This window comes from Actinoplanes italicus, from assembly GCF_003001815.1.
GTDB classification, from domain to species: Bacteria; Actinomycetota; Actinomycetes; order Mycobacteriales; family Micromonosporaceae; genus Actinoplanes; species Actinoplanes italicus.
In genome coordinates this window covers 1-50,179 of sequence record NZ_PVMZ01000044.1, presented here as the reverse complement: position 1 = coordinate 50,179, position 50,179 = coordinate 1, and the positions used below count along the sequence as shown (strand labels likewise).

The 50,179-nt window shown below is 70.2% G+C and carries 48 protein-coding genes and 1 pseudogene; 23 read left to right on the top strand and 26 right to left on the bottom strand.

The annotated features are described in order from the left end of the window. The 5 genes and pseudogenes from CLV67_RS50090 to CLV67_RS50070 all read right to left on the bottom strand — a co-directional run. Positions 1 to 353 (bottom strand): ATP-binding protein (locus tag CLV67_RS50090; protein ID WP_146169653.1); only part of this gene is annotated, 353 nt, incomplete at its 3' end. An 81-nt stretch (positions 354 to 434) separates the two neighbouring features. Next, positions 435 to 650: pseudogene (locus CLV67_RS54525) on the bottom strand (helix-turn-helix domain-containing protein); the annotation flags it as partial. 328 nt (positions 651 to 978) lie between these two features. Continuing rightward, positions 979 to 1,179, bottom strand: a complete 201-nt coding sequence (locus tag CLV67_RS50080; RefSeq protein ID WP_106331074.1) for a hypothetical protein — start codon at positions 1,177 to 1,179, stop codon at positions 979 to 981. A 616-nt stretch (positions 1,180 to 1,795) separates the two neighbouring features. After that, the gene (locus CLV67_RS50075) at positions 1,796 to 2,551 is read right to left on the bottom strand and encodes a ZIP family metal transporter (protein ID WP_106331073.1); all 756 of its coding nucleotides are present in this window, start codon (positions 2,549 to 2,551) and stop codon (positions 1,796 to 1,798) included. Positions 2,552 to 3,074: 523 nt separating this feature from the next. Beyond that, positions 3,075 to 3,491 (bottom strand): DUF4190 domain-containing protein, encoded by a 417-nt coding sequence (locus CLV67_RS50070; RefSeq protein WP_170154321.1) that lies wholly within the window; start codon positions 3,489 to 3,491, stop codon positions 3,075 to 3,077. 210 nt (positions 3,492 to 3,701) lie between these two features. Here CLV67_RS50070 and CLV67_RS50065 point away from each other — a divergent pair, with 210 nt between their 5' ends. Both CLV67_RS50065 and CLV67_RS50060 read left to right on the top strand, forming a co-directional pair. After that, a complete protein-coding gene (locus CLV67_RS50065) occupies positions 3,702 to 4,667 on the top strand; it encodes a N5-glutamine methyltransferase family protein (RefSeq protein WP_106331071.1) in 966 nt (321 codons plus the stop codon). Next, the gene (locus tag CLV67_RS50060) at positions 4,664 to 5,722 is read left to right on the top strand and encodes a carboxylate-amine ligase (RefSeq protein WP_106331070.1); all 1,059 of its coding nucleotides are present in this window, start codon (positions 4,664 to 4,666) and stop codon (positions 5,720 to 5,722) included. The genes CLV67_RS50065 and CLV67_RS50060 overlap by 4 nt, the downstream gene beginning before the upstream one ends. On the opposite strand, the gene CLV67_RS50055 is transcribed toward CLV67_RS50060, so the two are convergent. Then, on the bottom strand, positions 5,688 to 6,686 hold the full coding sequence (locus CLV67_RS50055; RefSeq protein ID WP_106331080.1) for an iron-containing redox enzyme family protein: 999 nt from the start codon (positions 6,684 to 6,686) through the stop codon (positions 5,688 to 5,690). The genes CLV67_RS50060 and CLV67_RS50055 overlap by 35 nt on opposite strands. Positions 6,687 to 6,737: 51 nt before the next feature. Between CLV67_RS50055 and CLV67_RS50050 the strand changes: the two genes are divergently transcribed. Further along, the gene (locus CLV67_RS50050) at positions 6,738 to 6,974 is read left to right on the top strand and encodes a CDGSH iron-sulfur domain-containing protein (RefSeq protein WP_106331069.1); all 237 of its coding nucleotides are present in this window, start codon (positions 6,738 to 6,740) and stop codon (positions 6,972 to 6,974) included. Here CLV67_RS50050 and CLV67_RS50045 read toward each other — a convergent pair. After that, positions 6,942 to 7,646 carry a TetR/AcrR family transcriptional regulator gene (locus tag CLV67_RS50045; protein WP_106331068.1) on the bottom strand — a complete coding sequence of 235 codons (705 nt, stop codon included), beginning with the start codon at positions 7,644 to 7,646 and terminating at the stop codon, positions 6,942 to 6,944. The genes CLV67_RS50050 and CLV67_RS50045 overlap by 33 nt on opposite strands. A gap of 104 nt (positions 7,647 to 7,750) precedes the next feature. On the opposite strand from CLV67_RS50045, the gene CLV67_RS50040 reads away from it, so the two are divergent. From CLV67_RS50040 to CLV67_RS50005, 8 genes are all read left to right on the top strand, one after another. Beyond that, on the top strand, positions 7,751 to 8,698 hold the full coding sequence (locus tag CLV67_RS50040; RefSeq protein ID WP_106331067.1) for a hydroxymethylglutaryl-CoA lyase: 948 nt from the start codon (positions 7,751 to 7,753) through the stop codon (positions 8,696 to 8,698). Continuing rightward, positions 8,695 to 10,266, top strand: coding sequence for a carboxyl transferase domain-containing protein (locus CLV67_RS50035; protein ID WP_106331066.1), 1,572 nt, complete (start codon positions 8,695 to 8,697; stop codon positions 10,264 to 10,266). Before CLV67_RS50040 ends, CLV67_RS50035 begins: the two co-directional genes overlap by 4 nt. A 5-nt stretch (positions 10,267 to 10,271) precedes the next feature. Next, entirely contained in the window at positions 10,272 to 12,263 is a 1,992-nt protein-coding gene (locus tag CLV67_RS50030) for an acetyl/propionyl/methylcrotonyl-CoA carboxylase subunit alpha (RefSeq protein WP_106331065.1), read from the top strand. Between the two features lie 354 nt (positions 12,264 to 12,617). Next, positions 12,618 to 13,628, top strand: coding sequence for a hypothetical protein (locus CLV67_RS50025; RefSeq protein ID WP_106331064.1), 1,011 nt, complete (start codon positions 12,618 to 12,620; stop codon positions 13,626 to 13,628). Between the two features lie 227 nt (positions 13,629 to 13,855). Beyond that, entirely contained in the window at positions 13,856 to 14,692 is an 837-nt protein-coding gene (locus CLV67_RS50020; RefSeq protein WP_106331079.1) for an alpha/beta fold hydrolase, read from the top strand. Next, entirely contained in the window at positions 14,685 to 15,272 is a 588-nt protein-coding gene (locus CLV67_RS50015; RefSeq protein WP_106331063.1) for a TetR/AcrR family transcriptional regulator, read from the top strand. The genes CLV67_RS50020 and CLV67_RS50015 overlap by 8 nt, the downstream gene beginning before the upstream one ends. A gap of 98 nt (positions 15,273 to 15,370) precedes the next feature. Continuing rightward, positions 15,371 to 15,694, top strand: coding sequence for a YciI family protein (locus tag CLV67_RS50010; RefSeq protein ID WP_106331062.1), 324 nt, complete (start codon positions 15,371 to 15,373; stop codon positions 15,692 to 15,694). A 17-nt stretch (positions 15,695 to 15,711) separates the two neighbouring features. Continuing rightward, positions 15,712 to 16,455, top strand: coding sequence for an ankyrin repeat domain-containing protein (locus CLV67_RS50005; RefSeq protein ID WP_239166969.1), 744 nt, complete (start codon positions 15,712 to 15,714; stop codon positions 16,453 to 16,455). Here the strand turns inward: CLV67_RS50005 and CLV67_RS50000 are convergent. From CLV67_RS50000 to CLV67_RS49990, 3 genes are read right to left on the bottom strand one after another with little or no spacing between them, the layout of a single operon-like run. Further along, complete coding sequence (locus CLV67_RS50000) at positions 16,446 to 16,997, bottom strand: DUF6896 domain-containing protein (RefSeq protein ID WP_146169651.1); 552 nt, start codon at positions 16,995 to 16,997, stop codon at positions 16,446 to 16,448. The genes CLV67_RS50005 and CLV67_RS50000 overlap by 10 nt on opposite strands. A gap of 2 nt (positions 16,998 to 16,999) precedes the next feature. Then, complete coding sequence (locus tag CLV67_RS49995; protein WP_106331059.1) at positions 17,000 to 17,248, bottom strand: CBU_0592 family membrane protein; 249 nt, start codon at positions 17,246 to 17,248, stop codon at positions 17,000 to 17,002. A 25-nt stretch (positions 17,249 to 17,273) separates the two neighbouring features. Beyond that, positions 17,274 to 18,743: an RCC1 domain-containing protein gene (locus CLV67_RS49990; RefSeq protein WP_170154320.1), complete on the bottom strand. Its 1,470-nt coding sequence runs from the start codon at positions 18,741 to 18,743 to the stop codon at positions 17,274 to 17,276. Between the two features lie 164 nt (positions 18,744 to 18,907). Here CLV67_RS49990 and CLV67_RS49985 point away from each other — a divergent pair, with 164 nt between their 5' ends. After that, positions 18,908 to 19,357 (top strand): GNAT family N-acetyltransferase, encoded by a 450-nt coding sequence (locus CLV67_RS49985; RefSeq protein WP_106331057.1) that lies wholly within the window; start codon positions 18,908 to 18,910, stop codon positions 19,355 to 19,357. Positions 19,358 to 19,444: 87 nt separating this feature from the next. Here the strand turns inward: CLV67_RS49985 and CLV67_RS49980 are convergent, their stop codons facing one another. The 3 genes from CLV67_RS49980 to CLV67_RS49970 are packed head-to-tail and all read right to left on the bottom strand — an operon-like array spanning position 19,445 to position 21,932. Then, the gene (locus CLV67_RS49980) at positions 19,445 to 19,795 is read right to left on the bottom strand and encodes a hypothetical protein (protein WP_146169650.1); all 351 of its coding nucleotides are present in this window, start codon (positions 19,793 to 19,795) and stop codon (positions 19,445 to 19,447) included. After that, positions 19,788 to 20,255: a MarR family winged helix-turn-helix transcriptional regulator gene (locus tag CLV67_RS49975; RefSeq protein WP_106331055.1), complete on the bottom strand. Its 468-nt coding sequence runs from the start codon at positions 20,253 to 20,255 to the stop codon at positions 19,788 to 19,790. Before CLV67_RS49975 ends, CLV67_RS49980 begins: the two co-directional genes overlap by 8 nt. A gap of 51 nt (positions 20,256 to 20,306) precedes the next feature. Continuing rightward, positions 20,307 to 21,932 carry a long-chain fatty acid--CoA ligase gene (locus CLV67_RS49970; protein WP_239166970.1) on the bottom strand — a complete coding sequence of 542 codons (1,626 nt, stop codon included), beginning with the start codon at positions 21,930 to 21,932 and terminating at the stop codon, positions 20,307 to 20,309. Positions 21,933 to 22,042: 110 nt separating this feature from the next. Between CLV67_RS49970 and CLV67_RS49965 the strand changes: the two genes are divergently transcribed. The 5 genes from CLV67_RS49965 (at position 22,043) to CLV67_RS51595 (ending at position 29,575) form a co-directional block, all read left to right on the top strand. Then, positions 22,043 to 23,815 (top strand): helix-turn-helix domain-containing protein, encoded by a 1,773-nt coding sequence (locus CLV67_RS49965; protein WP_106331077.1) that lies wholly within the window; start codon positions 22,043 to 22,045, stop codon positions 23,813 to 23,815. Between the two features lie 92 nt (positions 23,816 to 23,907). Then, on the top strand, positions 23,908 to 25,233 hold the full coding sequence (locus tag CLV67_RS49960) for an MFS transporter (protein WP_106331054.1): 1,326 nt from the start codon (positions 23,908 to 23,910) through the stop codon (positions 25,231 to 25,233). Further along, positions 25,230 to 26,840, top strand: a complete 1,611-nt coding sequence (locus CLV67_RS49955) for a carboxylesterase/lipase family protein (protein WP_106331053.1) — start codon at positions 25,230 to 25,232, stop codon at positions 26,838 to 26,840. The genes CLV67_RS49960 and CLV67_RS49955 overlap by 4 nt, the downstream gene beginning before the upstream one ends. Before the next feature lie 176 nt (positions 26,841 to 27,016). Then, positions 27,017 to 28,498: a gluconokinase gene (locus CLV67_RS49950; RefSeq protein WP_106331052.1), complete on the top strand. Its 1,482-nt coding sequence runs from the start codon at positions 27,017 to 27,019 to the stop codon at positions 28,496 to 28,498. Positions 28,499 to 28,723: 225 nt separating this feature from the next. After that, complete coding sequence (locus CLV67_RS51595; protein ID WP_146169649.1) at positions 28,724 to 29,575, top strand: hypothetical protein; 852 nt, start codon at positions 28,724 to 28,726, stop codon at positions 29,573 to 29,575. Here the strand turns inward: CLV67_RS51595 and CLV67_RS49935 are convergent. Genes CLV67_RS49935 through CLV67_RS54520 form a run of 3 tightly spaced genes read right to left on the bottom strand, consistent with a single transcriptional unit; the run spans position 29,520 to position 35,913 of the window. Beyond that, positions 29,520 to 32,483 carry a tetratricopeptide repeat protein gene (locus CLV67_RS49935; protein ID WP_106331049.1) on the bottom strand — a complete coding sequence of 988 codons (2,964 nt, stop codon included), beginning with the start codon at positions 32,481 to 32,483 and terminating at the stop codon, positions 29,520 to 29,522. The genes CLV67_RS51595 and CLV67_RS49935 overlap by 56 nt on opposite strands. 4 nt (positions 32,484 to 32,487) lie before the next feature. Beyond that, positions 32,488 to 35,721: a tetratricopeptide repeat protein gene (locus tag CLV67_RS49930; protein WP_106331048.1), complete on the bottom strand. Its 3,234-nt coding sequence runs from the start codon at positions 35,719 to 35,721 to the stop codon at positions 32,488 to 32,490. Positions 35,722 to 35,781: 60 nt separating this feature from the next. Next, on the bottom strand, positions 35,782 to 35,913 hold the full coding sequence (locus CLV67_RS54520; protein ID WP_275414988.1) for a hypothetical protein: 132 nt from the start codon (positions 35,911 to 35,913) through the stop codon (positions 35,782 to 35,784). 238 nt (positions 35,914 to 36,151) lie between these two features. On the opposite strand from CLV67_RS54520, the gene CLV67_RS51590 reads away from it, so the two are divergent. Beyond that, a complete protein-coding gene (locus tag CLV67_RS51590) occupies positions 36,152 to 36,394 on the top strand; it encodes a hypothetical protein (RefSeq protein ID WP_146169648.1) in 243 nt (80 codons plus the stop codon). 20 nt (positions 36,395 to 36,414) lie between these two features. Here CLV67_RS51590 and CLV67_RS49925 read toward each other — a convergent pair whose 3' ends face one another. The 3 genes from CLV67_RS49925 to CLV67_RS49915 all read right to left on the bottom strand — a co-directional run bounded on the left by CLV67_RS49925 (position 36,415) and on the right by CLV67_RS49915 (position 39,797). Beyond that, entirely contained in the window at positions 36,415 to 37,968 is a 1,554-nt protein-coding gene (locus CLV67_RS49925) for a GGDEF domain-containing protein (RefSeq protein WP_106331047.1), read from the bottom strand. Between the two features lie 72 nt (positions 37,969 to 38,040). Continuing rightward, the gene (locus tag CLV67_RS49920; RefSeq protein ID WP_106331046.1) at positions 38,041 to 38,694 is read right to left on the bottom strand and encodes a response regulator; all 654 of its coding nucleotides are present in this window, start codon (positions 38,692 to 38,694) and stop codon (positions 38,041 to 38,043) included. Next, a complete protein-coding gene (locus tag CLV67_RS49915; RefSeq protein WP_203737886.1) occupies positions 38,691 to 39,797 on the bottom strand; it encodes a sensor histidine kinase in 1,107 nt (368 codons plus the stop codon). The genes CLV67_RS49920 and CLV67_RS49915 overlap by 4 nt, the downstream gene beginning before the upstream one ends. Before the next feature lie 111 nt (positions 39,798 to 39,908). Between CLV67_RS49915 and CLV67_RS49910 the strand changes: the two genes are divergently transcribed. Further along, positions 39,909 to 40,334, top strand: coding sequence for a DUF6326 family protein (locus CLV67_RS49910; protein WP_203737887.1), 426 nt, complete (start codon positions 39,909 to 39,911; stop codon positions 40,332 to 40,334). Between the two features lie 480 nt (positions 40,335 to 40,814). Next, positions 40,815 to 42,407 (top strand): phasin family protein, encoded by a 1,593-nt coding sequence (locus CLV67_RS51585; protein ID WP_146169647.1) that lies wholly within the window; start codon positions 40,815 to 40,817, stop codon positions 42,405 to 42,407. Positions 42,408 to 42,566: 159 nt separating this feature from the next. Here CLV67_RS51585 and CLV67_RS49895 read toward each other — a convergent pair whose 3' ends face one another. The 5 genes from CLV67_RS49895 to CLV67_RS49875 all read right to left on the bottom strand — a co-directional run bounded on the left by CLV67_RS49895 (position 42,567) and on the right by CLV67_RS49875 (position 46,391). Further along, entirely contained in the window at positions 42,567 to 43,298 is a 732-nt protein-coding gene (locus CLV67_RS49895) for a helix-turn-helix domain-containing protein (protein WP_106331076.1), read from the bottom strand. Continuing rightward, positions 43,279 to 44,166, bottom strand: coding sequence for a CPBP family intramembrane glutamic endopeptidase (locus CLV67_RS49890; protein WP_106331042.1), 888 nt, complete (start codon positions 44,164 to 44,166; stop codon positions 43,279 to 43,281). Before CLV67_RS49890 ends, CLV67_RS49895 begins: the two co-directional genes overlap by 20 nt. A gap of 68 nt (positions 44,167 to 44,234) precedes the next feature. Beyond that, on the bottom strand, positions 44,235 to 44,792 hold the full coding sequence (locus CLV67_RS49885; protein ID WP_239166971.1) for a dihydrofolate reductase family protein: 558 nt from the start codon (positions 44,790 to 44,792) through the stop codon (positions 44,235 to 44,237). 7 nt (positions 44,793 to 44,799) lie between these two features. Further along, positions 44,800 to 45,615: an alpha/beta fold hydrolase gene (locus CLV67_RS49880; RefSeq protein ID WP_106331040.1), complete on the bottom strand. Its 816-nt coding sequence runs from the start codon at positions 45,613 to 45,615 to the stop codon at positions 44,800 to 44,802. Between the two features lie 53 nt (positions 45,616 to 45,668). Next, positions 45,669 to 46,391, bottom strand: coding sequence for an AraC family transcriptional regulator (locus CLV67_RS49875; protein WP_106331039.1), 723 nt, complete (start codon positions 46,389 to 46,391; stop codon positions 45,669 to 45,671). A 131-nt stretch (positions 46,392 to 46,522) separates the two neighbouring features. Here CLV67_RS49875 and CLV67_RS49870 point away from each other — a divergent pair, with 131 nt between their 5' ends. Together CLV67_RS49870 and CLV67_RS49865 are read left to right on the top strand one after the other, a co-directional pair. After that, on the top strand, positions 46,523 to 46,849 hold the full coding sequence (locus CLV67_RS49870; protein WP_106331038.1) for a hypothetical protein: 327 nt from the start codon (positions 46,523 to 46,525) through the stop codon (positions 46,847 to 46,849). A gap of 61 nt (positions 46,850 to 46,910) precedes the next feature. Continuing rightward, positions 46,911 to 47,720 (top strand): hypothetical protein, encoded by an 810-nt coding sequence (locus CLV67_RS49865; RefSeq protein WP_146169646.1) that lies wholly within the window; start codon positions 46,911 to 46,913, stop codon positions 47,718 to 47,720. Positions 47,721 to 47,727: 7 nt separating this feature from the next. Here CLV67_RS49865 and CLV67_RS49860 read toward each other — a convergent pair whose 3' ends face one another. Next, positions 47,728 to 48,066, bottom strand: coding sequence for a winged helix-turn-helix transcriptional regulator (locus tag CLV67_RS49860; protein WP_106331036.1), 339 nt, complete (start codon positions 48,064 to 48,066; stop codon positions 47,728 to 47,730). 85 nt (positions 48,067 to 48,151) lie between these two features. Between CLV67_RS49860 and CLV67_RS49855 the strand changes: the two genes are divergently transcribed. Next, complete coding sequence (locus CLV67_RS49855) at positions 48,152 to 48,793, top strand: NADPH-dependent F420 reductase (protein WP_106331035.1); 642 nt, start codon at positions 48,152 to 48,154, stop codon at positions 48,791 to 48,793. Positions 48,794 to 48,859: 66 nt separating this feature from the next. On the opposite strand, the gene CLV67_RS49850 is transcribed toward CLV67_RS49855, so the two are convergent. After that, positions 48,860 to 49,633 carry an SDR family NAD(P)-dependent oxidoreductase gene (locus CLV67_RS49850; RefSeq protein WP_106331075.1) on the bottom strand — a complete coding sequence of 258 codons (774 nt, stop codon included), beginning with the start codon at positions 49,631 to 49,633 and terminating at the stop codon, positions 48,860 to 48,862. Between the last annotated feature and the right edge of the window lie 546 nt (positions 49,634 to 50,179).

Genomic DNA, 50,179 nt, shown 5'->3' with positions numbered 1-50,179 from the left:
TCACGCTGTGTGAGCCAGCCGAACGCCGCCGTCGGCGGCGTGCAGTCACGCAGCGCCCCGGCCAGCGTCACCAGCGGCGCCGCCTGATCCAGCAGAAAGGCATCCCGCGCCGCGACCGCGATGTCACGTTCGGCAGCGAGGCCGATCCCGACACGCAGCAACCGCGACTTGCCGATGCCCGGAGGACCGGTCAGCGTGTGCCAGCCGCCGGCGCCGGCGGCGGTGTCGTCCAGGATGCGGGTGAGCAGATCGACCTCGGCGTCACGGCCGTAATGCTTAGACGGGCTGCCTCCTACGACGGAACGACGTGGCGTCTCCGCTCGACTGGAGCTACTGATTACGAGGGGTGCCATCTGATCGGTGTGTATGGCAGTACCTCTCACGCTCCCCGCGCGTGCGGCATCATGCCAGCGCTGTCGCCATTCATCGAGATCGCCGTCACAGGCGCGTACATAGGCGGCCGTTACCTCCCACGTGGGAAGGCGTGTTCCGTTGGCTGCCTCCGACATGACGGACACGGAGAATCCCGTGGCGTAGGCCATCTGCCGATACGGCGGTCGCCCCGCGCGCTGACGCAGTTCTCGCAAGCCCCGGGCGAACGCGGCATACGGGAGGTGGGGAGCAATGGGACGCTCCGGCCTGCCCGTCACTTCCGGTACCCGTTCATCGCTCGTAGCTCCGTGTCGGGGGGTGCCTCGGGAGGGCGACCACCGATACGGAGCCACAAGGCCTGAATAACGGGCATCTGCGCTTTCTGATCTTCGATGTGGCTCAGATCCATTCGACACGTACCGAACCTGTGGACCGGTGAGCGGCTGGCGTTCCACCCACTGATGCCTTCAGCACAGCTTCTGACGTACCGCCATCGTGCCCGGAGACGGGTCCTTGCAGCAACAGACCACCCACCCGGCGTAACACCGCCAGCCCGAACCGGACGAGAGGGCATCGACTGCCGTCGGTGCCCTCTCGTCAGCGGGGCTAGGGCACCGAAGGCGGGCCGAGTTGAAAGAAGGGATAGGCCATGATCGCCAGGGTCAGGAACGCGATGAACGTCGCCCCCGAGGCCGTCACGATCCCCCAGGCGGGCAGGCCCAGTAATGCGGCCAGAAGGCCGGCGATGATCGCCAGAAGCACGGCGATGACAAAGGACACGATGATGTAGCAGGTCTTGCTCATCATGCCGCCGTCTCGACACGCGAGGCGGCAGGAGGGTACGGCGGAGGGCGGCGCGCCGGGAGGCGCGCCGCTGACGTCACTGACACTGGTGGAGGGTCCCTTCGGTCTTGTTGATCGGCTCAGATCCGCTAACCCGTACTGATCTTGCGAACCGGCGGGTGACGGCTGGCACGTCATCCACCGATGTCTTCAGTACAGCGTCCCGCTGATGCGTGGAGCACAGCGCCGGACGTACCCGATATGGTCCCCGGTGACGGTCCTTGCGGCAACCAGCCCATTCCCCTTGAGGGGCCAGCACAAATGCCCGGATCTGCCACTTGGGACAGTCCGGGCATAGTGTGAAGGCCTCCTACGCCAGCGGGAGACCTTCGGCGGGAGCGGATCTGAGCCATCAGAAGACGCCCTCGACGGAGGGAGCCTTAACGGCTTCTCCTCCTGAATGCGAGCATCCTCGGCGGCGACCCGGAACCACATCACGTGTTCACGGGGAATCCCGGGGGATCCGGCCGAACAACCCGCGAACAACTCACTGCCGGCGGCTGCTGCTCGAGGCGATGGCTGCACCTGGATCCACCGCCATCGACTTTAAGCCGGCGGCTCGCCGCATTGACCGGGCGTCTCAGCCGCCGGCGTGTGACAGTCCGAACGCGACCAGGAAACCGGCGACGGTGACCAGCCCGGTCAGCAGGTGCGCGTTCTCGAACGCCTCCGGGATCATCGTGTCGGCGACCATCGCCAGGATCGCGCCGGCGGCCAGGGCCGTGATGCCGGCGAGCACCGCCGCGGGGGCATCGCCGAGCAGGGTGTAGCCGGCAATCGCGGCCAGCGCGCTCACCGCGGCGATGGCGCCCCACAGTCCGAACACGTACCGGCCGCTGCGGCCGGCGGCGCGCATGCCGGCCGCGCTGGACAGGCCCTCGGGCACGTTGCTGATGAACACCGCGGCCACGGTCACGGCGCCGACCGCTCCGCCGCCGAGGAGGCTCGCGCCGATCACTATCGACTCGGGGATGCCGTCGAGCAACGCACCGAGCGCGATGGCCGTACCCGAGCCGGATTGTTGATCTTCTGAAGGTTGTTGGTCGCCGGAGCGCTTGCGGTGCCGGGCGCCGCGTCGGGCCAGCAGGATGTTGCAGCCGGTGTAGGCGATGGCACCGGCGACCGCACCGGCCGTCGTCGGCAGCATCCCGGCCTGCTGGTAGGCCTCGTCGACGAGCTCGAACGCGACCGCCGACATCAGCACGCCGGCACCGAAGCCCATCACCGTCGCGACCACGCGTGGCGGCACGCGGACCAGATAGCCGACGGCCGCGCCGATGAGCAGCGCGGAGCCGGCGAGCAGCCCCCAACCTCCGGCCTGCAACCACTGCGGCATTGGCGTTCCCTCCGGCCGGCACCCGGTGATCCGACCGTGCGTGCATGCCCTGCCGAAGGGGCGGCCAATCGTCGCGCCGGTGTTGCCCGCCGTTCGTGATCACGGTTGGGGTCGGAGGCTGAGCTGGCCGGTGGTGCGATCGTCGGTGTGCTGCCGGGCGTCCGGGTGCTGTCGGGCGCACGCTGATGCTTTCGGTGTGCGCGTGACGTCGTGGACGGCGACGGCAGAAGCACACGCTGCGGATTGATGGACGCGCACTGTCGTCCTGGCGACGATCGGAGCCCTCGGTGCCGCTGCGTGTGCGCCCGCCGCTGCGTGTGCGCCCGCCGCTGCGTGTGCGCCCGCCGCTGCGTGTGCGCCGATCGCTGCACGATCTCGGCGCCCCGGTCGCGGGCACCCGCCCGCCAGGGGAACGGCCGGCGCACCGTCGTGCACATCAACCAGCCAGTTCCACCCCGCCCGGCACCGGCACGCGGTACTCGGATCAGGAACCCGGCTCAGATCACGAACGGCGGCTGCCGTATCAGGGCGATACCGAGCCGAGCACCGCTCCGAAGCCGCCCATCGCGATGACGATGATCGCGGGGATGATGAGGAAGTAGCCGAGGATCAGGCCGGCGATCGCCATGCCGTGGCCGCCGCGTTCGCCGGATCGGGTCTCGCGGATCGCCAGGTGGCCGAGCACCACGGCGATCGCGCAGGGGATGCCGAAGAAGCAGAATCCGCCGAAGAAGCCGATCAGGCCGAACACCAGCGATGTCACGGCGAGCCCGGACGTCGGCGCGACGGCGACCACCATCGGGGGTTGCATCATCATCGGCGGGGGCGGTGGCGCCGACTGCGGCGGCGGGTAGCCGTGCTGCCGGTACTGCGGGGCGGGCTGTCCGGGAACCACCGGCGGCTGTGACCGGTAGTGGCCGTGATGGGGTGGGTACGACAAGGAGATCTCCTGGCAGGCGACATGGAACGGCGCGGCGGAACGGCAGGAGAAGAGCATCCGCCCGTACGGCCTCCGGGTGCCAGAGTGGACGGATGATCGTTGCCGAGGTCGGCCCCTCCGGCGGACCCCGGACGGGGGCCGCCGGAGGGGCCGCGGCTGCGGCGTGAGGCCGGACGATTAGAGCGGATCTCGCGGGGCATCCGCCCTGCCATGACGAAGCTGAGTGAGCCCGTTCTGCAGCGTGCCGGCGTGGTCGACGAACTTCATCAGGTCGGCCGTGAGCTGCGCGAACGTGGGTACGAGTTCACCACGATCACCCCGGCGACGCATGCACGGGTCAATCGGCGGCCGGGTAACGCCGAGGCCCGGGATCTGCGGGACGTGTTCGGGTGGAGCAGGCCGTTCCGTCCGAGGCTGCTGCCGCCGGAGATCCTGGAGCCGCTGCGGGCCGCCGGCGCGGTCGAGGTGTGCGGTTCGTTGTGGCGCAGCAGGGCGCGGTTCTCGTCGTACGACGGTGAGCTTCTCGTGCATTCGGCGTTCCCCACCGACGCCGCCGACGCGGTGTTCCTGGGCCCGGACACGTACCGGATGGCCGATGCCGCCGTCGCGTACGTCGACGAACGCACCGCTCCGATCACGCGGGCCGTCGACGTCGGCTGCGGGACCGGAGCGGGGGCGATCGCGGTCGCCAAGCGGCTGCCGCACGCGGAGGTCCTCGCCGTCGACATCAACGAAACGGCGCTGCGTTACACCGAGGTCAACGCCCGCCTCGCCGGGCTCGGCAACGTCACGCCCCAGGCCGGTGACCTGCTCGACGGTGTCGGCGGCGAGCTGGATCTGACCATCTCGAATCCGCCGTTCATGATCGATCCGGCGGGCCGGACGTACCGCGACGGCGGTGGCCCGCACGGCAACGACCTGTCGCTGCGGCTGATCGACGCCGCTGCCGATCGGCTCCGCCCCGGCGGCGCGCTGGTGCTGTTCACCGGGACCGGCATCGTCGACGGCCGCGACCCGCTGCGCTCGGCGGCCGCCGAGCGGCTTCAGGGCACCGATCTGAGCTGGACGTATCGGGAGGTGGATCCGGACGTCTACGGCGAAGAGCTCGACGGCCCGGCGTACGAGCGTGCCGAACGCATCGCCGTGGTGGTGCTGACCGCCACGCGGCCGCGGTGAGGACGCTCGGCGTCGAGGAGGAGTTCCTGCTGCTCGACGCGCTGACGGGGATGAACCGGCCGGTCGCGGAGCAGGTCGCCGGCGGGCTGGCGGAGCCGATGCGGGCGCGCAGCCGCCGGGAGTTCCGGCCCAGCATGCTGGAGATGGTGACCGGCGTCTGCACCGGCGCCGAGGAGCTCGCGCAGCAGTTGCGTGACGGGCGCCGGGCCGCCGCCCAGGCGGCCCGGGCGGCCGGCGTACTGCTGGTGCCGGTCGGTGCCACACCGGTCGCGGAGCAGGAACGCGCGCCGAGTGACGACCCGCGGTTCCTGGCGATCGAGAGCCACTACGGGCCGATCGCTCGTGATCCGTCCCTGTGCGGCTGCCACATCCACGTCGGTGTCGACGATCCGGCCACGGCCGTGGCGGTCTGCACCCGCCTGCGCGCCGATCTGCCGCTGCTGCAGGCGCTGGCCTGCAACTCGCCGTTGTGGCTCGGCGCCGACACCGGCTACGCCAGCTGGCGTGGTGTCCAGCTGCGGCGCTGGCAGGCGGTCGGGCCGTGGCCGCACGTGACGACGCCCGCCGAGGCCGGCCAGACGATCGCCGCACTGGTCGCCGCGGGCGAGATGATGGACGAATCGATGGTGCTGTGGTGGGCGCGGCCGTCACGCACGTTCCCGACGGTGGAGGTGCGCGTCGCCGACGTCTGCCCGGATGCGGCCGACACGGTGGTGCTCGCCGCCCTGACCAGGGCCATGGTCGACACCGCCGTGGACACGGACGCGCCCCCGGTCTCCGATGTCCTGCTGAACGCGGCGCACGGCAACGCGGCTCGCAGCGGCATGCGGGGCACGCTGCTGGATCCGCGTACCGGCCGGGCGTACCCGGCCTGGGATCTGGTCGGTGAACTGGTCGAGCGGGTCACGCCGGCGCTGAAACGGCACGAGGATCTGGACACGGTCACCACCGGCCTGCAGCGCATCCAGCGGGTCGGTACGGGCGCCGACCGTCAGCGGCGGCTGCTGGCGCAGGGCCTTCTCATCCCGAAGCTGCTGGCGTCGATGGCGCTGTGAACGGCTCGCGCAGCGAGGAACGGCCGGCCTGCCACGCGTCGAACACCGACCGCGCCCACACGGTATCGACGGCCAGCGCACAGCGGGCGCCCCACAGCACCTGCCCGGCGAGTTCCGGCTCACCGGCGGCGAAGGTGGCGCACAGGTCGTTGGCGGCGATCTGTTCGTGCACGGCGTCGGCCTCGACGTGCTCGTCGTAGAACGCGGTCGCGCGCTCGTCGCCGCCGAGGCGGCGCAGCCCGTTGCCGTACCCGCGGTTGGGTAGTGACGAGGTCATCTCGTAGGCGGCCAGGTGGCCGAGGATGGCGCCACGACGCGCCCGGTGCAGGGCGAACAGCGACATCAGGTTGTTGACGGCCAGGGTGGTCGCCGGGACCACGTCGACGTGGGCGCCGTAGGTCAGGTCCAGGCCGAACCACGTCATCGTCTGCTTGAACAGTTCCTGATGCATGCGTTCGGTGACGCCGCCGCCGTACTCGTCGAGCTGGATCTCGATCAGTGCGGCCTTGGCGCGTCCGCCGAGCCGCGGGATCGCGTAGGTGTGCGGGTCAGCCTCACGCAGGTGGTAGACCGAACGGTGGGTGACGAACTCCCGGAACTGTTCGTGCGTGGCGCGGCCGCGCAGATATCCGGACAGTGACGGCCCGTCGTCGGCGGCGACGATCTCGGCCAGCGCGTGCGGGACCGACGCCGGATCGGCCGGCTCGACCGGTCCCACCAGCTCGTGCAGGTACGCCTCGAAGCGCCGTTCCAGTCCCGCGCGGACGCGCAACAGGTCGGGATGCCACTCCCAGCCGTCGTCGACGCCGTCCCAGCCGCGGTACGCCATCTCGTAGCAGATGAACAGCGACAGGTGCAGGTCCTCGTCGCCGTCCGGGGCGACCTCGGGCAGGTGAGAGGAGCCGCCGCCGAGGGCATCGACGAGTGCGGTGGACAACGGACCCCGTGCGGACGGCAGTTTCATGTCGCGGCGAATTCCCGTTTGCGCGAGCACGAAACGGAGATTCACTGGGCCATGACGTCGATCATCACTCCGTACGAGGACGGCCCGCTGATCGTGCGCGGTGACTTCGAGCTGCGTACGCCGGACGGCGAAACGATCGATCCGGCGCGCGGGACGATCGCGCTGTGCCGGTGCGGCAAGTCCGCGGTGAAGCCGTTCTGTGACGGCACCCACAAGACGTTCCGCTTCAAGGCCGGTACCGGCCGTGACACCCCGTCACCGCGTACCGGAGGTGCCGACGACGAGTGACGCACCGGCGGGCAGCCGTCCCGGCGCCCGCTGGACGGTGGCGATCGCCTCGGCGATCCGCTCGCCGAGGCTGTCCGCCTCCGCCGGGCCGGTGAGCCCGCCGAGCAGTTCTCGGGCGAAGCGGCCGGCGATCTCCTCGACGCTCTGCGGGCCGTCGGGCCGATACCAGGTCCAGGCGTAGTTGCACATGCCGAAGACGTGGAAGGCGGTCATCCGCGGGTCGCCGGTGTGCAGGACGCCGCGCTGGGCGCCGTCTTGCAGGATGTCGACGACGATCTGGGTGTAGTCGACGCGCTGTTTGCGCACGAAGTCGTTGAGCTCGCCCTCGAAGTAGCGGATCAGTTCCCGCAGGCAGGCGAGGCTGGCGGCCCGGTCGTCGCGGTGGGCGGCGAGCAGGGCGTAGATCATCGCGACGAGGCGGGACACGGGATCGTCGAGTTCGGCGAGGATGAACCGGGCCTCGGCGAAGCGGCGGGCGAAGTAGGCCTCGTGCAGTTCCCCGAGCAGGGCTTCCTTGCTGCGGAAGTGGTGGACGATGGTGCCCTTGCTCAGGCCGAGCTCGGCCGCGATGTCGCCGAGGCTGGTGTCGGCGTAGCCGCGCTCGGCGACGTGTTCGGCGAACACGCGCAGGATGGCGTCGCGGGAGCTTGCGCGTGCGGGCCGGCCGGTCACCCGCCCACTATACGAAGATCACCGTGGCATCCACCATAACCTTGTTGACCGTACGTGCGGTCAGTTAAGGTCCGTTTCAACACGACGAGGTGGGAGGTTCGGCCGTGACCGGATACGGCGTCACACCGCTGCCCGGGTTGCCCGCCCGGGTCACGATCTGCGAGGTCGGACCCCGCGACGGCCTGCAGAACGAGGCGGCACTGCTGCCCGTCGAGGTCAAGGCCGAGTTCGTCGAACGGCTCGTCGACGCCGGCCACTCCGTCGTGGAGACGACCAGCTTCGTACACCCGAAATGGGTCCCTCAGCTCGCCGACGCCGAGCAGCTGCTGCAACGGCTCACCCTCGCCGACGGTGTCCGCTACCCCGTGCTCGTGCCCAACGAACGCGGCCTCGACCGCGCCCTCGCGCTCGGGGTCCGTGACATCGCCGTGTTCGCCAGCGCCACCGAGACGTTCGCGCGGCGCAACCTGAACCGGACCGTCGACGAGTCACTGGCCATGTTCGCGCCCGTCGTCGAACGCGGCCGTCGTGAGGATCTGCGCGTGCGGGCGTACCTGTCGATGTGTTTCGGGGATCCCTGGGAGGGCGAGGTGCCCGTCGCGCAGGTCGTCGGTGTCGCACAACGCCTGATGGCGATGGGCTGCACCGAACTGAGCCTCGGCGACACCATCGGCGTGGCCACCCCCGGCCGGGTCACCGCGCTGCTCGACACGCTGACCGCCGCCGGCATCGCGACCGCCGACCTCGCGGTGCACTTCCACGACACGTACGGCCAGGCCCTCGCCAACACCCTCGCCGCCCTGCAACGCGGGGTGACGACCGTCGACGCGTCCGCGGGCGGGCTCGGCGGCTGCCCGTACGCCAAGAGCGCCACCGGCAACCTCGCCACCGAAGATCTGCTCTGGCAGCTTGCCGGACTCGGCATCGAGACCGGCGTCGACCTGGGCAGACTGGTCGAGACCAGCGTCTGGATGGCCGAACGGCTCGGCCGCCCCAGCCCGTCACGCACCGTCACCGCACTCGCGGGAACCATCAAAGGGGAGAACCAGTGACGGCACACCCGGTCCTGGGCACACGCGTCGACGCGGGCAGCGAGCAGTTCACCCGCAACGCCGACACCCATCGCGCGCTGGTCGCCGACCTCAACGCCACCCTGGCCACCGCCCGGCTCGGCGGGCCGGAGAAGTCCCGCACCCGGCACGTCGAACGCGGCAAGCTGCTCCCCCGCGACCGCGTCGACACGCTGCTCGACGCGTCGTCGCCGTTCCTCGAGCTGTCGCCGCTGGCCGCACACGGCCTCTACGACGGCCAGGCACCGGCCGCCGGCATGGTCACCGGCATCGGCCGCGTCGCCGGACGTGAGTGCGTGATCGTCGCCAACGACGCGACCGTCAAGGGCGGCACCTACTACCCGATGACGGTCAAGAAGCACCTGCGCGCGCAGGAGGTGGCCCTGCACAACCGGCTGCCCTGCATCTACCTCGTCGACTCCGGCGGCGCGTTCCTGCCGAAACAGGACGAGGTGTTCCCCGACCGCGACCACTTCGGCCGGATCTTCTACAACCAGGCGCAACTGTCCGCCCGGCGCATCCCGCAGATCGCCGCGGTGCTCGGGTCCTGCACCGCCGGCGGCGCGTACGTGCCGGCCATGTCCGACGAGGCCGTCATCGTCCGCGAGCAGGGCACCATCTTCCTCGGCGGACCGCCGCTGGTGAAGGCCGCGACCGGCGAGGTCGTCACGGCCGAACAACTCGGGGGCGGAGACCTTCACGCGCGTACGTCCGGAGTCGTCGACCACCTGGCCGACGACGACGCCGACGCGCTGCGCATCGTCCGCTCCATCGTCTCCACGTTCGGTCCCCGCACCCCCGCGCCATGGCAGCGCGTGCCGGTCGAGGAACCGGCCGTCGACCCGGCCGGCCTCTACGGCGCGGTCCCCACCGACCCGCGCATCCCCTACGACGTGCGTGAGGTCATCGCCCGCGTCGTCGACGGCTCGCGGTTCGGCGAGTTCAAGCCCGACTACGGCACCACGCTGGTCACCGGGTTCGCGCACATCCACGGCCACCCGGTCGGCATCGTCGCCAACAACGGGGTGCTGTTCTCCGAGTCCGCCATGAAGGGCGCGCACTTCATCGAACTGTGCGACCAGCGCGGCATCCCGCTGGTGTTCCTGCAGAACATCACCGGGTTCATGGTCGGGCGTGAGTACGAGGCGGGCGGCATCGCCAAGCACGGCGCGAAACTCGTCACGGCCGTCGCCACGACCCGCGTGCCGAAACTGACCGTCGTCATCGGCGGCTCGTTCGGCGCCGGCAACTATGCGATGTGCGGCCGGGCGTACTCCCCCAGGCTGCTGTTCATGTGGCCCAACGCGCGGATCTCGGTGATGGGCGGTGAGCAGGCCGCCACCGTGCTGGGCACCGTCGGCTCCGGCGCCGCCCCGGACGCGATCCGTGCCCAGTACGAGACCCAGGGCCATCCCTACTACTCCACGGCACGGCTCTGGGACGACGGCGTCATCGACCCGGCCGACACCCGTACCGTGCTGGGGCTGTCCCTGTCCGTCGCCGCCAACGCGCCCCTCGCCGAACCGGCGTTCGGCGTCTTCCGGATGTGAGGGCCATGTTCTCCACCGTTCTTGTCGCCAACCGCGGAGAGATCGCCGTCCGCGTCATCCGTACGCTGCGGCGCCTCGGTATCCGCTCGGTGGCGGTGTACTCCGACGCCGACCGGGACGCGCCGCACGTCACGGCCGCCGACATCGCGGTACGCATCGGCCCGGCACCCGCCGCCCAGTCGTACCTGTCGATCGAGGCCATCATCGACGCCGCCCGCGGCACCGGCGCGCGGGCCGTACACCCCGGTTATGGCTTCCTGTCGGAGAACACCGCCTTCGCCGCCGCCTGCGAGGCAGCCGGACTCACCTTCATCGGCCCCCCGGCCGCCGCCATCGACGCGATGGGCGACAAGATCCGCGCCAAGCAGACCGTCGCCAAAGCCGGCGTGCCCGTGGTACCCGGCTCCGACGGCATCGGCCTGTCCGACGACGAACTCACCGCCGCCATCGACGGCATCGGCTACCCGGTGCTGCTCAAACCGTCCGCGGGCGGCGGCGGCAAGGGCATGCGTGAGGTGCACCGCCCCGACGACCTGGCCGCCGCCCTCGCCAGCGCCCGCCGGGAGGCCCGCGGCTCGTTCGGCGACGACACCCTGCTAGTCGAGCGGCTGATCACCACCCCGCGGCACATCGAGATCCAGGTCCTCGCCGACCGGCACGGCAACGTCACCCACCTCGGCGAACGTGAGTGCTCGCTGCAGCGCCGGCACCAGAAGATCGTCGAGGAGGCGCCGTCGCCGCTGCTCACCGAGCAGCAGCGCCAGGCCATGGGCGCGGCCGCCTGCGACGCGGCCCGCTCCTGCGGCTACGTCGGCGCGGGAACCGTGGAGTTCATCGTGGCCGGGGACCGCCCCGACGACTGGTTCTTCATGGAGATGAACACGCGTCTGCAGGTCGAGCACCCGGTCACCGAGCAGGTGTACGGGGTCGACCTGGTCGAGGCGCAGCTGCGTATCGCCGCCGGTGAGGTGGCCCCGTGGCCGGAGACGCCACGACCGCAGGGCCATGCGATCGAGGTACGGGTGTACGCCGAGGACCCTGCTGCCGGGTTCCTGCCGACCGGAGGGCGGATTCTCGCGCTGCGCGAACCGGACGGGGTGCGCGTCGACTCCGGCGTGGCCGAGGGCGGCGTCGTCGGCTCCGACTACGACCCGATGCTTTCCAAGATCATTTCGTACGGGCGGGACCGCGCCGAAGCCCTCCACAAGCTCGACGCCGCCCTCGCCGGCACCGTGCTGCTCGGCCTCGGCACCAACATCGGCTTCCTGCGCGCCCTGCTCGCCGACCCCGACGTGCGGGCCGGGAACCTCGACACCGGGCTGGTCGGACGCCGCCTCGACGAACTGACCGGTCACGAACTGCCCGACGACGTGCTCAGCCTCGCCACCGGGCTGGCTCTGCTCGATCTGGAGCCCGCCGCGCCCGCGCTCGCCGACCCGTTCGACATTCCGGGCGGCTGGCGCCTCGGCGACCGCGCGTGGACGACCCGGCGCGTCAGTCTCGCCGGACGGGAGCCGGTCGAGATCCGCTACCGGGGCCGGGCCGCTGACGCCGAGATCACCATCGACGGGCGGCCGGTCGCGCGGATCAGCACCTCGGCCGATGGACGGCACACCCATGACGGCGTCACCCGCACGTACGCGTACGCCCGCGACACCGCCGGGGTGCTGTGGATCGGCCGGGACGGGTACAGCTGGGCGCTGCGGGATCACGAGGCGCTCGACAGCACCTCCGGTACCGGCGCCGGGGCCGGCGGGCCGATCCTGTCGCCGATGCCGGGCACGGTCACGGTCGTCGCCGTCGCCGAAGGTGACCGGGTCACCGCCGGGCAGACGGTCGCCGTGGTCGAGGCCATGAAGATGGAACACGCCCTCACCGCCACCGTCGACGGCACCGTCACCGAGCTACGCGCCCGCGTCGGCACCGCCGTCGCCAAGGACGCGATCATCCTGGTCATCGAACCGGCGGGAGGCGACGCACCGAGTCAGGCCCAGTAGGTCCTCATCGCCTTTCGCTTCTCTCTTGACCCTCGACCCCACCCGGCTCCCCGGCGGAGCAGCCCGCTGTGTCGTCGTCGGCGACTACGGCGAGTGCCGGCCGGCCCGCAGGGCGCCTTCTCAGCGGCAGTTGAGTAGGTTTCTCGAACCCGGCAGTACGAACCCGTGGACGCAACCAAACGGGATCGCCACTACCGCCTGCTCCGTTGCGGGCCTTCGGCATGCTCGGCCGAGGCGACCAGCAGGTGGATGAAACCGTAGATCATCGACGGATCCGGGAGCGGGCAGGGACACGCGGAACACGTGACACGACGTGCCCGGGGCCCACCCGTCCGGCAATCGAGAGGGTGCTCCGTGCGACTGGCGAAGACGGCCGAGTTCACGCTGCCGGACGAGGTGGGCGGTCTGATACGGGCGGGGTCGTGTCTGGTATCCGGTGACGGGGTGTTCTACGCAGTCGTGTGGTGGGACGGCGGTGCCCGGTACGCGTTGGTGTCGATCGCCGATCAGGTGGTTCAGACGTTGCTGCTCGACGAGTCGGGTGACCCGTTCGACGCCTATGATGCCCCGGCGCCGGTGTTGCTCGGCGACGGCGCACTCGGCGTGATCGCCGATGCCGGCACGCTGCGGGTGTACGGAACCGATCTGCGGTTGCGGCGTGAGATGGCGATCGCCGGCGACGATGTGCTGCATCGCTTCGCCGAGCACGGGCAGCGGCCACGGGTGTTCGGCCATGCGAGCCGGGGAGCACTCGCGGCCGAGCACGTGGTCGTGCTCGATGAGCCGATCGGGACTGGCAACCCGCGATACCTCGCGTTCCTGCGCGTCGGCGAGACGAGCGCGTCATGGACGCGGATCGGGACTCTCGGCCCGGACGGGTTTCCGGTCGACCGATTCGGCGACGACGAACTGAACCAGAGCCCCGACGTATCGGTCGGCGGCTGCATCATCGGTGATGCGGTCGGCCACAGCGGCAGCATCCTGGTCTGCGTCGAAGGCTCGGACTCCTCGAGCGTGCGCAAGTACGGGGCCGACTTCTTCACCATCACCCGTGTCACGCCGGACGGGACGGTGACCGAGCCGCTCTATCAACAATCGGGATGGAAGCGCCTGCCGGGTAAACACGCCATCAACGGCAAGGTCACCTCCTCGGGTCGCTATGTGCTGCTCACACCGGTGTTCGCGACCGGCGAATGGAAAGGCAGACAACGCCTGTTCGATCTCCGGACAGGCGAAGTCCTCGAACCCGTCCTGCCCCGCGGTGCAGCCAGGATGCGGATCGTCGACCATGCTGGAACAACCTTCTGGCTCAGCGACGGCGCGCAGCGAATCCTGTGCGCCGAAGCCGAGGGCCCACACGGATAGGTCACCACGAAGGTATCCACCGGCGGCCGCAACGCCCTGCCCCTGAGCCGGGCCCAGGTCGGCGGTCGCGGAAACAGCCTGATCCGATCTTCGACGCCCCGGGCCTCAGCGCCGGACGCAGCGTCGGCGCGGTGGCGGCTGCCCTGGCAGACGACATCACCTTGACGCTTATAGCTAACGGCATTAGCCTTCTAGGCAACGACGTTAGCCACCCCTTGGAGGGCATCATGGTCGAGCACCTGAGCATCGCCGGTAACACCATCGCCTACGACGTGACCGGCGAAGGACCGCTGGTGGTGCTCGCTCATGGCATGGGCGACAGCCGCCACTCGTACCGGTTCCTCGCGCCGGCCCTGGTGGCCGCCGGGTACCGGGTCGCCAACATGGACATCCGGGGCTGCGGAGACTCCAGTTCCGACTGGGACGGATACAGCCGCACCGACATCGCCGGTGACCTGGTCGCGCTCGTGCGTCACCTCGGCGGCCCGGCCGTGATCATGGGGCAGTCGATCAGCGGCGGCGCCGCGACGATCGCCGCCGCCACGGCGCCGGAACTGATCAGCGGGGTCATCGAGCTGGCGCCGTTCACCCGCGCACAGGCCATCTCACTGGGCGACCTGATCCGGGTGAAACGCTACCGCGCGGGATTCACCCAGCTCGGCATGACGATGGCCTTCGGAAGCCTGTCGAGCTGGAAGAAGTACCTCGAACTGGCATACCCGGCCAAGCCCGCCGACTGGGCCGGCGAACTCGCGCGCATCGAGACCACCATGAGCAAGCCCGGCCGCATGAAGGTCCTTCAGGCCATGTGCAAGACCAACCCGGGCGACGCCGGCGCACAACTGCCCAACGTCCAGTGCCCGGTCCTGATCATTCAAGGCAGCCTCGACCCCGACTGGGCAGACCCCCGCGCCGAAGGCGAGAAGATCGTCGCCGACCTGCCCGCCGGGCTCGGGCAGCTGGCGATGATCGAGGGCGCCGGCCATTACCCGCACGCACAGACTCCCGACCAGGTGCTCGCCCTTTCGCTGCCCTTCCTCGCCACGGTGCTGACCAATGCCTAGGGCTGGACTGGACCGGGCCACGGTCATCGCCGCCGGCGCCGCCCTGGCCGACGAGGTCGGCTTCACCGGGCTCAGCATGGGACTGCTCGCCGAACGACTCGGCGTCCGGACACCCTCCCTCTACAAGCACGTCGCCAGTCAGGCCGACCTCGGCCACCGGATCGCCGTCCTGGCCCTGAACGAGTTCGCCGATGCCATCCGCGACGCCATCCAGGGGCGGGCCGGCAGGGAAGCACTCGTCTCCGGTGCACACGCGATGCGCAGGTGGGTGCTGGAACACCCCGGCCGGTACGCGGCAGGCAACGCCGCCGTCGTGACCGGGTCCGACGACCCGCTCCTCCCGGCCATCCAGCGGGTGCTCACCTCCTGGTCGGCCATGCTGCACGGATACCACCTGGACCCCGGCCAGGAGATCCACGCCCTGCGGATGCTGCGCAGCATCCTGCACGGATTCGCGACCCTGGAAGCCGCCGGAAGCTTCCAGATCGCCGCCGACATCGACGACAGTTTCACCTGGATGCTCGACTTCATCGACCACGGTCTCAACGCGAACCAGCCTGACCCGCTCACCGCCCGTTGAAGGGCCTCCAGCGCGATGTCGAGCCTTCGAGGGTTTCCCCGAGCACCCTTGGGGCACCGTAGCCTCACTGACCGCCTGACAGGACAGGGAGACCGACCATGAAGTTCGTGACCATCGGATACGGCGACCAGGCCGGCTACGACAGCACCGACCCGGCCGTCCGCAACGCCGCACACGACCACGACGCACGGCTGGTGAAGGAGGGGGTCGTCATGGGCCGCGTCGGCCGGCCGGTCCAGGTCCGCAACCACGACGCCGCCGGGATCACCACCCAACCGGGGCCGTTCATGTCCTCCGGCCTGCCGGTGGCCGGCTTCGCGATGATCGAGGCGGACACCCTCGACGACGCCATCGCCCTGGCATCGCAGTCGCCCTGCGCGGTCGCCCAAGGCGTCATCGAGGTGTGGCCGCTGCAGGAATGACCTCTAGGGTGGACGGCATGGCGCTGGTCATCGACATCAAGGATCCGCTCGCCGTGACCGCCGTCAGCACGATCCGCGCCGGCGACACCGATGCGCTGCGGCGACTGCTCACCGAACGGCCGCAGCTGGCGACAGCCCGGCTCGCCGACCCCGACGGCTCCACGACGCGGACCCTGCTGCACGTGCTGACCGACTGGCCCGGCCTCTTCCCCGGCGGCGCAGCCACCGTCGGCGTGCTGGTCGCCGCGGGCGCCGACGTCAACGCCCGCTTCACCGGCCCGCACACCGAGACACCGCTGCACTGGGCGGCCAGCTGCGACGACGTCGACGTCCTCGACGCGCTGCTGGACGCCGGCGCCGACATCGACGCCGACGGCGCGGTCATCGGCGGCGGGACACCGCTGGACGACGCGGTCGCGTTCACCCAGTGGCGGGCCGCGCAGCGCCTGGTCGACCGCGGAGCACGGACCACGCTCTGGCACGCGGCGGCGCTGGGACTGATGGACCGGCTGCACGGCCACGTCAACGGCCCTCACCGGCCGGCGCCCGCCGAGATCAGCGACGCGCTGTGGGGCGCCTGCCACGGCGGGCGGCTCCCGGCCGCGGAGTTCCTCGTCGACGAGGGCGCCGACGTCAACCGGATCCCCGGCTGGGAACGGCTCACACCCCTCGACGCGGCGATCCGCAGCGGCACCGGCACGGTCGCCGACTGGTTGCGCGGCCGCGGCGCCGTGACGGCCGCCGAACTCGATCAGCGGTAAACGACACCGGCGACGTCGAGCAGGCGGCACATGTCGTGGAAACCCTCCACGCAGAGGTCGACAACAGCGTCGTGGCGGCCGGTCGTCTGGGCGTACTCCAGAAGGAAGTAAGGATCCATCCGCCCGGGATCGTGGATGTCGGCCTCGACGACCACGCCGGTCGCCTCGTTCTCGAACCGGCAGTGCTCGCCGTGCGGGAACAGCGACCAGGTCGCGCCGTCATGCCGCACCTCCTCCGGATCTTCCAGCGCATTCGACCGCTCGACGAGCGCGCACGCCACCGCACGGAACTCGGCGACGAGCCTCTCCAGAGCCGGGAGTACGGCTGAAGCGTCCGCATCACCGACGAGCTGCAGCACGCGCACGATCGGGCCACCGGCCATCGGCGAGGCGAGGACGGCCACATCGGCACCCAGCGCGCTCCGCAGATCCCGCGCGACCGCGGTGGCCTCGGGCATGGTGAGACTCGGGTCGAGCGGGATGGTCAGGCCGTGCCCACGGGCCAGCCGGCGGCGAATGTCGGCGGGATCCGGGGGCTGCACCGTCACACCGCTTCGGCGGGCCGCCGGCGGGCGAGCTGCCACAGCTTGACGATCGCAACGGCGGCCCAGACGCTGTTGAGCACCACGAAGCCCCAGGTGGCGGTGAGCAGTCCCGCCCCGGCCAGCAGGCCGCCGCCGACCAGGTTCAGCAGCTGGTAGGTGACGGTGTCGACGCGCAGCCTTCCGAGCTGGAGCAGCACGAACGCGGCCAGCACCAGGAACGCTCCGGCCAGGGACAGTGTTTGAGCCATCGGCAGAAGCTACTTCACCGGGTCATCACCGTCGCGAAGGCGGGCCGGAATACCGGTTGCCGGCCAGTGATGTTCCGGCGGTCGTGGTGGTCACCGCGGTGATCAAGTACGTCATGCCCTCAGGCAGGCCGGTGATCGTGCATGTCGTGGTGACGGTGGTGCAGGAGTTCCCGCCGGGCTGCACGGTCACGGTGTAACCGGTCAGCGTGCCGTCGCCCAGATCCGAGGGCGCGGTCCAGGACACGGTGATCTGCTGGTTGCCGGTGGTGACGGTGACACCGGCCGGAGGTTGCGGAGCGGCTGAGGGCGGGTTCGCCGGGGGTGGCGGGGCGCCCGGTGATGAGGTCAGCGACACCGCCACCGGGGCTGACCGGTTCGCGATGCCTCCGTCGCCCAACTGACTGGTCTCGTTGAGGCCCCAGCAGTAGGCCTTGGTGTCACTGCCCAGCCCACACGTGAAGTGCCAGCCGGCGGCGAGCTGGGTGAAGGTCACCCCGGCCGGGGTGGTCACCTCTGCCGGCGTCGACCGCTTGAGGGTGTCGCCGTTGCCCAACTGACCGTAGAAACCGTAGCCCCAGCAGTAGGTCCTGGTGTCGCTGCCCAGCCCACAGGTGTGGTTGCTCCCGGCGGCGAGTTGGGTGAAGGTCACCCCGGCCGGGGTGGTCACCGCCACCGGACTCGACCGGTTCACGTTGCCGCCGTCGCCCAGCTGGCCGTGGTCGCCGAAGCCCCAGCAGTAGGCCTTGGCGTCGCTGCCCAGCCCACACATGTGGTAGCCGCCGGCGGTGAGCCGGGTGAAGGTCAGACCCGCCGGGGTGTTCACCGCCACCGGGCTCGACTGAATCCCGGTACCGCCGTCGCCCAACTGACCCTTGCCGCCCATGCCCCAGCAGTAGGCCTTGGTGTCACTGCCCAGCGCACACGTGTGGTTGATGCCGCCGGCGAGCTGGGTGAAGCTCACCCCGGCCGGAGTGGAGACCGCTACCGGACTCGATCGTTCCGGGGTGCCGCCGTTACCCAGCTGGCCGTAGTTGCCGATGCCCCAGCAGTAGGTCTTGGCGTCGCTGCCCAGCCCGCAGGTGTTGCGGTCTCCGGAGGTGAGCTGGGTCAACGTCACCCCGGCCGGAAGGTTCACCGCCCCGGGGTTCGACCGGTTCGCGGTGCCGCCGTCGCCCAGCTGACCGTAGTCACCGAAGCCCCAGCAGTAGGTCTTGGCGTCGCTGCCCAACCCGCACGTGTGGCCTTGCCCGGCGGTCAGCTGGGTGAAGCTCGCCCCCGCCGGGGTGTTCACCATCACCGGGCTCGAACGGTATGTGGTGCGGCCGTCGCCCAACTGCCCCTCGGCACCCCGGCCCCAGCAGTAGGTCCTGGTGTCGCTGCCCAACCCGCACGCGTGGCCGCCCCCGGCGGTGAGCTGCACGATCGGGGTGTCCAGCGCCTGAGCCGCGGCCGGCACGGCGATCACCGCCGCGAGCATCACCGCCACCCCGGCCATGGAGACGATCCTTCGCAGCACACAACCCGTCATCACAGCCTCGCAGAGACCCAGAAACCATCCGGATCAGGTGAGTATCAGGCTGAAAAGACTCCATCCTCAGTGATTCGCTCAAAGCCGCCCGCAGCCGCGGTCCCGGTAGTACAACCAGGCAGGATCAGCACGTGGATTCGACGATCAGCACCGCACAGGCCACCGACTACGACGAGATCATCGCTGTGGTCGACGACTGGTGGGGGCGCCCGGTCGCGGGCCTGCTCCCCCGGTTGTTCCTGGACCACTTCCACCGGACCAGCCTCGTCGCACGGGATTCCGACGGCGCGCTGGCCGGTTTCCTCATCGGCCTGCTCTCGCCGTCGCAGGCGGGTCGCGCCTACATCCATTTCGTCGGCGTCGCGCCCGCGTTCCGCGGTTCCGGCCTCGGACGGCGCCTCTACGAGCGGTTCTTCACGATCGCCCGGGAGGCCGGTTGTGCCGGGGTGGGAGCGATCACCGCGCCCGTGAACACCGGATCGATCGCCTTCCACCAGAGCATGGGATTCACGGTGACCGGCCCGCAACAGGGCTACGACGGACCCGGCAAGGACATGGTCGTCTTCGATCGTCCTCTCTGACGAGGCTTTGTACGACCGCGCCACGGACGGTTCTGTTTGCCGCTGGGCCCGCGTGCCGGCCTGCAGAGGCCCGGCAATCTGACCGCTTCAGCCGTGGTGACGGGTGTGCTCTCCGGCCGGTGGGCCGGCGTCGCCGGGGTCGCGCAGGGCGGGGCCGATGACCAGGGTGGACACGGCGAACATGGCGGCGAACAGCAGCAACGCGATGCCGGGCGCCCACCAGGTGCCGAACCGGCGGCGCAGCCGCAGCAGCATCGGTGTCATGGCGGCCACGCCCAGCACCCCGAACAGCACGGTGCCACCGAGCCCGGCCAGCAACGCCGTCCCGGCGAACAGCCCGGCGTGGTGCAGCAGGTGAGGTGCCAGGCCGGTCGCCGCGCCGAGCACCGCACCGATGCTCCACCGGCCGGCGCGGCGCGGTTCCTCCCGCTCAGCCACGTGCCGCCCCGGTGACATCGGAGGCGGCCGCGGCGTCGACCAGCGCGGTCAACGCGTCGATGACCACCGGGCGCTGCTCGGCGGGGATGTTGCGCAGCAGGGCGGCGAACCGGGCGGCGCGGGCGACCGCCAGCTCACCGGCGGCGCGGCGGCCGTCCGGGGTCAGCTCCAGCCAGACGAGGCGGGCGTCACCGTCACGGTCGGCCCGGCGGACCCAGCCCCGGCCGGTCAGCTGCGACACCAGGCGGCTGACGGTGCTCTTCTCCAGCCGCAGCCGCTCCCCCAGCATGCTCTGCGTCAGTGGCCCGTCGCGGTCCAGTTCGCCGACCGCATGCGCCTCCGAGGTCGGCACCGGCGTTCCGCACGGCGTGCGATCGGGTTGATGCAGGCCGAACGCGCGGACGAACGCGGTGATGCGTGCCTGCAGAGCGAGTGCCTGGTCGAGATCACCTTCGGACATGGTTCGACGATACAACCAATTAGTTCGACCATACAACCATTGATCGTACGATCAGCGCAGCGACTCCCGGAGGGTCTGCTTGGACAGCTTCCCCGTTCCCGTCAACGGGATGGCGTCGAGCACGATGAAGTCGTCCGGCATCCACCAGGAGGCGACCCGGCGCGACAGGTGTTCCCGCAGCTGGTCCACCGCCGTGTCCGCGTCGGCGCGCAGGACGACGAAGGCGACGGGCCGCTCAACCCAGCGGGGATGCTCACGCGCCACGACGGCGACCTGCTCGACGTCCGGGTGGGTGGCGATGGCCGCCTCCAGCTCGACCGACGAGATCCACTCACCACCGGACTTGATCAGGTCCTTGATCCGGTCGACGAGCCGGACGTAGCCGTGCTCGTCGATGGTGGCCAGGTCGCCGGTGCGCAGCCAGCCGTCGGAGGTGAAGCTGCCGGCCTCGTCGTCCCTGAAGTAGCCCGCCGCCACCCATGGCCCGGCCACCTGCAGCTCGCCGACCGACCGGCCGTCGTGCGGCCGGCGCTCGCCCGTGTCGACGTCGACGATGCGCACGCTCACCAGCGGTACGGGCTGGCCCTGCGCGGACGCGACGCGCTCGCGTACGTCATCGTCGAGGCCGTCGTGATGGCTGCGCAGGCCGCCGATCACACCCACGGGGCTGACCTCCGTCATGCCCCAGGAGTGGGTGATGGGCACTCCGACCGCGGCCTGGTACGCCGCCGACAGCTGCGGCGTGACCATCGATCCGCCGCCGAGCAGCAGGCGCAGCGAGGAGCGGTCCCGGTTCTCGAGCGCGGGAAGAAGGTCCGTCCAGACGGTCGGGACGCCGGCCGCCACCGTGACCCGGTGCCGCTGTATGAGATCCGCCAGGTGCGCGGGCCCGGCCGACGGGCCCGGCAGCACGAGATCAGCGCCGGCCATGAGCGCGCCGTAGGGCAGTCCCCATGCGTTCGCGTGGAACATCGGCACGATCGGCAGGACCACGTCGCGTTCACTGATGCCGATCAATCCGGCCGCCAGGGTCCCGAGGCAGTGCAGGACCGTCGACCGATGGCTGTACAGCACGCCCTTCGGGCGCCCGGTCGTCCCCGAGGTGTAGCACAGCCCCGCCGCCAGATTCTCCTCAGCGCCGCTGAAGGTCGCCTCGAACGAGCCCTCGAAGGGTTGAGCCGCGTCGATCAGATCCTCGTAGTGGTGGAAGCGTCCGTCGCCCGGCAGCGCGTGGCCGGTGCCGTCGGGAAGGACCACCCAGTGCCGTACGCCGGGCAACCGGTCCAGGCACGCCTCGACCAGCGGCAGGTGCCGCCGGTCGAGCAGGACGATGTCGTCGCCGGCGTGCTCGATGACGTAGGTCAGGTGCTCGGCCGGCAGCCGGATGTTGAGGGTGTGCAGCACACGCTTGCTGATCGGGACCGCGGCGTACACCTCCAGGTGCCGCCGATGGTTGGCCGCCAGGGTGGCGACCCGGGCTCCCGGCGCGACGCCGAGCGCGGTCAGCGCGGAGGCCAGGCGGCGCACCCGGCGCGCCCACACCCGGTACGAGGTGCGCGTACCGTCGCCGTCGATGACGTGCTTGTCCGCGAACAGCGTCTCGGCCCGCTCGAACAGGTGCGCGATCGTCAACGGCCGCGACTGCATGAGCCCGTCCATGTACAGCTCCTCCGGCATGTGGTCGGCCTACCGTAAGAGCCCGGATCGGCGTACCGGGAGGTGCGCTTCGCCCCCATCTCCGCCGGGGAGGGTGGATGAATCATCCACCGCACGAGACGATGCCGACCATGAGTGAACCGGCAGACGCGGGATCCCGGCCCGGACGCGAACGCGAACTGGCCTCGCTGTACGCCACGGCGAGGGCCCTGACCGCGCTGGGTGACGTCGAGGACGTGCTGGGATCGATCGTCCGGCATGCTCACGACCTGATCGGGACGGACTTCACCTACCTGTCCCTGCTCGGCGACGACGGCTCGCTGAGCATCACGGCCAGCGAGGGCACCATCTCCGCGACGTTCCGATCGGCGCGGATCCCGCCGCACACCGGGCTGGGCGGCAAAGTGGTCGACACGCGCGCAGCGCACTGGGTCGAGCACTACTTCGAGGGCGGCAGGCTACGCCACGATCCCGGCTTCGACGCGGTCGTCGGCGGTGAGGGGCTGGTCGCGCTGCTCGGAGTGCCCCTGCTGGTACGGGACCGGGTGATCGGCGCCCTGTTCGCCGCCCACCGCAGCCGGCGCCGGTTCCGCACCGACGAGATCGCCCTGCTGAGCGCGTTCGCCGACCACGCCGCGATCGCCCTGGACAACGCGCGGTTGTACGAGCAGAGCCGCACCGCGCTGGCCGAGCTGCGGACGGCGTACCGGACCATCGAGGAGCAGATGGCGGTGATGGAGCGGGCGCAGGCCGTGCACGAGGCGCTGACCGGCGTCGTGCTGGCCGGGGGCGGCCCGGCCGTGGTCGCAGGCGAGTTCGCTGGACAGATGGGCGGGCGGGTCGAGATCCTCGACAGCGGCGGGACACTGCTGGCCCGGGCCGGAGCCGGCGACGACACGAGCGGCGGACCGGTGACCGCCGGAGTCGTCGAGCAGGCGCGCCGCACCGGGCGCGCGGTCACCGTGCCGGGACCGGACGGCCGCCGGCACAGCGCGGCGACGGTCCGGGCCGGGGACAGCGTGCTGGGCGCGGTGGTGTGGAGCCAGGACCAGGAGCCGTCAGCCGTCGACGTGCGCAGTCTGGAGCTGGCGTCGCATGTCGTCGGACTGCTGATCCTGAAGGACAACGCCGTCGCCGACGCGGCCGAACGGCTCAGCGGGGAACTGCTCACCGAGCTCATCGTCGCCGGTCCCCAGGTGAGCGCGACGCAGCGTACCCGCGCCCGGTCCCGCGGTGTTGACCTTGATGCGTTGGACGTGGTGGTCGTCGCCGGCGCCGAGGGCGTCTCCGCGGCCGGCCTGGTCCGTCATCTGCATCCGATCGCCCGGCAGGAGGCGGGCCTGGCGGGCGAGCACCTCGGCCAGGCGGTGCTGATCGCCCCGGCCGCGCGGCCCGAGGCCTTCGCCCAGGCGGTCCATCAGCGGCTACGCGCCGAGTACGGCCGGCCCGTCACGGTCGTCTGCGAACGCGTCACCGGGCACGATTGGGCGCGGGCGGTCTCGCGCGCCGCCGGGTGCACGGCCGTGGTCCGGCATCTGGGGGCGCGGGATCTGGGCACCACGACCGACCGGTTCGCGCTGTATGCGCTGGCTTTCGACGCCGACCGTCGCGACGAGCTCGACCGTTTCCTCGCCGACACGATCGGCCCGCTGCTGGACTACGACGCCAGGCGCTCGACCGATCTCGTGGCCACGCTGGACGCCTACTTCGGCAACGACGGCAACCTGCGCCGGACCGCCGAGACCCTGCGGGTTCACCTCAACACGCTGCTCAAACGCCTGGACCGGACCGCCGACGTGCTCGGCCACGACTGGCGGGCCGCCGACGACCTCCCGCTGCGCCTGGCGATCCGGCTCGAGTGCCTCCGGCGTGTGGTGGTTCTTCCGTCCACTGAGCGGCGGTGAACTGTGGACGCTTTTCACCTCTGACAGCGGCGGGTCGCTCCCTACAGTGATGGCGACCACATCGAGGAGAACCGCTTGACAGAGGAGATCACGTGACTGTCGACTCCGACCAGCTCCACGCGATCGCCAGCCGCAAGGCGGCGGTACGCCTGCTGCCGATCCTGTGCCTGGTGTACTTCATGGCCTTCGTCGACCGCACCAACGTCGGCCTCGCCAAGACCGCACTCGGCGCCGACGTCGGCATCAGCGCCGCAGCCTACGGCGCCGGTGCCGGCATCTTCTTCCTCAGCTACGCGCTGCTGGAGGTGCCCAGCAATCTGATCATGTACCGGGTCGGGCCGCGCCGCTGGATCACCCGTATCGCGCTGACGTGGGGCGCCATCTGTGCCTGCATGATGTTCGTGCAGGGCGAGGTCTCCTTCTACATCCTGCGGTTCCTGCTGGGAGCCGCCGAGGCCGGTCTGTTCCCGGCCCTGATGTACGTGGTCACTCTCTGGTTCTCCCAGAAGCAGCGGGTCAGCGTGGTCGGTGTCCTGTACCTGGCTGTCTGCGCCGGCCTCGGGCTCGGTGCCCCGCTGGGCGGCGCGATCATGGAACTGCACGGCGCCGGCGGGATGTACGGCTGGCAGTGGATGTTCCTCGTCGAGGGCCTGATCACGCTCGTGGTCGCCGGCATCTTCTGGTTGACGGTGCCTGACCGGCCCTCCGACGCGAAATGGCTGTCACCGCAGGAAGCCGCGGTGCTCGACGAGCGGGCCGCGGCGGGCGGCGCACCCGCGCACACCACCCTGAAGGGCAACCTGATGGTGGCGTTCGGCCGGCCGTTCATCATCGCGCTCGCGGTGATCTACTTCGCCAACCAGGTCAACAGCGTGGCGATCCAGTACAACTTCCCCTCGATCGTCCAGAGCCTCGGCGTCGAGGGATCGTTCCGGATCGGCGTGGTCAGCGGCAGCATCGGCATCGGCGCCCTCATCGGCGTACTGGCGATCCCGTGGCTGCACCGGCGGGCCGCAGGGGAGCTCACCGTGCTCACCGGCGTCACGGTGGCGACCGCCGTCGTCGCCGGGATCTACACCGTCACCGACGCGGCGGTCGCCCGCATCCTGCTGATCGACGTCGCGATGATGCTGCTCATCGGGATCCTGCCGGTGTACTGGTCGGTGGCGATGGCACGGATGTCCGGGCTGATGGCCGCGGCGGGACTCGCGTTCATCAACACCGTCGGCCTGCTCGGCGGGTTCACCGGACCCTACCTGTACGGCTACGCCGAGGGCCGCGGCAGCGAGGCCGGCGGTCACGCCGTGCTGCTGGGCGCCGCCGTGCTCGGCATGCTGCTGGTCCCGCTGCTGGCGCTCGCGCTCCGCTCCGAGAACCGCAAACGCGCCACCGCCCCGCTGATGGAGGACGCCCGATGATCACGAGACGAGTCCTCGCGGCGCTCGCCGGCCTGCTCCTCGCCGCCGTATCCCTCACACCGGTACAGGCCGGCGGGCGTGACAGCGGCGCGCTCCGGCACACCACCCTCGGCACGATCCGGGGCAACGCCCACTCGTGGCTGGGCATCCCCTACGCCGAACCGCCCGTCGGCGCCCTGCGCTGGCGCGCACCGGTCACCCACCGGCCGTGGAAGGGCGTCCGCGACACCACCGCGTACGGCAACGGCTGCATCCAGCAGGGCCGCCTCTTCAGCCCGGCGCCCAGCGGTCCGCACTACGGCCTCGACATCCGCGACGGCCTGGGCAAACCCGTCGGCGCCGAGGACTGCCTCACCCTCAACGTCTACCGCCCCGCCACCCGGCAGCAGAAGCTCCCCGTCATCGTGTTCATCCACGGCGGCAGCAACGTGGTCGGCTACTCCGCCGACCCCATGTACGACGGCAACGCCCTGGCCCGCCGCGCCAATGCCGTGGTCGTCACCGTCAACTACCGGCTCGGCTCCTTCGGATGGCTCGACCTGCCCCAGCTCAAGACCGGCGACCCGGTCAACGACTCGGGGAACTTCGGAACCCTGGACCAGATCGAGGCCCTGCGTTTCGTGCACCGCAACGCCGCGGCCTTCGGCGGCGACCCGTCGAACGTGACCGCCATGGGCGAGTCCGCGGGCGCCGTCAACGTGTGGGCGCTGCTGGTGTCGCCGCTGGCCAAGGGCCTGATCGACAAGGTGATCCCGCTCAGCGGCGGACTGCTGTTCTCCACCCCCGCCCGCGCCCGCACCTACGCCGACGCCCTCGTCACCGCGGCCGTCGGCAACTCCGGAAACCCGGACGAGGACGTGCGCCGGCTGCGGCAGCTGCCCGCCGCCGACGTCATCCGCGCCCAGGTGACCCGCGGCGCCGCCGTCGGCGATCCACCCGCGGTGATCGCCGACGGCACGGTCCTCCCGGCCGACTACCACGCCGCCATCAGCACCGGGGCGTTCGCCGGCATCCCCGTCCTGGCCGGGAACACCCTCGAGGAGGGCAAACTGTTCGGCGCCCTCGTGGGCGCGTACCGGCCGAGCGACTACGAACGCTTCACCCGCCAATACTTCTTCAACCCCGACAGACCTTCGCCGTACGGGGTACGCGACTTCATCAGCGACGCCTACCTTCCCGCCGACGCCCCCGGCGGCTGGAACGACGCGGCCCAGCAGCTGACCGACGCCATCTTCACCGGCATCGTCCACGACTCGATGAACTCGATGCTCGCCGCCGGCAACAGGAACCTGTACTACTACCAGTTCGGCTGGAACCAGGAGCCGGCCCCGTTCGACGTCGTCTACGGCGCCAGCCACGCCATGGACCTGCCGTTCGTGTTCGGCACCTTCGACGAGGGAGTGTTCGCGTTCGCCTTCAGCCGCCGCAACGCTCCCGGCCGGCTGCAACTGTCCGGCCTGATGATGGACGGCATCGCCACGTTCGTCCGCACCGGACGCCCGCAGCACCGGGTCCTCGGCTCACGCTGGGACCAGTGGCCCCGCAGCCTCGTCCTCGACGCCGGCGACCGCGCCGCGACCGCGCGACCCGGCTCGGTCACCCCATAGCCCGCGGGGCCTCCGCCACCCGTGCGGCGGCCCCGCGCAGTCCTCCGGCGTCGGCCATCGGGCCTCCCTCGGAGCCGTCGGATCCACCTCCCGGCACTCATCCCGGCCGAGGGGCGCCACCGACGCCATCCGCTCGGTGCGTGTGCCGATCAGGATTGGCGGGTACTGACGGCTCGATGACCAGGAACGACGACACCGTCAGGCTCGACGCGGCCCTGGACCCGCTGGTCCTCGCCCTCGACGTCGGCTCCACCGCCAGCCGCGGCGGCGTCCACGACGCCGCCGGGCGGCGCGTCCACGGCCTTCAGCACAAGGTGCCGCACGCCTTCACCGTCGCGCCCGACGGCACCTCGGTCATCGACCCGGAGCAGGTGACCACGGAGATCACGCAGATCCTGGACGCGCTGACCGGCGACCGGCGGCTCGGCACCCGCATCGCCGGTGTCGCCATGGACACCTTCGCGGCCTCGCTGATCGCGGTGGACGCGGCCGGGCGGGCGCTGACGCCCTGCCTGACCTACGCCGACTCCCGCAGCGCCGGTGAGGTCGCCGCGCTCCGGGAGGAACTCGACGAGCATGTGGTGCAGCAGCGCACCGGCACCCGCCTGCACACCAGCTATCACGCACCCCGCCTGCGCTGGCTCGCCTCGACACAACCCCGCGTCGCCGCAGCGGCCGCCGCCTGGTGGTCACTGGGCGAATACGTCCTGGCCCGGCTCATCGGACAGCCGCTCGCCGGGACGTCGACGCTCGCATGGACCGGACTCCTCGACCGGCGCACCGGCGAACTCGACGCCGAACTGCTCGCCGCGGCCGGCACCGAGCCCGGCCGCTTCAACCCGCCGCTCGACCCGGCGCAGCCGGCGACGCCGATGGCCCCGGCACGCTGGCCGGCCCTGGCCCGGGCCGCATGGTTCCCGGTCATCACCGACGGCTTCGCCAGCAACATCGGCTCCGGGGCGACCGACGCCACGGTGCTCACCGCGGCGACGGCCACCAGCGGCGCGCTGCGGGTGCTGCTCGGCGGCCCGGCCGACCCGCTGCCGTTCGGGCTGTGGAACTACCGGGTCGACGCGCGGCGGACCCTGCTCGGCGGGGCGATCAACGACGTGGGACGGGCCGTCAGCTGGGCGCAGGCCACGCTGCGCCTCGACGCGATGCCGGCGCAAGCGCTCACGGCACCGCCTTCCGACGCCACGCCGCTCGTGCTGCCGTACCTCACCGGGGAACGCGCCCCCGGATGGGCCGGTGGCGCACGGGCGATCTTCGGCGGCGTGTCCGCGGCCACCGGCCCCGACGCGCTGTTCCGCGGCATCCTCGAGGGCGTGGCCATGACGTACGCGCGGGTCGCCGACGAGCTGCACCCGGCCGCTCCGCAGATCGTGCAGGTCGCCGCCGCGGGCCGGGTCAGCAACGACCAGCCGGAGTGGCTGCAGATCCTCGCCGACGTCCTCGGGCGGCCGGTCACGCACGTGACCCGGCGACGCGCCACCCAGTGCGGCACGGCACTGCTCGCCCTCGACGTGCTGGCTCCGGACGTGCCGCGCGCACCCCGGACCACCGGCAGGACGTACGAGCCCCGGACCGCCCACACCGAGCACTACGCCCAGCGGCGCGCCCGCTTCGCCGAGGTGTACGACACGCTCATCCGCGACTGACCCCGGCACAGCCCATCCCCCTCCGGCACCGGGTCGGCGATTCGGCCGACCCCGCGCGATGGAAACAGCCGCTCCGAGCGGGTGACGCGGGTGGGAGCGCCTGAGCCGGCGGGGACCGTCGACCACGACCTCCACCTGCGGAAACCCTGCTGTCGAACCCGCTGCCGGGCGGCTCCGAGATCGACCTGCGGTCACGATACTGGTCGCCCACGGAAAGGGGCTCCAGTGCCACGCTCTGATCAGAATCCCGCCGGTCGCCGCCAGCGCGGCCGTCGGGCAGCGCCGCCGTCTCCCAGCGGCATCACCTTCGGCGACAACGCGACCTACATCGTCGGCGGCGCAGGCCACGGGGTCGGCGGTCTCGGCGTCGGCGGCAACGGGTACCCCAGCCCGGACGCGGCCGCCTCGCACCCGGCTTCCCCGCCGAACGAGCCGTCAACGCCGCCGCGTCGGACGCGAGGCAACAGGGTCGTGGTGCTGTCCACCGTGATCGGTACGGTATTCACCGCGGGCGCGTTCTTCATCGCCCTGCCCAACTTCCTGGACGGCGACACCAAGCCGACGCCGCCGACGCAGGCCGGCGCGCTCGGCACCACCACCTCCGCCACCACGAGCCCGGTGCCCTCGCCGACGACCACGGACGCGGCTGCCGCGGCCGCCTCCACCGGCACCGGACGGGAGGAGGGCGCGGCATCGGACGATCCGCCCGTGATCTTCGACGACGTGGTCACGCTCGACTCCAAGACCGGAGTGGACCTCGACGGCGGCACGAGCAAGAAGCTCTACAAGCAGACCGCGGACGCCGACCTCTACCTGGACTGGGGCTACATCCTCTACACCAGCGCCCGGCATTCCGCGACGTACGACGACAGTTACGCCGGCCCTCAGGAGGGCGCGTACGCCCGCTGCCGTACCCACCGCCTGGCGTCCAAGGACACCGCGAAACACCGCTTCATCGGCGGCGGCAACCAGCAGTACTGCTTCACCACGTCGTCCGGCCACCCGGGCTGGGTGCAGTCGGTCAACCAGATCGACGACGGTGGACTGCTGGTGAAAGCAGTCGTCTGGCGCGACTGACCGACGGCGCCGCCCGGCGGGCGACCAGCCGGGACTGGACCGCCAGGTTGTGCAGCGCCGTCTCGAGGCCCGATCCGTAGGCGTCCGGGTCTGACTCCGACAGCCTCCGGTAGATGGTGACAGCCTCACGCGTGTGACGGACGGCAGTCCCGGGCCGGCCCGCCTCGGCCAGCACGCTGCCCAGGTTCAGCAGGGAGTTCGCGACGCCGGGCAGGAACGCCTGCGGCAGCGTGGCGGCCAGTCGCCGGCGGATGGCAAGGGCCCGGCGCTGCGGACGGATCGCCTCGTGAGGACGGCCGGCTTCGAGGAGGAACGCCGCGAGGTTGGTGAGCGCGGTGGCCAGGTCCGGCAGGTGGGCGCCGGGATTCCCGGCGGCCGCCTGGTGCAGGATCCTGACCGATTCGGATGCCTGTACGACGGCCTCCCGCGGCCGGTCGAGGTCGTAGTGGCGGGCCGCGAGATTGAGAAGGGACGCCGCCAGGCCGGGCAGGTACGTGGCCGGGTCGGCACCGGCGAGCCGCCGGTAGATCTCCGTGGCCTCGGTCGCGGGCGACAGCGCGTGGTCCGCCAGGCCTGCCTCCGAGCGCCGGATGCCGAGATTGGTCAAGGCCCCGGCGAGGTCTGCCTCGTGGGCTGCCGGATCGGTCCCGGCCAGGCTCCGGTAGGCGATGACCGCTTCCTCGGCGGGTTCCAGCGCTCGATCCGGGCGGCCGGCGAGAGACCACAGCACGCCGAGAGAGTTCAGTGAGGCGGCAAGCGCGGGACGGTAGGCGCCGGGATTGGCGGTGGCGAGGCGGCGGCGGATCTCGAGCGCTTCCCGCGCCGGGCCGAACGCTTCCCGGAGCCGGCCCATTTCGGAGGTGTACGTGGCGACGTTGGCCAGTGCCATCGCCAGGTCCGGCAGGTACGCGTCCGGGTCGGTCGCGGTCAGGTCCCGATAGATCGCGGCCGCGTCGGCGGTGTACGCGAGGGCGTCATCACGGCGCCCGAGCCTGCTGGCCAGTGTGCCCAGGTTGATCAGCGATGCCGCCAGGGGCGTCCGGTACCGGCTCGGCTGGTCCTCGGCCAGGGCCCGGCGGATCTCCAGGGCTTCCCGCACCGGTTCGAGCGCGAGCTCCGGCTGGTTCAGCTCGGTGTGGGCGATGCCCAGGTTGTCCAGCGCGGTCGCCAGCCCGCCCCGATGGCTCGCGTCGGCACGTACCAGCGTCCGGTAGAGATCGGCGGCCTCCGTGCTGGAGCCCATGGAGTCCCGGTGGCGGCCCATTTCGATCAGGCAGAAACCGGCGTCGACCAGTGCCCCGGCGAGTGCGGGCAGGTACGTGGCGGCGTCGGCGGCACCGAGCTGACGGTAGATGCCGACGGCGTCCTGTGTCGCGGTCAGGGCCTGCTCGAACCGGCCTGCGTTCGCTAGCCGGGTGGCGTGGGTCTGATGGAGCCCGGCCCGGGTCGCCGGGTCGGTCGTCTTCGCGAGGCGGTCCCGGGTGAGGGCCGTGCTGATCGCTGCCGCCGCGATGTCGAGGTCGACGTGCGGCCCGGCGGGGAGCAGCGGTTCGAGGCGTTCCAGCAGCTCGAGCTCGATCTGGTGGACGCCGGCGAGCGTGGTCAGGGCGGTGCCGCCGGCTCGCAGGGCCAGTTCGGGATGCCGGTGCAGCAGTGGATACAGCAGCTGCCGGCCGACATGGGGCCACCGGTCGGCGGCGTGGGCCAGGAAGGTGACGGACCGGGTGAGGGTTCCGGGCTCGGTGGTGAGCAGGTTCGTCGCGATCGGCGGCGCCCACTGCTGGGCGGGATAGTCGACGGTGTGTCCGGGCACCGTCAGGGCGAGGAAGTCCTCGGCGAGGCGGTCGGGATACAGGGGTTCGAGTACGGTGCTCCGCCTCGGATGGTCCGGTGGGTAACACCGGCTGTGGTCGGCGAGCGCCTGTTCCGGGTCCGGGCCGATCTTGAGCCGGCGAAGCACCGAGACCGCGTGTGCCCGGTCGAGCGAGCCGGTCAGCGCGGCGGTGTAGACGGTCTGGTTCATCGTCCGGTGGCGTGTTCCGTACCGCCGCCAATGCAGTTGTTCCCGGTTGAGCAGGTATCGGGTGAGCCCGTCGCCGGGCGCCGGGGACGGCAGCCCGTGGGATGCCGCGTCGACCTGCACCAGTGCCGCCATGTGCAGAGCGAGAGTGAGCCCGAACTGCGGGTCCTCGATCGGCACGTCCGGCAGCACGCCGGGTAGCCGGTAGATGCCCGCGAACCGGTCCCGGGCCACGCTGAACATGGCCTCGCGGTCGTCGCGGTCCGACAGCGCGGGAAGGTGCATGCTGGACGTCCCGGCCTGGTGGGTGTCCAGGATGGCGCACAGTGCCGGCCAGGCGTCGAGGCCCCGGGCCAGCATCAGGATCCGGGTCGGTACGCCGATCCGGTGCAGCAGCCGGTTCTTCAGCAGCCAGGTCAGACTGCTCAGCCGCCACCGGTCGGCGTAGTCGATCAGGAGCAGCAGACCGTGTGAGCCGTCGACCGTCAGGTCCTGGCTGCCCGGTTGCAGCGGGTCGGCGTCGGGGCCGTGCAGCGCGGTGACCACCTTCCATCCGGTGGCGGCGCATTCGGCCGCGAAGTGCGCGGCGAGCCGGCTCTTGCCCTGCCCGCCCGGGCCGTGCAGCCATCGCACCTGCAGTCGTGGCCCGTTGTCGCGCCAGCGGCGCAGGTCGGCGAGTTCGTCGTCGCGGCGGGTGAACGGGACGACCGCGCGGCGGGCGTTGAGCATGCGGCTGGGCAGTTCCCGGAGCCAGTCGGGGTCGGAGCGGGGTTCGGGTTCCCAGTTCGCCAGCAGATAGAGCGGCTCGCCGGATCCGAACACGTGGATGTCGGCGTTGATGGCACCGTAGGCGAAGCCGTTGACCGCGGTGACATTCTGCTCGTACACGCGGTCAACTGTGCCGCAGAAGCATGTCGCGTGTCTGTCGCGCCGACTCCAGCGAGTGACCGAAGGCCTCGGGCCGCCGCGCCGCCAGACGTTCGTAGAGCCGGACCGCCTCGTCGGCAGCACGCCGGCCTTCGACGCGATGACGGCCGCTGCGGGCGCAGGCCGTTGCGTAGGTCCCCAAGGCCATGGCCAGGTCCGCGGGGTCGGTGAGCGCCCGGTAGATCTCCACGGCTTCCCTCGCCGCGGACAGGGCCGCGGTGTGCCGGCCGAGGTCGGACAGCATGGAACCGAGGTTGTTGAGCGCCCCGGCCAGATCCGCCGGGTGGCCGCCGAGGGCGCGGTATTCGGCGGCCGAGGAGCGCGTGGTCGCCACGCCTCGCGCGCGGTGGCCGTACTCCCATTGCATGATGCCGAGATTCGTCAGGGCCGATGCCAGATCGGCCCGGTGAGCGACGGGGTCCTCATCGGTCAGTGCCTGGTAGATCTCGGTGGCCTCCTCGGCGGCCGGCAACGCCGCGGCGTGCTCGCCGTTCTCCGACAGGACCGCGGCGAGCACGGTGAGGGACTGGCCGAGCTCGGCACGACGGCCCAGTGCCCGGCGCAGGTCGACCGCCTCGGCGGACGCCGCCCGTGCCTCTGCGGGGCGGCCGACCTCGGAGAGCAGCACGCCGAGCGTGTGCACCGCCGACGCGAGATCGGGCAGCCAGGCGTCAGGTTCGGTGGCGAACAGTTCCCGGTAGAGGGCGGCCGCCTCGGCGCACAGCGGCAGGCCCTCGTCCGGGAACCCGCACTCGGAGAGGCGAGCCGCGAGAGTCGTCAGCGACATCGCCAGATCAGGTGTGTGGGCAGTGCTGTTGACCTTCACCAGGTCCCGATAAAGGTCGACGGCTTCGCGGGCGAGGGCGAGCGCGTCTTCGTGGCGGCCCTGCTCGGCGAGCAGGATGCTGAGGTTGTTCAGCGGGGCGGCCAGGTCGGCCAGGTGACGGTTCGGGTTGGCGCGGGCGAGCTGCCGGCGGATGTCGACGGCCTCCAGACTCGGTTCGAGCGCCTCACGGCGATGTCCGAGATTGGTCAGCAACACCCCGAGGTTGTTCAGGCAGCTCGCGAGATCGGTCCGGTACGCCCCCGGGTTGAGGCGTGCCAGCTCCCGGTAGAGCTCGGCGGCCTCCTCGGTGGCGGCGTGCGACTCCCGCAACCGATCCAGTCCTGCCAGCCAGACGGCCACGTTGTTCAAGGACGAGGCAAGATCGGGAAGATGGGCGGTACGGTCGGCGCGTACCAGCCTCCGGCGGAGCTCGATCGACTCGAGCCCGGGAGCGAGCGCGTCGGCCCTGCGGCCGACCGCGGCCAGGCGGCCGGCCAAGTTGTTCAGCGCGCCAGCGAGTTCGGCCGGATCGGTGTCCGGCAGGTGCCGCCGGATGGCGACGGCCTCCTCCCCCGCCCGCAGCGCCGCGGCCCGGCGGCCCTGACCGGCCAGCAGCGCTCCGAGGTTGTTCAGTGCGGTCGCCAGCTCGGGCCGGTGATCGGCGGGCAGCCCGCGCAGAATCCGGATCGCTTCCCGGCCGGCACGGACCGCCTGGTCGGGACGGCCGGCCGCGTACAGCTGGTTGGCGAGGTTGTTCAGCGACGCCGCCAGGCCGGGCAGGTGACCGCTGTCGGTACGGGCGAGCTCACGACGCAGGGTGACCGCCCACCGGCTGGAGGCCACCGCCCGGCCGTATCCCCCGGCATTGGCCAGGCGCCAGGCCAGCGTGTGGTGCAGCCGCGCCCGCTCGGCGCGGTCGCGGGTGCGGGCCAGCCGGTGCCGGGTGAGGGCGGCAGTGATCGCCGCGGCGCCGACGTCCAGGTCGATGTGACGCCCTTCGGGCAGAAGGGCCTCCACGGCTTCCAGCACGGCGACCGGAACATCGGCGAGCCCGGCGAGCCCGGTCAGCGCAGGGCTGCCGGCGGCGACGACCAGGTCCGGCCGGTCGAGCACCAGCGGGTACAGCAACGTGGCGCCGACGTGTGCCCACCGCGTGGTGGCAGCGATGAGGAAGATCAGGGGACGCGCCGGGCCGGCCGTCAGGACCGCGGCCGCGGTGCCGGCGGCCCACGGCTGGCCCGGATAGTCGGTGGTGTGGCCGGGCAGGGTCAGGGCGAGGAAGTCCTCCGCGAGCCGGTCCGGCAGCAACGGCTCCAGGACCTGCTCGGTGCCGTTCGCGGCCGGATAGAGCAGCGTGTGGTCGGCGAGAACCTGCCCGGGGTCGCCGGGCACCGCCGCCAGGTCCAGAACGCGAACGCCGTCCCGGCGGTGCGTGGCACCGGTGAGCGCCGCCGTGTAGACGGTCCTGTTCATCGCCCGCGGCGAGGTCCTCATCGGGCGTGTCGCCCAGTGCTGGTTCTCCCGGTCGAGCAGGTGGATGGTCAGGCCGGCGACCGTGCCGCGCTTTGCTGAACCGGCAGCGGCACCGGTCGCGTGGGTGTCGACCGCGACGAGGGCGGCCATGTGCACGGCCAGGGTCAGCCCGAAATCCGCATCGGCCAGCGGGGGTGGTCGCACCGCCGCGGGGTCGATTCCGTAGTGGACGGCGAAGTCGTCGCGGGCCGCGGTGAACATCAGGGTCCGGTCGTCGCCGCCGGTCGCCAGCGGTGACAGCGGACGGACTGCGACCCGGTCCACCTCGTTGTGCAGGACCGTCGGCACGTCAGCGGTCCGGGACAGCAACAGCACCCGGACCGTCGGCCCCACTTGGTGCAGGAGCGTGTTGCGCAGCAGCCAGGCCAGGTGACTCGGCGGCCACCGGTCGGCGTAGTCGACGATCAGCAGGACGCCGGGCGCGTCGCCGCTGCGCAGGTCCTGGCTGCCGGGCGGTGGCAGGACGCTGCCGGTCCCCGGCGCCGCCGTGATCACCTTCCAGCCGTCGGCGGCGGCCTGCTCGGCGGCCTGTGCGGCCAGCCGGCTCTTCCCGGCGCCGCCGGGCCCGTGCAGCCAGAACGCGCTCAGCCGCGGACCGGAGCGCCGCCAGGAGTCCAGGCCGGCGAGCTCCCGGGACCGTCCGGTGAAGCCGACGACCGCGAACCTGGCGTTGAGCATCCGGCTGGGCATCTCCCGGAGCCACGCCGACTCGGCAGGCGGCTCGACGGCACGGTTCCTGAGGACATACAGCGGCATGCCGTCGCCGAACGCGTGGATGTCAGCGCCGACAACGCCATACCCGAACCCCGCGACCGCGTCGACCGTCTGGCCCGGCCCCATGTCCCCCACCGGCCTCGACTCGACAGACAACCGGACGGATCCATTGAAGCAGCGCCGGAGTCACCAGTCGTACGGCAGATGCTCCAGCAGCCAGCTGGTAACCGCCCGGGTGATTCCCGCGAGCACACCGGAGACGGCCGCACCGGCCAGCCATACACGTGCCCCGCGCTTCCTGCTGCCATCGTCTGACATGGATTCTCCCTGGGTGAAGTACCAGTTCATGTCTTCACCGTGAGGCCGCCGAGGTGCGGCGGATTGGGCCGACCCCCAGCCGAGTCCCGGGTTCGTCACCGACATCGCATTTCTCCGCCGCGGAGAGGATGTCGTGGCGATAACCGGAAATGAGTTCGCGAGGGTCACGGCCTGGGAACTCGGCACACAACGCAGGATCCGGCTCATCCGTTCCGGAGGATCGGCGCGGGTGGACTGCGTGGAGTGGGTGATCGCGCCAGACGGTTCACCCGTGGCGCTTTCCGGGGACACAATCCTGCGGGCCTGGTCGCCAGAGGAACTCCTCGAAGGGCAATCCGATACACCCGACCTGGAGATCGACCTGGATGCGCCGATCAACACCATGAATGTGGACCGGTCCGGAGCAGTCATCGTCGGCACCGATCACCGACTGGCGCGACTGCATCTGCGGCGCCTCCCCGGAAGACCTACTGCCGGATAAAGTTGCCTGTTTCCGGTGCTTCAGGACGACGGCAGCCCGGCGGCCTGGTGCTGGCCGGTCAGGTGGTAGCGGGACTTGCCGCCGGACTTGGCGGTGTACATGGCGATGTCGGCCTGGCGGAGCAGGTCGTTGCGGTGCAGGGTGGCTCGGGGCTGGATGGCGGCGCCGATGCTTGCTGTGACGGTGAGGTTCAGGCCGGCCACGGCGAAAGGCTGGGCGAACGCGTCGACCAGCAGCGCGGCCTGGTCGGCGAGGCCGTGGACCTCGTCGCCGGTCACCAGTACGGCGAACTCGTCGCCGCCGAGGCGGGCGGGCAGGCTCGTGTCGGGGGTGTGGGCTCGCAGGCGGTGCGCGACCGTGGTCAGCAACGCGTCGCCGACGGCGTGGCCATACGTGTCGTTGACCTGCTTGAAACCGTCCAGGTCCAGGTATAGCAGGCCGACCGCGCCGGGGCCGCCGGCCATGGCTACGGTGTCGATGCGCTCGAACAGCGCGGCCCGGTTCGCCAGACCGGTGAGCGTGTCGGTGTAGGCGAGGCGGCGCATCTGCTGCTCGCTGAACAGCAACTGCTGCTGGCTGTGCCGCAGCTCGGTCTCGCGGGCCTGCAGGTGACGGACCGAGGCGTGCAGGTCGGCGGCGAGCCGCTGGTTGTCGCGCATGCTGAGCATCTGCCGGCCGACCACCAGCAGTACCAGCAGCGTCGACAGGACGTACAGCATCGGGCCGACGGTGCCGCGGTGCAGGGTGACGGCCAGCGACACCGTCACGGCCGCCGCCAGCGGCACGTACGGCAGCATCGCCCAGAATCTCGGCTGCGCCTCGCGGTGCCGGCCGCCCTCCGGAGCGGTCCGCCGCTGCAGGCCGGCGGCGGCTCCGATCGCCAGGAATCCCCAGATCCAGCCGAGGTCGAAGAAGTTGCTGGAGGCGTAGCTGCCGCTGTTCACGAGGTACGCGAAGCTCGTGTCGGCGAACGCCAGGGCGAGATAGCCGGTGCCGAGCAGGCCGAGCACGCGTCGCTGATCGCGTCTCACCTGCGCGAACAGGATGAACATCATGCTGCTCACCACGACGTCGCCGGCCGGGTACGCCAGCGTCACCAGCCACTCCAGGGTGGTGGCCGCGACGTCGTGGTACAGCGGGCCGAGCACCGTCGCCCAGCTGAGGTAGAACAGCGATCCGGTGATGATGAGGCCGTCCAGCACCGATCGGGCCGCGCGTCGGCGCGTACCGATGAAGGTCGCCGCCCCCACCACGGTCAACGGCACGAGGGCCAGGTAGCCGGCGTCTGCCAGGGACGGGAAGGGCGCCTCTCTGCCGTCGACGTTCTCGTACCAGGTCCAGACGAACTGACCGGCCGACCAGCAGAGCGCGCCCGCTCCGAGCAGTGCCCACCCGAGGCGCCCGGTCTTCGCCCTCATGGCCGTGCGGACGCACGCGAGCCCGGCGTACAGCGAGGTCAGGCCCTGTGCCAGGTTGGTGAACAGCACGGTCGCCTCGGACCCACCGATCGCCGTCACCAGCCACACGGCGGCGAGCCCCGCCGGCAGCAGGTGTGCCGCCGCGTAGACGGGCATGCCTCGGGCGTGGTTCAACGCGGGCCACCGGTCATGCGCGCATCATCGGCCGGCACCGCGCTCAGTTGAGGATCACGTGACACGTTTCGTCTGGTAGGCCCACATGGCGAGTTCGACCCGGTTCCGGGCGCCGAGTTTGGTCATCAGTCCGGTGAGGTGGAACTTGACCGTGCTCATGCTGATGTGCAGCTCACGCGCGATCTCCGCGTTCGTCCTGCCCAGCGCGACCCGGCCCAGCACGTGCTCCTCACGATCCGTCAGGGCGTCGACCGGGTGGAACGGTGTCGTCGCCGGGCCGCCGGTGGCGAACGTGGCGAGCAGCCGGGCGGTCACCGCTGGATCGATGAGCGCGTCACCCCGTACCGCCGCATTGATCGCTTGAAGAAGTTGATCCGGTTCGGCGCCCTTGAGGAGGAAGCCACGCGCACCGGCCCGCAGCGCTCCGTAGATGTATTCGTCGGTGTCGAACGTGGTGATCACGACGACGGCGATCGGATCGGCGACGTCCGGCCCCGCGAGCAGGCGGGTCGCTTCGATGCCGTCCAGGACGGGCATCCGGATGTCGAACAGGCAGACATCCGGACGAAAACGACGAGCTAGGGCAACGGCCGTACGCCCGTCGGCTGCCTCTCCGATCACCTCGACTCCGGGACTGCCGTTGAGGATCGTCGACAGCCCTGCCCGGACGATGCCCTGGTCGTCGGCGATGAGGACACGGATGGTCATGCCGCGGCATCCGGACGAGGAAGGACGGCGCGTACGCTCCAGCCGCGATCGGCATTCGGTCCGGCGGTGAGCGTGCCGCCCAGGAGGGTGACTCGCTCGGTCATGCCGACCAGCCCGAACCCGTGCGAAGAGGTGGCAGCCGCGACCCGCCTGCCGTCATCGCTGACCGTCAACCGGACATCGGTGGCGCTGCCGGTCACCTCGACGCTGACGCGGGTCGCGTGCTGAGCGTGCCGTTGAGCGTTGGCGACCGACTCCTGCGTCACGCGGTAGAGGGCGCCCTCGACTGCCGGTGGCAGGTTCGTCAGGTCACCGCGCAGCTCGACGCCGATGCGCAGCGTCGTGGTGCTGTCGCCGGCGAGGCGCTCGATGTCGGCGATCCGATGCCGCGGCGTCAGAGGCGACCGCTCCCGGACGTCGCGGAGGGCACTGACCATCATGCGCATTTCGGCGAGCGTACGGGCGGCCTCGCGGTTGATGGTCTCGAGGGCCTCCGTCGCGCCGCTCAACGACTCCAACCGGGCGAGGAACAGGCCGGCCTGCGCCTGGATCGCGATCGCTGAGACGTGGTGGGCCACGGTGTCGTGCAGTTCGCGGGCCAGCCGTTCGCGTTCCTGGAGCTTGGCCTGCGTGATCAGCTGTTCACGGGCAATGCCCCGGTAGCGGACGGACGCCCCGAGGGCCGCGGCCAACAGCACGATCGCGATCCCGGCGATCGTCTCGGCAATGCCGGGGAAGTCGACACCGACGATGGCGGTCATCGCGAGAGCCACGACTGCCAGCCCGACGATCACGTCGCGGCCGGCGCGCCGCCGCAGCAGCGAGTAGACCAGGACCAGCACCACCCAGCCGCTGTGCAGGGTCATCGGTTCGGTCCCTGTCACATACGCGGCCACGTCGAGGATCGCGAACCCGCCGAAGGCGAACACCACCGCGGACAGCGGATGGATTCGCCGGACCAGGACCGCCAGCACCAATCCGAGACCGAAGACCGCTGCCACCGGTCGCCAGGCCGCGTTCTGGAAGGCCACATCGAACACGAGCGCAATGAGGACCAGCACGGCGAGGACCCCGTCACGCCAGGTGTACGCCGCCTTCGACACGAATGCCACAGTAACGATCCGGCTACCGTCCGGTCCCTGGCCGATCGGCCAGGCGGGCTCCGGCCACATGATTCGGGCGCCCCGGCCACCGATCCGATGAGACTGACGGGCATGAGACAGAAGGACCTTGTGGACACCGCGGTCGACGTCAAGGTGGTGCTCTGCGGCCTGTGGGTGACCACGCTGCTGGTGTTCGCCTACGTCGACATCTTCGGTTTCTTCCGCGCCGACGTGATCGACGGAGTCCTCGCCGGGGAGGTGTCCGGCGCGGGGTTCGCTATCGACCAGACGTTCCTACTACTCACGACGTTGTACGTGGTGGTTCCCGCACTGATGGTCGTCGTGTCTTTGGTCGCCCGCGCGCGGGTCAACCGGATCGCCAACATCGTGGTCAGCCTGTTCTACGCGGCGACCGCCGCGGCGACGCTGATCGGCGAGACCTGGATCTACTACATCGTCGGGATCCTGATCCAGGTGGCGCTCCTGCTGGTCATCACCCGGGTCGCCTGGACATGGCCGTCAACTCGTACCACCTAGGTTCTTACTGCCGGCGAGGGCTGCGGCCAGCGTAGGCGCCGTCTGAAGCTGGTCGAGAAGGACCCACAGGCGTGACGCGCGGTAGGACGCACCGTTGGGAATCGGTTCGGTGGGTGGGAGACGTGGGCCGAGATCGTAGACCGTCGGTGCCCTGGCAAGCGCGAAGCCGAGCGCCGAGGTCAGATCGTTCTCATCGGCACCGAGCAGGTCGAAGACAGAGGAGACTGATACTCGCGATCTACGCCGTCACCACGTAAGAACCGCTGATCCCGGTACGGATCAATCCGTTGGCTGAGGGAGGCATTCCGTCGATGAGGACCGAAAGGCCCCGCTCCAGCTCGCTCAGATGAAGAGAAACGGGCCGGCGGTCGATTCGATACCGCGCATCGGCCGAACGGCCCGTGTTCTTTGAAACACCTCATGTCTTCTCGGCCGGCGTGGTCTGCTTCCCGGCGACGGAATTCGTGAGGGGGCACGGCGATGAACAGTCTGACAAGGCTGCTGACGGTCGGCATCGGCTTGGTGACCGGCGCGACGCTGGGCATCGGTCCAGCGGCGGCATCCGCTGGGCACCGGCAACCCGGTCGAACGCTGACAATGCCGACTGGTCACCTCGCAGTGCTCGAAGGCATCCCGGCGAGAGATCCTCGCGACGCAAGAGCGCAGCTCAGCACCTTGGACAGGCGCTCACCGACCTTGTCGGCAGCGATTGTCTCCCCCTTCGTCCGGTCGTCACCGTCAGACGATCCGCCCCCGGACGAGCCGCCGGCATCGGGCGAGCCGGCCCCCGCCACTCCGGCCGGGTCGTCGACCGGCCCGAGCGCCGAGAAGAAAGAGGAATGCGAGGCGCCGGAAGACAAAGACCACAAGGCCAAGGTCAAGGAGGCCGAAGACAGGGAAAGGGCAAAGACCTCCACCTACACTCCCCCCGCCGACAGTAACGAGGGCAACCCACTCGTTGACACCAAATCCGAATCCGAGAAAAGGAAGGAGGCGGAGAAGAAGCAGGAGGAGGAGAATGATGACGCATGGGCGCATGCGCGGTGTGTCATCTGGGAATCGGCCAAGGACTCATTGGCGGAGGGCGGAAAAGAGCTATGGGAACACTTTCAAGGTAAATCGATCGAAAAATATACTGAATTGGCGGAAAAGAGCACCAAGTACCGTCCCGAACCTATCGATCTCATCGACGAGAAAGCCCTGCAGGGAACCTTCGACGACGCGGCCGAGTACGCGAAGAACCCCGGTGCAAGCGTCGACGTCGGTGGCGGTCCCGTGGCGCAGATCGGCGACGCCGGTACCGATGCCGCGGAGACGCTGGATGACGCGGGCGCCGACGCTGCCGAGTTCTTGGGCGATGCCGGTGCCGACGCCACCGAATTCCTGGACGATACCGGGACCGACGCTGCCGAGTTCTTGGACGATGCCGGCACCGACGCCACCGAATTCCTAGACGACGCCGGCACCGACGCTGCCGAGTTCTTGGACGATGCCGGCACCGACGCCACCGAATTCCTAGACGACGCCGGTGCCGATACCACCGAATTCCTAGACGATGCCGGTGCCGACGCCACCGAATTCCTGGAAGACACCGGCACCGACGCCGCAGACGGCTTGGCTGAGGTAGGTGAGCAGCTGGGTGACACCGGTACCGACACCGCCGAGTTCTTGGGCGATGCGGGTACTGAGGCCGCCGAGTTCCTGGGCGATGCCGGCACTGATACCGCGGACAGCTTGGGCGATGCGGGTACCGACGCCGCAGAGACGCTCGGCGACGCAGGCACCGATACCGCAGAAACCCTCAGCGACGCAGGCACCGATACCGCAGAAACCCTCAGCGACGCAGGCACCGATACCGCAGAAACCCTCAGCGACGCAGGCACCGATACCGCAGAAACCCTCAGCGACGCAGGCACCGATACCGCAGAAACCCTCAGCGACGCAGGCACCGATACCGCAGAAACCCTCAGCGACGCAGGCACCGACGCCGCAGAAACCCTCAGCGATCCCGGTGAGGCCCTGGGTGACGTCGGCGAGACGCTGGGCGGAGGCCTGTTCCCGGCGGTGACCTGACAAGCGCGGACGGCTACAGCCGGGTCAGTGGCTGCCCGGCCAGCAACACCTGACCTCCGACATCACTCATGGTCCCCATCGAAAGGTCGAGCACCCTGAGCTGGGCCACGACGGGTGCGGGGGCTGCTCCTCGACGAAGGCCATCACGCCGAGGTGACGCTAACGGCTCTCCCCGGACGGGGCCTCCGGAACCGGAAGTCGGGTGATCTGGTGTGCCCGGCGCAGCACGTCGAGTTGAGCACTGTTGTACAGCGCCTGAAGCGCCTGGCCGGCAGTGGCTCGCGCCGCTTCGGTCTGCGGCTCCAACGTGACCGGGTTGGCGGCCGTCGCGGGATTCATCAACGGTGCGAGCTGTTCGGCAAGCGCCTGTCGCGTGACCTCGTCCGCATCCTCCGGCAGGTCACGAAACGCCTCGTCCAACGCGTCATTGGGGTGCGCCTCCAGCGTCTGCCGCACGGTCTCCATCGACTCGTCCGAGAAAAGCTGGGAGTAAATCATCAAAAGCGCCCGATCATTGTCACGCAACTGCTCCGCGACCCCGTTGAAGCCGGGCGGAACGTCGGGCACCGCCCCAGGCTGGGAAAGAACGGCCAGTTCCCGCCGGATTCCCTGCAGCCGCTCAATAGTGGCTTCGAGCTCGGTGTCGATCACCCGGAACACCGAAGCCTGACCGTCCAGGTCCGTCCCCATCGCGGCGATCTGGGTGAGCCCGACCCCGAGCCCGGTCAGCCGCTTGATCTGCAAAAGCCTGACCAGATGGCGTACCTCGTACTGCTTGTAGCCGTTGGATTTCCGATCGGGCTCCTCAAGCAGTCCGATCTCGTGGTAGTAACGCACGGTTTTGACCGTGATGCCCGACAGCTCGGCGATCTCACGAGTGCTCCAGGACATGGTCACCGCTCCTCTTCTCACGCCACCGTACGAGCACGAGCATCGCGATGTTGACGACACCGAGGATCAGCACGGCCGCGTCCCCGGAACCTGAGGATCGGTCGATCGAGAAGGGCTCACCGTCCGACATCAGCGTGTTGACGCTGGTGAACAGGACGTTGTTCGCGACGTGGAAAGCGACCGGCGCCTCGATGCCCCCGCTCATGATCGCCATGAGTCCGGTGCAGGCGCTGATGAAGGCGTAATAACCGAACAGCCAGGGGTCCGCGGAGCCGTGCAGCAGCGCGAAGGTCAGACTCGAAACCATCAAACCGACGACCACGGCGGTACGGACCCCGCGCACCCACGATGCGGCGGCGGGCAGCGCGGCACTTCTGAACATCAGCTCCTCGCCGAGCGCCTGCAACGGCGTGGTCAGCAGGGTCAGCACGAGCATGACGATCGTCGTGCCCGAGACGCCGAAGGCGACCCAACCGGGAGACTCGGGCGCGACGAGTGCCACGACGCCGATCCCCGCCGCCACCAGGACCGCCGCGCCGAGCAGGTAGAACAGCAGGCGGCGGGGATCGAACGCTCGCGGTGAACTGATCAGCCTGCGCCACGGCACCCCGGCCAGCCACGCCAGCAGCAGGATCGCCAGCACGCCTGTGACGATGGTGGCGAGGTTGACGGCCAGGAACTTCAACGGCGTCATGGCCGGCGCGAACGGGTCGTCACTGCCCTCCAGCACACCGACGAGCTGATAACCAAGAACCTGCAGGACCAGCAACATCACCGGCGGTACGACGACGGCCAGCAACGCTTTCCACCAGGCCACACGCAGGTGTACGCCGAACGGCCGTGTCTCGTCGGAGTGTGGTGCGCCCATCAGCGGTGTTCCCTCGGCTTGAACCAGTAGATGCGCTCAGCAGTAGAAACCGTGCCGTCGGGGCAAGGTCAAGCGCGACGCCGGTAGACGGTGAGCAGGGTGCTGTCGCCGTACACCGTCGCTTCGCTGAGCGTCCACGCGGTCTTGTCCGGCGCCTGCGCCCAGAGCCGTCGGCCGTGGCCGAGGATGACCGGCGAGGCCATGAGGTGGATCTCGTCGACGAGGTCCAGGGCGAGCAGGCTCTGGGCGAGCTGGATGCTCCCGGCCACGGAGATCTCCCCGTCGACCTCCTGCTTGAGCCGGGTCACGTCCTTCACCAGGTCGCCGTTCAGCACGGTGGTGCCCGCCCACTGCGGGTCGGTGAGGGTGCTCGATACGACGTACTTCGGCATGGTGTTGTATTTGTCGGCGAGCTCGCCGTCGTATTGGGGCCAGGCCGCCGCGAAGCCCTCGTAGGTCTTGCGGCCCAGCAGGAGCGCCGAGGCCCGCAGCGATTCGGCCTCCTTGTATCGTTCGCCGTCGGGTCCGCGTTCGAACTCGAAGGTCCAGTTCGGGTACTTGAAGTCCTCTCCCCCGGGTGCCTCCACGACGCCGTCGATGGAGACGAACTCGGTCAGCACGATCATGCCCACGTCAGTTCTCCTTGATGAAGGCGCGCAGCGCGGCGGCCAGCACGTCGGCGGTGGTCGAGTGCTCCTCGCCGGGTACCGGCTCGAGCGTGGACGCGGGCAGGTGCGCGGCGATCGCACGGGAGCCCGCGGCCAGGGCCGGCCAGGTGTCGGCCCCGTACATCACCAGGACCGGGACGTCGATGTTCTTCCACAGTCCGGGGCGCAGCGGCCTGCCGGCCAGGGCGTCACCGACCTGACGGCCGTCGTAGGCGATCGTGGGCGCGACGGCCTCGAGCCCGGCCCAGAAGTCCATCTCACGCATCCCGGCGACCGCCTCGTCCGGCAGCATGACCGCGGCGGTCATGAACAGGGCGACCGCATCGCCCGGCCGGCCGTCGGCGATGGCGGCGTCGAGGCGCTCGACGTAGTCGCCGGGCAGCGGAGGGCGGGCGTCGTCGACGGCCGCGTTCGGCTCGAACACCGCGACACGCGTGATCGGCCCGCCGTGGTGGGCGGCGTTGAGGGCGAGATTGCCACCGGACGACCAGCCGAACACGGTCGCCGGGCGCCCCTGGCCGGCCTGCTCGATGATCGCCGCAAGGTCCTCGAACTCGCGCTCGACGGCGTACGGCAGGGTGTCGCCGCTCTCGCCACGACCACGCCGGTCATAGTTGATGACCAGGAACTCGCCGGCAAGCAGTTCCGCCGTCTCCCGGTTCAACGGGTTGGTGGCGCGATAGGCCGTCGCGCCGTCGATGATGACGATCGGGTCGCCGGCGCCCCACGCCGTGTAGGCGATGGTGGTGCCGTCGGCAGACGTGACAGTGCCTTCTGACATCGGAGGGGCCCTTCATGGTGTACGGCGGTGCCGGTCACCGCCTGCACACGACGCTATGAGCCGGCCGGGCCCTCGGGCTTGTACAGAAGCGACAGGGGATCGGCGGCGGGATCCGGCCGCCGCAGTTGCGTGGCGGTCCGCCCGATGAAGCGTTGCAGCGAGCGGGCCAGGTGGGGCTGGTCGTAGTAGCCGAGCCGCTCCACCACGTCCAGGGCCGCGGTCCCTGCCCCGAGCAGCACCGCGGCCTCCCGCGCCCGTTCGATCTGACGGATCGCGCCCTGTGTGAGGCCGGTCGCCGCGGCCACCCGCCGTTGCACCGACCGCGACCCGACCCGTGCGGCGCCGCCCCACACCACCTCGTTCACGAGCGGGTCACGAACCAGAACTCCGGCACGCACGAGCTTCTCCACGAACAGCTCGGCGTCGTCGAAGTCCGGAATCTGCCACTGTTCACCGCGCAGCAGGAACGTACGTCCGGTCACGTGCGGACTGTCCTGCCCGCCGTCGACGAGCGCGCCGATCGGAAGGTGGGGCATCGAGGTCCCATGCGCGAAGGTGATCCCGAACGACTCCGAGTCACCGGCCGTCTCAGCACTCGACGCCGTCGTCTCCGGTCCCCGGACGGCGGCGTGCATGACGCCGTGCTGCTCCCAGAAGACGAGTTCCCAGGTCGACGTGGCGATCGAGGTCATCTGCCCGACACCGGAGGTACGGCCACGCCAGACCCGCGCCACGTAGGGCGAATCCGATCCGCGATGGTCACTCTCGATCGGCACGGTCCGAGCCTAACGCCTTGTCCGCCGGCCCCAGCTCACACGTCCACGGGGAGTTCTCCCCATTCCCCGTGCTCGGCCGGCGGGGTCTGATGGTCGGCATCAGCGCACCGCCCGAACCTCCAGGGAGAAGAATGTCGACCTCATCGCAGTCCGGCCGGGCTTTCCCGCACCGCACGCTCGGCCGGCTGGCCGCCGGTGGCACCGCCGGCCTCATGCTCCTGCTCGGTGCCGCCGCCCCGGCCGCCGCCGCTTCCCTTCCCAGCTGCGCTTCCATCAGTCACGACGTGGGCCTGGCGAATCAGACGATCTACGTCAAGAACAATTGTTCGTACGACCTGACCGTCCGAGTGCTCAAGCTGGGGCCCGTGGCGAACCCGTGCTTCGTGGTTCCCGCCCGTCAGAAGGTCGGATGGCGCTGGGCCCGCATGTGGAAGTACGTCATGACCGAACGCTGCTGAGCGCCCCGTGATCCATCGCCCCTCTGCGGGGCGATGGATCACCCTGGTGGAGGATCTCCGGGTGGATGCGACGACGTTGCACGTGACCGCACGCCGCTATTTGATGCGACGAGACGCGGACCTCAGAGCCGAGTACGAACGATTGCCCGGCGGGGGCCGTCAGGCCGACGGATACACGTACACCACCGAGGCGAAGCGCACCTTTCCTCGCTACAACGTCGTCGCCGCCATCCTCGTGGAGGTCGAACGTCTCGATCCCGACCGGCTTCCCGGCGTGGAGGACCTCGGTCGCGCATTGCTCACGGCGGCCCAGGTGGCGAACTCCGTGTTCACCGAGCCGCCACACGGCGAAATCCAGGCGCAGGCCATGGCCGATGAACGCCGCCTCTTCGCGGCGAACGTGCAGCGTTGGAGGAAGCAGTCCACATTCCGAGCGGACCCCCTTCCGTACCGGCGCGTCCTGACGCCACAACAGGGATCGACGTGGCGCGCAGCGCTGCAACGGCGATGGGATGTGCAGGACGGTCTGTGGCATCCCATGCTGGGTGGCCCGATCCCGCTGGACGTGCTGGTCCTGGACGAAGGATCGATGTGGGAGGACGAAGGCGTCGATCATGTCCGCCAGGTGCTGCGGGGCCTGGGTCGCTCGCGGGTGGTCGAGTTGCGGGAGTACGGACCCGACTACCTGCTGGACGTCATGACTCTCGCACCGAGGTACACCGGTCCCGAGGGCCTCTGGACCGACGAACACCACGACTGGATCGCCTACGCGTCGCACGAGGGAACCGTGGCCTTCGGCGGCGTCCTGGCTGCCAATCTGCTCAGAACCTGGCCCGGAGCCGACAGCCGGCGATGGCGGTTCACCACGTGATCACGGGTCAGGGTGCTTCTTCTGCCTCGATGAGGTCGTCGCCGTGCTGGACGACCCAATCCGCCAGTGCCCGCATCGGTCCGTCGGCGAAGGTCCGGCCCAGGGCCGTCAACGCGTAATCGACTCGCGGGGGCGCCTCGGCGTACGACCTGCGGTGAACGAGGCCGCTGCCGACGAGTCGCTCGAGTGCCTCGGTGAGCGACTTGTCACTGATGCCGCCGATATTCACCCGCAGCGCGCGCCGACGTTGCGGACCCGCCGTCAGAGCGGCGAGAACAACCGGATCCCACACGTGCGTGAACAGATCCGTGGCCATACGCAAGCGGCAGTCCGCCACGAATTCCATGCGGCCATCGTGTCATGGCCGTTGCGCACCACACGGTGTGTGACTCTCCGATCGGTTCGGATCACCATTCCTATGGTCTGACGCCATGCGTATCGGAATTCTCGGCACCGGAATTTTGGCCACGGCGCTCGCTACCCGCTGGACATCGGCCGGACACCACGTCAGCATCGGCGGCCGCTCCATAGAGCGGGCCCGAGCCGCGGCAGAGGCGGCCGGAGCCCGTACCCGCCGGTTGTCCGAGATCGCCGTGGACAGTGACGTCGTTCTTCTCGCCGTCCACTGGACAGGCATCGGCGACATCCTCACCGCGGCCGGTGCTCCCGCGGGGTCACTCACCGGCAAAATTCTCATCGATCCGACGAACGCGGTCGACCACGGCGTCGGCGTTCTGCGGACGGAACCCGGCCGGGCCCTCGCTCAACAGATCGCCGGCCTCGCCCCGGGCGCGCACGTGGTCAAAGCACTCCATCTCTTTCCGTCGACACAGTGGACGACTCCCGCGTCGCCGCCGGTGACGGTCGCGATGTGCGGCGGCGACTCACGAGCGTTGGAGATCGCCGGCTCACTGGTGCGCGACCTCGGAGGCATGCCCGCCGTTCTCGGTGGGCTGGACCGGGCACGCCAACTGGAGGAGGTCGCCGGGTTCGTCATCGGGCTCGCCTTCTCCGGTGTCGACCCGCAGTCGGCCATTCCCGGAGCTCCGTCGACCGGAACCGGGCCCGCGTGAAACCTGATCTCGTCACCGCTGCCGCGAACCGGCCGGGTCTTCATCCGGCCGGCCGATGGTCGCTGACTAGGCCTGGAGCTTGACGCCGGTGAGGTCCGCGCAGAGGGTGAGCAGCTGCTCCTGCAGACCCTCGTCGTACGCCTGCGGATTGGCCGGCAGAGCCGTGCGGCGCTTGAAGTAGTGCCCGGTCACCGTGGCCGCCGGCTCTTCGGAGGTGGCGAGCCACACCTGGGTCTCGGCACCCTCGGGCAGGTCGTCGGTGGCGTCCGGGCCGCCGAGCCGGGTGCGGATCCAGCCCGGGTCGACCGCGTTGCTCAGGGTGCCGGGCCGGAGCCGGGCCACCGCGAAGGCGAGCATCACGTCGTACAGCTTGGAATCGCTGTAGGCCTGCATCCCGTCCCACTGCCGGTTCTGCCACTGCGGGTCGTCGAGGCGTGCCCGGCCGTCCGCCTCCAGTCCCGAGGTCAGATAGATCAGGCGGGACGGCGTCGGCATCAGCGCGGTGAGCAGGTACGGCGCGAGCGTGTTGACCTGGAAGATCCGCTCCAGCCCGTCCTCGGTGATCACCGGGGCGGACTGACCGCCACCGATGCCGGCGTTGTGGATCACCACGTCGAACGGGCCGGCCTCGATCGCCTGGACGGCCAGCCCACGGGTCTGCGCCAGGGAGGCCAGGTCACCGACGATCACACCGTGCGCCTGAGACACGGCCTTGAGGGCGTCCTCGGCGCGACGCTCGGTGCGGGCGTGCAACGTCACCCGATGCCCGTCCGCCGCCAGGATCTGCGCCGTGTGCCGCCCGATGCCGTCGCTCGAGCCGGTAATCAGAATCGTCGCCATGACAGCCATCCTGCCGGACGACCGACGGACCCGATGAACCGGTTCACCGGTCGACACCGCCAGCTACCCGTGCACTTGATCTAAGTGCACGGACCAGCCGATCAGTCCTGAGAATGCGTACGCGAAGCTGGAGAGCTGGGGCGACGGGACGCTGGAAGGCTCGCCTCGCAGCCCGCCGTGGGCCGGTTTTACGCTGGAATGAATCATCGGCGAGGTCGGGAACGGCAATGCCTGAGTTGCAGCGAGGCAAAACGAATCTTGGCGATCCACCAAGGCACGCCTTATCACCCAAAAACGACAAATACTGCTAAGCATCAAAAAACTTGATGACAACGTACCCAATGATAAATATCGACATTAGAGCTCCAATGATCAGTGAGGCTGTTTCCATCCTTCACTCCATCCTCAGCGTCTCGAATCGTTAATTCAATTGAACGCCATCGCAGAGATTGAGCCTTTTTCAACCTGATCTTGCAGGTCAGCCCGGGTCAGCAGGGACCGGTGATCGATGAGGGCGAGGCTCCAGGTAAGACAGCAAATCGACCA

What these genes read in the sequence shown, in the direction of transcription:
- CLV67_RS49850 (WP_106331075.1), bottom strand. Translation starts at nt 49,633, where the DNA reads ATGGCGACGATTCTGATTACCGGCTCGAGCGACGGCATCGGGCGGCAC.
- CLV67_RS50080 (WP_106331074.1), bottom strand. Translation starts at nt 1,179, where the DNA reads ATGATGAGCAAGACCTGCTACATCATCGTGTCCTTTGTCATCGCCGTG.
- CLV67_RS49855 (WP_106331035.1), top strand. Translation starts at nt 48,152, where the DNA reads ATGCGTATCGGAATTCTCGGCACCGGAATTTTGGCCACGGCGCTCGCT.
- CLV67_RS50030 (WP_106331065.1), top strand. Translation starts at nt 10,272, where the DNA reads ATGTTCTCCACCGTTCTTGTCGCCAACCGCGGAGAGATCGCCGTCCGC.
- CLV67_RS54520 (WP_275414988.1), bottom strand. Translation starts at nt 35,913, where the DNA reads ATGTCAGACGATGGCAGCAGGAAGCGCGGGGCACGTGTATGGCTGGCC.
- CLV67_RS49895 (WP_106331076.1), bottom strand. Translation starts at nt 43,298, where the DNA reads ATGTCCTGGAGCACTCGTGAGATCGCCGAGCTGTCGGGCATCACGGTC.
- CLV67_RS49975 (WP_106331055.1), bottom strand. Translation starts at nt 20,255, where the DNA reads ATGTCCGAAGGTGATCTCGACCAGGCACTCGCTCTGCAGGCACGCATC.
- CLV67_RS49910 (WP_203737887.1), top strand. Translation starts at nt 39,909, where the DNA reads ATGAGACAGAAGGACCTTGTGGACACCGCGGTCGACGTCAAGGTGGTG.
- CLV67_RS50065 (WP_106331071.1), top strand. Translation starts at nt 3,702, where the DNA reads ATGACGAAGCTGAGTGAGCCCGTTCTGCAGCGTGCCGGCGTGGTCGAC.
- CLV67_RS49880 (WP_106331040.1), bottom strand. Translation starts at nt 45,615, where the DNA reads ATGTCAGAAGGCACTGTCACGTCTGCCGACGGCACCACCATCGCCTAC.
- CLV67_RS50020 (WP_106331079.1), top strand. Translation starts at nt 13,856, where the DNA reads ATGGTCGAGCACCTGAGCATCGCCGGTAACACCATCGCCTACGACGTG.
- CLV67_RS49870 (WP_106331038.1), top strand. Translation starts at nt 46,523, where the DNA reads ATGTCGACCTCATCGCAGTCCGGCCGGGCTTTCCCGCACCGCACGCTC.
- CLV67_RS50055 (WP_106331080.1), bottom strand. Translation starts at nt 6,686, where the DNA reads ATGAAACTGCCGTCCGCACGGGGTCCGTTGTCCACCGCACTCGTCGAT.
- CLV67_RS50075 (WP_106331073.1), bottom strand. Translation starts at nt 2,551, where the DNA reads ATGCCGCAGTGGTTGCAGGCCGGAGGTTGGGGGCTGCTCGCCGGCTCC.
- CLV67_RS49995 (WP_106331059.1), bottom strand. Translation starts at nt 17,248, where the DNA reads ATGGCTCAAACACTGTCCCTGGCCGGAGCGTTCCTGGTGCTGGCCGCG.
- CLV67_RS49920 (WP_106331046.1), bottom strand. Translation starts at nt 38,694, where the DNA reads ATGACCATCCGTGTCCTCATCGCCGACGACCAGGGCATCGTCCGGGCA.
- CLV67_RS49955 (WP_106331053.1), top strand. Translation starts at nt 25,230, where the DNA reads ATGATCACGAGACGAGTCCTCGCGGCGCTCGCCGGCCTGCTCCTCGCC.
- CLV67_RS49965 (WP_106331077.1), top strand. Translation starts at nt 22,043, where the DNA reads ATGAGTGAACCGGCAGACGCGGGATCCCGGCCCGGACGCGAACGCGAA.
- CLV67_RS49890 (WP_106331042.1), bottom strand. Translation starts at nt 44,166, where the DNA reads ATGGGCGCACCACACTCCGACGAGACACGGCCGTTCGGCGTACACCTG.
- CLV67_RS50005 (WP_239166969.1), top strand. Translation starts at nt 15,712, where the DNA reads ATGGCGCTGGTCATCGACATCAAGGATCCGCTCGCCGTGACCGCCGTC.
- CLV67_RS49990 (WP_170154320.1), bottom strand. Translation starts at nt 18,743, where the DNA reads ATGGCCGGGGTGGCGGTGATGCTCGCGGCGGTGATCGCCGTGCCGGCC.
- CLV67_RS50010 (WP_106331062.1), top strand. Translation starts at nt 15,371, where the DNA reads ATGAAGTTCGTGACCATCGGATACGGCGACCAGGCCGGCTACGACAGC.
- CLV67_RS49885 (WP_239166971.1), bottom strand. Translation starts at nt 44,792, where the DNA reads ATGATCGTGCTGACCGAGTTCGTCTCCATCGACGGCGTCGTGGAGGCA.
- CLV67_RS51585 (WP_146169647.1), top strand. Translation starts at nt 40,815, where the DNA reads ATGAACAGTCTGACAAGGCTGCTGACGGTCGGCATCGGCTTGGTGACC.
- CLV67_RS49930 (WP_106331048.1), bottom strand. Translation starts at nt 35,721, where the DNA reads ATGGGGCCGGGCCAGACGGTCGACGCGGTCGCGGGGTTCGGGTATGGC.
- CLV67_RS49860 (WP_106331036.1), bottom strand. Translation starts at nt 48,066, where the DNA reads ATGGAATTCGTGGCGGACTGCCGCTTGCGTATGGCCACGGATCTGTTC.
- CLV67_RS49925 (WP_106331047.1), bottom strand. Translation starts at nt 37,968, where the DNA reads ATGCCCGTCTACGCGGCGGCACACCTGCTGCCGGCGGGGCTCGCCGCC.
- CLV67_RS50015 (WP_106331063.1), top strand. Translation starts at nt 14,685, where the DNA reads ATGCCTAGGGCTGGACTGGACCGGGCCACGGTCATCGCCGCCGGCGCC.
- CLV67_RS49970 (WP_239166970.1), bottom strand. Translation starts at nt 21,932, where the DNA reads ATGCCGGAGGAGCTGTACATGGACGGGCTCATGCAGTCGCGGCCGTTG.
- CLV67_RS49950 (WP_106331052.1), top strand. Translation starts at nt 27,017, where the DNA reads ATGACCAGGAACGACGACACCGTCAGGCTCGACGCGGCCCTGGACCCG.
- CLV67_RS50050 (WP_106331069.1), top strand. Translation starts at nt 6,738, where the DNA reads ATGACGTCGATCATCACTCCGTACGAGGACGGCCCGCTGATCGTGCGC.